Here is a 56906-nt window from a genome sequence, read left to right as displayed (position 1 = left end):
ACCATGCTCGTCAGCTCACCGCTGCTGCTTTGGCTGGCATGGAGCCTGGCGAAACCGGCGCGTAAGTTGAAAAACGCGGCGGATGAGGTGGCACAGGGTAACCTGCGTCAGCATCCGGAACTGGAAGCCGGCCCGCAGGAATTTCTGGCGGCAGGTGCCAGTTTTAACCAGATGGTGACCGCGCTGGAACGCATGATGACCACGCAGCAACGCCTGCTGTCGGACATCTCTCACGAGTTGAGAACGCCACTAACACGTTTGCAATTGGGGACTGCGCTGCTGCGCCGTCGTAGCGGTGAGAGCAAAGAGCTGGAGCGCATTGAAACAGAAGCGCACCGGCTGGACAGCATGATCAACGACCTGCTGGTGATGTCACGTAATCAGCAGAAAAACGCGCTGGTCAGTGAAACCGTGAAGGCTAATCAGCTATGGGGCGAAGTACTGGATAACGCCGCCTTTGAAGCGGAGCAGATGGGTAAATCGCTGACAGTGAATTTCCCGCCGGGACCATGGCCGCTGTATGGCAACCCGAACGCACTGGAAAGCGCGCTGGAAAACATTGTGCGCAATGCCCTGCGCTATTCACATACGAAGATCGAAGTGGGCTTTGCGGTGGATATCGACGGGATTACCATCACCGTGGACGACGATGGCCCAGGCGTAAGCCCTGAAGACAGAGAACAGATTTTCCGTCCGTTCTATCGTACCGATGAGGCGCGCGATCGCGAGTCTGGCGGAACAGGTCTGGGTCTGGCGATTGTTGAAACCGCAATCCAGCAGCATCGTGGCTGGGTGAAGGCCGAAGACAGCCCGCTGGGTGGTTTACGGCTGGTAATTTGGTTACCGTTGTATAAGCGTTCCTGAGTCTCTCTGTGTTGCCGGATGGCGGCGTAATGCCTCATCCGGCCTCCACGGACAGGGGGAATTATTTCCCCCACAAACGGCGGGAATTGTCCTCGATCTTGCCGCTTAAACGGCGTTTTTGCATCGTTCTGGTCCAGCTTTTCGATAGCCCTGCAGCCGACAGTAAACGGTGATATTGCGAATCATCAAACGGCATATGCCAGGCAATAGCAATCGCCTCCCGCAGACTGACATCGCTCACGCGCGATGCCAGTACCAGCGGCGCATCCGCCGACACCATGCCCGGCGCGATAACACTGTACAGCCAGCCTATCTTCCCCGAAGCCTGCATCTGGCTTGCCATATCGCTAATGCCAAAATGGAAATTCAGCTTAAAACACGGTGAACGTGGCTGCGTGACCTGAATCAACGCCTCGCCCCACTGGAAAATATCGCCGATATAGACATTCTCTTCTGTCAGCCCAAGCGTTGAGAGGTTCTCCCCAAAGGCGGGGGCGACAAATAACTCCGCCTGTTCAGGGAATTCTTGTATCCAGTGCTGATAGTGTTCACGCGGATAGTGGCACAACGCGCGATCCGGCCCGCCGTGAATTTTAGTCTCCGCCTGTTCATCGCCCGTGAGCCCCAGATCGGTCAGCATCAACTCGCCATCAACCTGAACTTTAGCAATCGCGCTGGGACGGCTTCCCGTGTAGTCCCGAATCTTGCCTGTAAAAACATCGACCGGATATCGCATCTGTTCCCTCTCCCGATAAATTTCTCCCATTACACCACATTTATTTTACCCCAGTCGCTCAAAATGAGAGCACGGTTCACATGAAAGTTAGGGACACATGCTATCAATGTAAGCTGGTTTTGAAACATCATTTCAAATAAGGAGTCGACAACGTGACTGGTCAATCGCAATTTGCTGGCGTCTGGTGCCCTTCCATTACGCCAATGGACAATGACGGCAAGATCGATCTTAACGGTCTGAGCCAGCATCTTAAACGCCTTACCGAGGCCAACATCGACGTGATTTTGTTGATGGGCAGCATCGGGGAATTTGCCTCCTTTACGCTCGAGGAAAGGCTGTTGCTGATCCGTGAAGCCCGTGCCATGAGCTCGCTGAAGATGGTCGCCAACGTCTCATCCACTTGCCAGAACGATGTGCTGTTGATGGCACAGGAAGCGTATCGCGCCGGTTACGATGCCGTGATGATCCTACCACCTTACTATTACGGGCAAACGGCGAAACAACTCCTGAGCTACTTCCGTCAATTGGGGCAGAAACTCAGCGGCAAATGGTTTGCCTATAACTTCCCGGCGCGAACCGGTTGCGACTTAACGCCTGAACTGGTTGCCACCCTTGCCTCTGAGTTCCCCAACTTCGCAGGCATCAAAGATACCGTCGACTGCCAGTCCCACACCCGCAGCATGATCCAGACCACCCGCGCCGTACGCGAAGATTTTGCCGTGCTATCCGGCTATGACGAATACTATATTCCTAACCTGCTGGCAGGCGGCGCAGGGATTATTTCAGGATTAAACAACGTCATGCCGGAGCTGTTTGTCAGCGCACGAGAAGCCTTCAAGCAGGGGGATCTGGCTGCACTTCGCGATATTCAGGACCAGATTGGCACCTACATGTCCATCTACGCCATCGGTGAGGATTTCGTCACCACCATCAAAACCGTGGTATCGCGTAAGTTTGGCTATTGCACCGGGGTTTCACGTAATGCAGGCGGGGAGCTGAATGAAAGTGAGTGTCGAACAATTGATGAGGTGTTTGTAATCAAGGGTTAAAACGATTAAGCCGGATGGTGCAAACCATCCGGCTTAATCACGTTACTTCACCGCGTTGCGTATATCGATTGCCGCCGCTCTGGCTTTGGCTCTTTTCGACCAGATGGAGGTGATAATCGGCACGAGGATGGAGGTTACAATCACTGACGTCGCCACCAGAGAGGTTGCCGCCGGCGCCATGGGTTTGAACGCCGGAACCATTTCCGCAATCAGCACCGGCGTGGCAACGGCCGCGCCAGCAGAACTGGACGCCGCAATTCCCGCCGTACCATCGCCGCCGCCAATCAGTTTATCGGCAATAATCAGCGGGATACCGGTGATTATAATCACCGCCACGCCCAGCAGAATACCCAGTACGCCGGTCTGTGCAATCACGCTCAAATCAATGGTGTTACCTAATGCGAAGGCGAAGAAAGGGATCAGCGTCTGCACGGCCTTACTGAAGAATTCCCGCAGCTCAGGATCCAGATTACCCAGCGCAAAACCAATCAGGAACGGCAATACCGCCCCTACAAATACATGCGGTTCAAACGAAGCAATCCCGGCGGTTCCCAGAATCACCATGGTCATCAACGGGCCAGACTCCAGCGACATCAGGACAAACGCCCCAGCCTCTTCTTTGGTGCCGTACTGCTGCATAATCGAGGCATACAGCCCGCCGTTAGTCATATCCATTGCGGCCACCAGCGCCAGCGTGGACAACCCGGCAAAGAACCCCACTTCCACGCCATGTTCAGGAAGAATGCGCGATGCAATCGCCGCTACCACCCATGCGACCAGGATCTTGGTTATCACTAACGTGCCGGATTTACGCAGTACGGTTCCGGTAGCGCTCAGCTTAATCGATGCCCCCATGCAAAAGAACCAGACTGCCAGAATCGGCACCGTACCGGTGATCATACCGTTGGTAAATGAGCCGAAGTATTTCCCGGCGCCGGGGGAAAAGGTATGACACAACGCGCCCAGAAACAGCGGCACCAACATCATACCGCCTGGGATTTTCTCTATCGTACGTTTGATCTGCATTTCCATCACCTGTAGACATAAAAATGGGGCAATTTTTATGGGCGACTGCATCTTGCTTTTGAGATGCGCCCGTCTTGATGAAAAGAAGATAGACATTCGCAGAAACTATAAAAGTGATCCCACTCGCATAATAAAACCTTGTTTCAATTTAAATGGATCATTGTTTTTGTATTGATTTTGATCACAAAAAAGCCCCCGCAGGCATCGCTTGCAGGGGCTTAGTTAACGCGTCGAACTTATTTTTTCGCGGCGAAACGTGCAGCAGCTTCGTCCCAGTTCACCACGTCCCAGAACGCTTTGATGTAGTCCGGGCGACGGTTCTGGAATTTCAGGTAGTAAGCGTGTTCCCAAACGTCCAGGCCCACGATCGGGAAGCCGGAAGCGCCAGAGATAGCTTCACCCATCAGCGGGGAATCCTGGTTAGCGGTGGAAACAACAGCCAGTTTGTCACCTTTCAGAACCAGCCACGCCCAGCCGGAACCGAAACGAGTGGCTGCTGCTTTTTCAAATTCAGCTTTGAAGTTGTCAACAGAACCGAAGTCACGTTCGATAGCCGCTTTCAGGTCGCCCTGCAGCGTGGTACCGGTTTTCAGGCCTTTCCAGAACAGGCTGTGGTTAGCGTGACCGCCAGCGTTGTTACGCAGAACGGTTTTCTTATCCGCAGGCAGCTGATCCAGTTTGGTGATCAACTCTTCAGCAGACAGGCTCGCGAATTCAGGCAGGCTTTCCAGCGCAGCATTAGCGTTGTTTACGTAAGCCTGGTGGTGTTTGGTATGGTGGATTTCCATCGTCTGCTTATCGAAGTGCGGTTCAAGGGCATCATAAGCGTACGGCAGGGATGGCAGTGTATAACTCATAATCATCTCCAGTATTGTCGGGCGGCCAGTGTTAACGCCGCGTAAGCAGTTGGGTCATTATAGTTAATTAAATGATATTGAAAATGATTATCAATGCCGTACTTTTTAAAGGGTCTTAATTATTCATCACCATTACTGAAGATGTGAGCCAAATCACCCAGTTAACGTGATGATTGCCAACAAGAGGACAAAGGCGGCAATCGTCAAAAGGTTAATCATCTGCGTAATTTTTAAACTCGTTGTGTCGGAGGGGTTATGACCGACGATAAAAAATAACGAGGATTCAGTCATGAGTAACGCGATTACGATGGGTATTCTTTGGCATTTGATAGGTGCAGCCAGCGCAGCCTGTTTCTATGCCCCGTTCAAACAAGTTAAACATTGGTCATGGGAAACAATGTGGTCGGTTGGCGGGGTCGTCTCCTGGCTTATCCTGCCATGGACCATTAGCGCCATGTTGCTTCCCAACTTCTGGGCCTACTTCAGTTCTTTTAGCCTCTCCACGCTGGCACCGGTATTTCTGTTTGGCGCGATGTGGGGGATCGGTAATATCAACTATGGCCTGACCATGCGCTATCTCGGCATGTCGATGGGGATTGGTATTGCGATTGGTATTACCCTGATTGTCGGCACGCTGATGACCCCTATCATCAACGGTAACTTTGATGTGCTGATCAGCACCGATGGCGGGCGCATGACGCTACTGGGCGTATTGGTCGCGCTGATTGGCGTGGGCATTGTGACCCGCGCAGGACAGTTGAAAGAACGTAAAATGGGCATCAAAGCAGAAGAGTTCAACCTGAAGAAGGGGCTGGTGCTGGCGGTAATGTGCGGCATTTTCTCTGCCGGGATGTCCTTTGCGATGAACGCGGCGAAACCCATGCACGATGCTGCTGCCGCGCTGGGCGTTGATCCGTTGTATGTCGCGCTACCAAGCTATGTCGTCATCATGGGCGGCGGTGCTTTAGTCAACCTGGGCTTCTGTTTTATTCGTTTGGCAAAAGTGAAAGATCTTTCGATAAAAGCCGACTTCTCGTTAGCCAAACCGCTGATCATCACCAACGTGCTACTGTCCGCGCTCGGTGGCCTGATGTGGTATCTGCAATTCTTCTTCTACGCCTGGGGCCACGCTCGCATTCCGGCGCAGTATGATTATGTCAGTTGGATGCTGCACATGAGCTTCTATGTCCTGTGCGGCGGTATTGTTGGTCTGGTGCTGAAAGAGTGGAAAAACGCGGGCCGCCGTCCGGTCAGCGTACTGAGCCTCGGCTGCGTGGTCATTATTCTCGCGGCAAATATTGTCGGTCTGGGGATGGCCAGTTAATCATTCGGGCTGCTGAGATGACGCCACTGGCTCGGCGTCATCCCGGTTTCCCGCGTAAATACCACCGAAAAGTAGTTACTGTCCTCAAAGCCGCAGCGCATAGAAATTTCACTGATCATCAGTCTACTGTGCTTAAGCAGATACTGAGCATGGCAAACCCGTACCTGGCGGAGATACTGATTGATGGTCATCCCTGTCTGGCTGCGAAACTGCTGACGCAAAACTCGCTCACTGCACTGTTCCTGCTCACAGAATTTATCCAGCGCAAAGGCATGTTCATGACTCCCGGCCAACGCGGTAATCAGCTTATCCAACAACGTTTCACTTGATGTCGCTGGCAGCGTATCCGTGGCGTAGCGGTGCCGCTTGAAATGAGTCACCAGTTGCCCAAACAGCAACTCGGCCATTTCAAAAGCCAGCGGGTCACGCTGATTACTCTCATGTTCAAGCTGACTAATTATCTGCCGGGCCTGGGACATACCCGCGCTGCCAAGCCGCCAGTGGGGCTGTCGCGGCGAGCCGTTAAATCCTGGGATCGCGCTTTCCCAGCCGACATTCAGCGTCAGCCGTTCCGGGCAGTAAATGATATTTTGCAGGACGAGATCGTTAACTGAGGTGTAGGAGTGTTTGTCTTCGGCACGGATATAAAACAGATCGCCGCGGGTTATCCGGTACGGGCGATCGTTGAGAACATGCAGGCCATTGCCGCGCCATACCATCACCAGCTCGCAAAACTCATGAGTATGTTCGGCAAACACATCCTGTGGGTAACGATCGGCCACCGCGACGGCCTGGTGGTCATTCGCAAAAAAGTCTGATTTCAGAAGGACCAGATGATTCACCATCACATCACCTCAACCTGAACGCTTGCCGGATGCGCTACGTTTATCCGGTCTACAAGGCATCCACGTAGGCCGGACAAGGCACAGCCGCCATCCGGCATAAAAGGGTATGATTATCAGCAAACGGACGGCAAAAAACGTTGATAGCTTTCGCGTTACTGGAGGCTGCTTCCAGTAATGACATCGCGTCCCTGTCGGATATCGCGCGGCGACCAGTTAAACTCCCGGCGAAACAGCGTCGAAAAATGGTTACTGTCACCGAACCCACAACGATAAGCGATGTCCGTCACGCTGTCATCACTGTGACGTAGCAAATGGCGGGCTTTGATAAGCCGTAGGCGGTTGAGATAGCGCTGTGGCGTCAGCCCGGTCTGTTGTTTAAGCTGGCGGTGCAAAGTCCGTAAAGAGAGCGAAAACTGCTCGGCTACAGCTTCCCAGCACACTTCGTCGGCAAAGTTATCCTCCAGCCATGCCAGTAGTTGGTTCAGTCGCGCATCATTATCTGTTGCCGCTTCCATCAGACTGCTTTTACGCAACAGCACCAACAGCTGCATGAACAAGATCTCACGATTTGCCGCCGTTGGCGTATCCATTGCCTCTCCAAGATTTTCCATTTGCCCCACCAGATGCCGAACCTGCTGCAACACGCTCTGATTCACCCGCCAGTGTGACGGATATTGCCCATTCAGCTCCTGGGGTAACAACTGATTCAGCCCGGCCAAAAACTGAAACGCATCCGGGGAACGATACAGAATATTGGTCAGACACAGGTTGTCAGTATGTTCATATAAGTGTCTGTCATGATCGCGGACAAAACACACCGTTCCCCCGCTAATGGTATAAGGCTGTCCATTGAACACATGAATTCCCGTACCATGTTCAACCACTACAATTTCATGAAAATCATGATGATGTTCTGGAAAAGCAGGCTGAGGAAGCCGGGGCTCAATCGCCACGGGCGCTTTACCTGTCGGAAAAAAATCCACGCAATGCAATACGGTCATGATGACATCCCCCCCGATCAAATGAACATGACTGAATAGTAATTAAGGGTTATCACCCTCACCTTAAATTTTTGACGCCAAAGTGCGTAAACACGGTCAATTCTTCAAGAAATAGCGGGAAAGATCGGGAATTGCGGAAGGGGTCACATCAGGTGAAACCGTCCCCATTAGTAGAAACTGTGAACGCTATCACGTTCACCTTTGCCATGCTGCCAGCCGCGTATTGTCGCTGTCACTAACAAGAAGGTACGCCATTTCACGGGTTCTTAGACTGAGTGCAATGAAACTCAGAAGGACCTCGCTATGACTCTTCGCCATTGTGTCGCTGTTGATCTCGGTGCATCCAGTGGACGCGTAATGCTGGCGCGTTACGACAGTAAACACCGTACCCTGACACTGCGTGAAATCCACCGCTTTGTTAACTGTCTGCAAAAAACAGACGGTTTTGACACCTGGGACATCGACAGCCTGGAAAACGACATTCGTCTGGGGTTGAAGAAAGTCTGCGATCAAGGCATTCGGATCGACAGCATCGGCATTGATACCTGGGGCGTGGATTATGTCCTGATCGATAAAAACGGTCAGCGCGTTGGGTTGCCAGTCTCTTATCGCGATAGCCGCACGAACGGCATTATGTCGCGGGCCATGACGCAGCCAGGTAAAAGTGACATCTATCACCGTAGCGGCATTCAGTTTCTGCCCTTTAATACCCTGTATCAGCTCCGCGCGCTGGTCGAGCAGCAACCGGAACTAATCCCCCAGGTGGCGCATGCCCTGCTGATCCCCGATTACTTCAGCTATCGCCTGACCGGCGAACTGAACTGGGAATACACCAACGCCACCACCACCCAGTTAGTCAATATCAACACCGACGACTGGGACGAAACCCTGCTGGCCTGGAGCGGTGCCGACACAACGTGGTTTGGCCGCCCCACGTATCCGGGGAACGTAATTGGTTACTGGATTTGTCCACAGAAAAATCAAATCCCGGTGGTTGCCGTCGCCAGCCACGACACCGCCAGCGCGGTGATCGCATCACCGCTGGCCGATAAAAATAGTGCCTATCTCTCTTCCGGTACCTGGTCGCTGATGGGCTTCGAGAGCAGAACACCGTATACCAACGATGCGGCACTGGCGGCGAACATCACCAACGAAGGGGGCGCGGAAGGGCGCTACCGCGTGCTGAAAAACATCATGGGGCTGTGGCTACTTCAGCGCGTGTTAAAAGAGCGGCAGATAACCGACCTGCCTGCCCTTATCGCTCAAACCCAGGCGCTGCCAGCCTGCCAGTTTCTGATTAACCCCAACGACGAGCGCTTTATCAATCCTGACGATATGAGTGCGGAAATTCAGGCGGCCTGTCGTGAATCAGGCCAGCCCGTTCCTCAGCAAAACGCCGAACTGGCGCGCTGTATTTTCGACAGTCTGGCGTTGCTGTACGCCGATATCCTGCAGGAACTGGCTGAGCTTCGCGGCGAAGCATTTCACCAACTGCACATCGTCGGCGGTGGGTGCCAGAACGCATTACTCAACCAGCTTTGCGCGGATGCCTGCGGTATTCGCGTCATATCCGGGCCTATTGAGGCCTCCACGCTCGGCAATATTGGCGTCCAGTTGATGACGCTGGACGAGCTTAACAACGTCGATGATTTCCGTCAGGTGGTGCGTGCCAACTACGACCTGACCACCTTCATCCCCAATCCTGAAAGTGAAATTGCCCGCCACAAAGCGCAGTTTCAACCATTACGACAGACAAAGGAGCTTTGCGCATGACCACTCAACTTGAACAAGCCTGGGAACTGGCAAAACTGCGTTTCGCAGCGGTAGGTATTGATGTCGAGGAAGCATTACGCCAGCTCGATCGTCTGCCGGTCTCCATGCACTGCTGGCAGGGCGACGACGTAGCCGGATTCGAAAACCCGGAAGGTTCGCTCACGGGTGGAATTCAGGCAACCGGTAACTATCCGGGCAAAGCGCGTAACGCCAGCGAACTGCGTGCCGATCTGGAGCAGGCGCTGAGCCTGATTCCGGGTCCAAAACGTCTGAATTTGCATGCGATCTATCTGGAGTCTGATACGCCAGTTGCCCGCGACCAAATCAAACCTGAACACTTCAAAAACTGGGTTGAGTGGGCGAAAGCGAACCAGCTAGGGCTGGATTTCAACCCGTCCTGCTTCTCACATCCGCTGAGTGCCGACGGTTTCACGCTGGCCCACGCCGATGACACCATTCGCCAGTTCTGGATTGACCACTGCAAAGCCAGCCGTCGCGTCTCGGCGTATTTTGGCGAGCAGTTGGGTACGCCGTCGGTGATGAACATCTGGATCCCGGATGGTATGAAAGACATCACCGTTGATCGTTTAGCGCCGCGCCAGCGTCTGCTGGACGCGCTGGACGAAGTGATCAGCGAGAAACTCGACCCGGCGCACCACATCGATGCCGTCGAGAGCAAACTGTTTGGTATTGGCGCAGAAAGCTACACCGTCGGCTCTAACGAGTTCTATATGGGTTATGCCACCAGCCGCCAGACCGCATTGTGCCTGGATGCAGGTCACTTCCATCCGACGGAAGTCATTTCCGACAAGATCTCCGCCGCCATGCTGTACGTGCCACGCCTGCTGCTGCATGTCAGCCGTCCGGTGCGTTGGGACAGCGATCACGTGGTGCTGCTGGATGATGAAACGCAGGCGATTGCCAGCGAGATCGTGCGCCACAACCTGTTTGACCGCGTACACATCGGCCTCGACTTCTTCGACGCCTCCATCAACCGCATCGCCGCGTGGGTGATCGGCACCCGCAATATGAAAAAAGCGCTGCTGCGCGCGTTGTTAGAACCGACCGGGCAATTGCGTCAGCTTGAAGCCAGCGGCGACTACACCGCACGCCTGGCTCTGCTGGAAGAGCAAAAATCGCTGCCGTGGCAGGCCGTCTGGGAGATGTATTGCCAGCGTCACGACACGCCAGCGGGCAGCCAGTGGCTGGAAAGTGTGCGCGCTTATGAAAAAGAGATTTTGAGCAAACGTGGCTAACTGTGACGCCAGGCTTGTAGGCCGGATAAGACGCCCCGCGTCGCCATCCGGCAATAAATGAAACACGATTGCCGGATGGCGCTTCGCTTATCCGGCCTACGTAAGACCCGATAACGTTCGGGCAATAAATGGGAACACCGAACATGCAAAACATTACCACTTCCTGGTTCGTCCAGGGGATGATTAAAGCCACTTCCGATGCCTGGCTGAAAGGTTGGGACGAACGCAACGGCGGCAACCTGACACTGCGCCTGGATGAGGCAGATATTGCGCCATTTAGCGCCGATTTCCACGAAAAACCACGCTATATCGCGCTGAGTCAGCCGATGCCGCTGCTGGCGAATACGCCGTTTATCGTCACCGGTTCGGGGAAATTTTTCCGCAACGTCCAGCTCGATCCGGCAGCCAATTTGGGCGTGGTGAAAATCGACAGCGATGGCGCGGGTTACCACATTCTGTGGGGGCTGACCCATGAAGCCGTGCCGACCTCCGAACTGCCCGCGCACTTCCTTTCCCACTGCGAGCGCATTAAAGCCACCAATGGCAAAGACCGCGTGATCATGCACTGCCATGCCACCAACCTGATCGCCCTGACCTACGTACTGGAAAACAATACCGCGCTGATGACCCGTAAGCTGTGGGAAGGCAGCACCGAGTGTCTGGTGGTGTTCCCGGATGGCGTCGGTATTCTGCCGTGGATGGTGCCAGGTACCGATGAAATCGGTCAGGCCACCGCCGAAGAAATGCAGAAACACTCGCTGGTACTGTGGCCGTTCCACGGCGTGTTCGGCAGCGGACCTACCCTCGACGAAGCGTTCGGTTTGATCGATACCGCAGAGAAGTCCGCTGAGGTTCTGGTCAAGATTTACTCGATGGGCGGTATGAAGCAGACCATTACGCGTGAAGAGCTAATCGCACTTGGCAAACGCTTCGGCGTGACGCCGCTGGCCAGCGCACTGGCATTGTAAGGAGAATAATGATGAGCTTTATGTTGGCACTGCCAAAAATTAGCCTGCATGGCGCCGGCGCGATTGCCGATATGGTGAACCTCGTGGCGAATAAGCAATGGGGTAAAGCGCTGATCGTCACCGATGGTCAACTGGTAAAACTGGGCCTGTTGGATAGCCTGTTTACCGCGCTGGATGAACATCAGATGTCTTACCACCTGTTTGATGAGGTGTTTCCAAACCCGACGGAAGAGCTGGTGCAGAAAGGTTTCGCGGCGTATCAGGACGCAGAATGTCACTACATTATTGCCTTCGGTGGCGGTAGCCCGATCGATACCGCTAAAGCGGTGAAGATCCTGACCGCCAACCCCGGCCCTTCTACCGCCTATTCCGGCGTAGGCAAGGTAAAAAATGCTGGCGTACCGCTGGTCGCCATCAATACCACCGCCGGAACGGCAGCAGAGATGACCAGTAATGCGGTCATTATCGACTCAGCTCGCAAGGTTAAAGAGGTGATCATCGACCCGAATATCATCCCGGATATCGCCGTGGATGATGCCAGCGTCATGCTGGAAATTCCGGCATCCGTCACCGCCGCAACCGGCATGGACGCCCTGACCCATGCGGTAGAAGCCTATGTTTCCGTTGGCGCGCATCCGCTCACCGACGCTAACGCGCTGGAAGCGATTCGCCTGATCAACCTGTGGCTACCGAAAGCGGTCGACGACGGTCATAACCTCGACGCCCGTGAACAAATGGCGTTTGGTCAGTATCTGGCGGGGATGGCATTTAACAGCGCTGGTCTCGGTCTGGTGCATGCGCTGGCGCACCAGCCGGGCGCAACCCATAATCTGCCACACGGAGTCTGCAACGCCATCCTGCTGCCGGTAATCGAAAACTTTAATCGCCCCAACGCCGTGGCACGCTTTGCCCGCGTGGCGCAGGCAATGGGCGTCGATACGCACGGTATGAGCGATGAAGCGGCCAGCATGGAGGCCATCAACGCGATTCGTGCACTCAGCAAGCGTGTCGGTATTCCTGCGGGCTTTAGTTCACTTGGCGTGACGAAAGAGGATATTGAGGGCTGGCTGGATAAAGCGTTGGCCGATCCGTGTGCGCCGTGCAACCCGCGCACCGCCAGCCGCGACGAGATCCGCGAGCTGTATCTGGAGGCGTTATGATCCGCAAGGCCTTTATAATGCAGGTGAATGCCGATGCGCACGTTGAGTATCAACGTCGGCACAATCCCATCTGGCCAGAACTGGAAGCGGTGCTGAAAGCCCACGGCGCACATCACTATGCGATTTATCTCGACGAGGAGCGCAATCTGCTGTTCGCCACCGTTGAGATTGAGTCCGAGGAGCGCTGGAATGCCGTTGCCAGTACCGACGTTTGCCAGCGTTGGTGGAAACATATGCGTGACGTAATGCCGGCCAACCCAGACAACAGCCCGGTCAGCGCAGAGTTAAAAGAAGTGTTTTATTTGCCATAAGTCGTGTGCCCGGTGGCGCAAGCTTACCGGGCCTACGGTTCTATTTTTTCCTGGTCGGATAAGCGATAGCGCCATCCGGCAGTTTCAATTCTGCTCAGAAACCAGAATCGCCTGGGTGTCAGGCTCCAGTGCTTTAAAGATATGCGCCTGGTCAGCGGGGTAGCAAATATAGTCGCCCTCGCCTAACTCCTCCGGCGCTTCCGTCAACCCCACCATCGCCTTACCCTGCGTCACGATAATATGTTCAACCGATCCCGGTGGATGCGGTTGTGAAATACGATCTGCGCCCGGTTGCGTCAGCAGCAGATAGATATCCCGCCGCGCGCCCGGTGGGCAGGCTGCCAGTAAAATAGCCTGATAGTGGGCCTGCTCAGCCACGACTTTTGTCCCTTCGCCACGGCGAATCACCTGCGTTTTTTGCTCCTGCGGTTCCAGTAATCGGGCAAAGGGGATATCCAGCGCCACACACAGCGACCACAGCGTTTCCAAGCTAGGATTACCATTTCCCGCTTCCAGCTGCGAGAGTGTCGATTTTGCAATTCCCGCGCGACGGGCAATTTCTGCCAGCGATAAACCGGTGCGCTGACGTTCACGCACCAGACTTTTCGCGATCATACTGATGGGTTGGGTCATTCTCGACTCCATGTTCTTTATATCGAACGAATCGTTCGACTTGTAAATCAAACTGATTATGTTCATTATAATGGAAACTCGTTCGATATGGCTAAAACGGTATGAAACATTATTTTTCCAGCCTCAAAGGCGACACGATTAAAGCGATATTTTTAGTGTGCCTGGCCGTCGGCGTGGTAGGCATGTCCTACGGTTCGCTGGCAATGGCTTACGGCTTCCCGATTTGGGTGCCCTTTGTACTCTCGATTACAGTACTGGCCGGAGCTTCTGAATTTATGTTTATCGGTATTATCGCCAGCGGCGGAAATCCGTTAGCGGCAGCGGCGGCCGGGTTACTGGTGAATGCCCGACATGTACCGTTTGGCGTGACGGTACGCGATCTGGTCGGCACTCGCGCCGCCAGCTTTCTAGGCTGTCATATCATGAACGATGAAAGCGTGGTGTTCGGCCTGTCGCAGAAAACACCGGAACAACGTAAAGCCGCCTACTGGTTATGCGGTCTGGGCGTCGCCATTTTCTGGCCGATTGGCACACTGATCGGCGCCGGTGTCGGCAAGCTGCTCCCGGCACCTGAAACCATTGGTCTGGATGCCGTTTTCCCTGCCATTTTGTTGGCCTTAGTGGTTCCAGCTTTTAAAAACCGCACCACGCTCATCCGTGCCTGTAGCGGGGCCGCATTGTCACTCGCTTCCGTACCTTTCGCACCGGTAGGCTTGCCGGTACTGCTTTCACTGTTTGGCTTACTGACGAGGAAAAAATAATGGGCAACATGACGCTGTTTATCGTCGGTATCGCCGTGTTATCTCTGGGAACCTATTTAATGCGTTTAGGGGGAGCAAAACTGGGAGGCCGTTTAGCCTTTTCTGAACGTTCACAGGCGTTGCTTTCTGATGCTGCAACGGTGTTACTGTTCTCCGTTGCGCTGGCAACCACCTTTTATGAAGGCGAACACTTTGCCGGCATGGCGCGCGTGCTGGGCGTGGCTTTTGCGGTGTTTCTCGCCTGGCGTAAGACGCCATTGATTGTGGTGATTATCGCTGCAGCAGTGGTAACCGCACTGCTGAGAATGGCGGGTATAAACTAAAAAAGCGCCTCAAGGGCGCTCTTTCGACAGTACTGAGGTATCTTATTTCAGCAGTTCAGCGGTCATGTGCACGCGGTTGCCGGTGTAAGCCTGAGTGATTTTGTAATCGCTGGCACCTGCACGTTCAGCCTGAGCGGCGATTTTTGCTTCAGCGCTTTCCAGCGTAGAACCGGTTGCGGTAACTGTCTGAGCAGCGAAAGAACCGAAAGACGTAGCCAGAGCGATAACTGCGACAAAAGTTTTGATGCTTTTCATGATATAAACCCTTTCACTTAGTTGTTTTAGTAAGGCACCGTGCCTTGATGTGATAAATAGTAGCCTTCATATCACGCAACTAAAAGCGGAAGGATTTGCCTATCTTATTCAAATTAACTGAACAATTATTACTCAGCGATCAACCGCTGCGGATGGGTGTAGATCGTCGCCCTGCCCGGTTTGCAAAAACCCACCAGCGTCAGGTTACAACGTTCGGCAACTTCTACGGCAAGCGTTGTCGCGGCTGAGACAGCAAACAGGATCTCCACGCCACACATCGCCGACTTTTGCACCATCTCGTAGCTGGCGCGGCTGGAGACTAATACTGCGCCCGCCCGCCAGGCTTCCCCTTCGATAGCACGTCGTCCCAGCAGTTTATCCAGCGCCACATGACGCCCGACATCTTCATGTCCACCCGCCAGATGGCCTGACGGCTGTACCCAGGCAGCCGCGTGCGTGCAGCCTGTCAGTTGCCCCACGGGCTGGAAATCAGGGAGATGCCTTAAGGCGTTATCGAGATGTGCCAGATCGAATGTCTGGGTAAACGGCAGAGGCTGGACCGGCTTGCCAATGTCATTGAGTTGTTCAACGCCGCAAACGCCACAACCGGTACGACCGGCCAGTGCACGACGCCGCTCCTTCAGCCCCATAAATCGACGACTGGACAGCTCAACCTGCACTTCTAATCCGTTACAGGAAGGCACCACTTCCATTGCGTAGATATCCTGCGGGCGCTCAATAATGCCTTCAGAAAGTGAAAAGCCCAGCGCAAAGTGCTCAAGATCTTTCGGTGACGCCATCATCACCACGTGCGAAATCCCGTTGTAAACCAGCGCAACCGGCACTTCTTCAGCGACCTCATCTGGCTGAGGATGTTGCAAATCCTCGCGTTTCCAGAGAGTCAACTGACGCGATCCTGCACAATTCATCACATTTTTGACTTCTTCTTGATGGATTTTATTCACTTTCTTTTAACCATATTGGAACACACATACCAACATTGTGGTATTCTTTACAAACCCCTCCTGGACGGAGGGAAATTCACCCAATTCTGGACCTTTGCGGTCCCGTCCGCAAAGAAAAATAACAACCACTTCCCTCGCGCTCGAGTAACGGAAAAGTGAAGGGAACGTGACAATGTCGAAACAAGGAGCGAACCATGCAGGTCAGCAGAAGGCAGTTCTTTAAGATCTGCGCTGGCGGTATGGCAGGCACCACGGCAGCGGCACTGGGTTTTGCACCCGGCGTAGCGCTCGCGGAAACACGGCAATATAAACTGCTGCGCACCCGCGAAACCCGTAACACCTGCACTTACTGTTCCGTTGGCTGTGGACTGTTAATGTACAGTCTCGGTGACGGAGCAAAAAACGCCAAAGCATCCATCTTCCATATCGAAGGGGACCCGGATCACCCGGTGAACCGTGGCGCGCTGTGCCCGAAAGGGGCAGGACTTGTGGACTTCATCCACTCCGAAAGCCGCCTGAAATTCCCGGAATACCGCGCACCAGGCTCTGATAAGTGGCAACAGATTAGCTGGGATGAGGCATTTGACCGCATCGCTAAGCTGATGAAAGAAGACCGCGACGCAAACTACGTTGCACAAAACGCCGAAGGCGTAACCGTTAACCGCTGGCTTTCCACCGGGATGCTGTGTGCTTCCGCTTCCAGTAACGAAACCGGCTATTTAACGCAAAAATTCTCCCGCGCGCTCGGTATGCTCGCGGTCGACAACCAGGCACGCGTCTGACACGGACCAACGGTAGCAAGTCTTGCTCCAACATTTGGTCGCGGTGCGATGACCAACCACTGGGTCGACATTAAAAACGCCAACCTCGTTGTGGTGATGGGCGGTAACGCCGCTGAAGCTCACCCGGTCGGGTTCCGCTGGGCGATGGAAGCCAAAATACACAACGGCGCGAAGCTGATTGTTATCGATCCTCGCTTTACGCGAACCGCAGCGGTAGCTGATTTCTATGCGCCGATTCGTTCCGGTACTGACATTGCCTTCTTGTCAGGCGTCTTGTTGTACCTGCTGAACAACGAAAAATTCAACCGCGAATACACTGAGGCCTATACCAACGCCAGCCTGATCGTGCGTGAGGATTACGGTTTCGAAGATGGCCTGTTCACTGGCTACGACGCGGACAAACGCAAGTATGACAAAACCAGTTGGAACTACGAGCTGGATGAAAAAGGCTTCGCCAAACGCGATGTCACCCTGCAACACCCGCGCTGCGTGTGGAACCTGCTGAAACAGCACGTTTCCCGCTACACGCCGGATGTCGTAGAAAACATCTGCGGTACGCCAAAGGCTGATTTCCTGAAAGTGTGCGAATACATCGCAGAAACCAGCGTCAAAGACAAAACCGCGTCGTTCCTGTATGCACTCGGCTGGACGCAGCACTCAGTTGGTGCGCAAAACATCCGTACCATGGCGATGATCCAGTTGCTGCTTGGCAACATGGGGATGGCCGGCGGCGGTGTTAACGCCCTGCGCGGTCACTCCAACATTCAGGGTCTGACCGACTTAGGCCTGCTGTCACAAAGCCTGCCGGGCTATATGACGCTGCCCAGCGAGAAACAAACTGACCTGCAAACCTACCTTGCCGCCAACACGCCAAAACCGTTGCTGGAAGGTCAGGTGAACTACTGGGGCAACTACCCGAAATTCTTCGTTTCGATGATGAAAGCCTTCTTTGGCGATAAAGCGACAGCGGAAAACAGCTGGGGCTTCGACTTGCTGCCGAAGTGGGATAAAGGGTACGACGTTCTGCAATACTTCGAGATGATGAACCAGGGCAAAGTGAATGGCTATATCTGCCAGGGCTTTAATCCGGTCGCGTCATTCCCGAATAAAAACAAGGTCGTGGCTTCACTGTCCAAACTGAAATTCCTGGTCACCATCGACCCGCTCAACACCGAAACGTCTACCTTCTGGCAGAACCATGGTGAGTCGAACGATGTGGACCCGTCGAAAATCCAGACCGAAGTATTCCGTCTGCCGTCCACCTGCTTCGCCGAAGAGAACGGTTCTATCGTTAACTCCGGTCGTTGGTTGCAGTGGCACTGGAAAGGCGCAGACGCCCCGGGGATTGCCGTTACCGATGGTGAAATCCTCGCCGGTATCTTCCTGCGCATGCGCAAGATGTATGCCGAGCAGGGTGGCGCGAACCCGGAACAGGTGCTGAGCATGACCTGGAACTACTCCACCCCACACGAACCGGCTTCGGAAGAAGTGGCGATGGAGAGCAACGGTAAAGCGCTGGCCGACATTACCGACCCGGCAACCGGCGCGGTTATCGTCAAGAAAGGCCAACAGCTTAGCTCGTTCGCCCAACTGCGTGACGACGGCACCACGTCCAGCGGCTGCTGGATTTTTGCCGGGAGCTGGACGCCGGAAGGCAACCAGATGGCACGTCGCGATAACGCCGACCCATCAGGCCTTGGCAACACGCTGGGCTGGGCATGGGCGTGGCCGCTCAACCGACGCATTCTGTATAACCGCGCCTCCGCTGATCCGCAGGGGAATCCGTGGGATCCAAAACGTCAGATCCTGAAATGGGATGGGGCGAAGTGGAGCGGGATGGATATTCCGGACTACAGCGCCGCCGCACCGGGCAGTAACGTTGGGCCGTTCATCATGCAGCCGGAAGGGATGGGACGCCTGTTTGCTATCGATAAGATGGCGGAAGGTCCGTTCCCGGAACACTACGAGCCGTTTGAAACGCCGCTGGGGACTAACCCGCTGCACCCGAACGTTATCTCAAACCCTGCCGCGCGTATCTTCAAAGATGACGCGGAAGCGCTGGGTAAAGCGGATAAATTCCCGTACGTCGGTACGACCTACCGTCTGACCGAGCACTTCCACTACTGGACCAAGCATGCGCTGCTCAATGCCATCGCACAGCCAGAACAGTTTGTGGAAATCGGCGAGAAGCTGGCGAATAAGCTCGGCATCTCTCATGGCGATACCGTCAAAGTCTCCTCTAACCGCGGCTACATTAAAGCCAAAGCAGTGGTGACCAAACGTATTCGCACGCTGAAGGCCAACGGTAAGGATATCGACACCATCGGTATTCCGATTCACTGGGGCTACGAAGGTGTGGCGAAAAAAGGCTTTATCGCTAACACGTTAACGCCATTCGTCGGTGATGCGAACACGCAGACGCCGGAATTTAAGTCCTTCCTCGTGAACGTGGAAAAGGTGTAACGGAGACGACCTATGGCTTATCAATCGCAAGACATCATTCGTCGTTCCGCCACTAACGGTTTCACCCCCGCGCCTCAGGCGCGGGACCATCAGGAAGAAGTGGCGAAGCTTATCGACGTCACCACCTGTATCGGCTGTAAAGCGTGTCAGGTGGCGTGTTCTGAATGGAACGACATCCGTGATGAAGTGGGCAACAACGTTGGGGTGTACGACAACCCGGCTGATTTGACCGCCAAATCCTGGACGGTGATGCGCTTCTCGGAAGTGGAACAAGACGACAAACTGGAGTGGCTTATCCGCAAGGATGGCTGTATGCACTGTGCCGATCCGGGCTGCCTGAAGGCGTGTCCGGCTGAAGGCGCAATCATTCAGTATGCCAACGGTATCGTCGACTTCCAGTCTGAGCAGTGCATCGGCTGTGGCTACTGCATCGCGGGCTGCCCGTTCGATGTGCCGCGCCTCAACCCGGAAGACAACCGCGTCTACAAATGTACGCTGTGCGTTGACCGTGTTGTGGTCGGGCAAGAACCGGCCTGCGTGAAGACCTGCCCAACAGGCGCCATTCATTTCGGCACCAAAGAGTCGATGAAAACGCTGGCAGGCGAGCGTGTGGCGGAGCTGAAAACGCGTGGTTACGAAAACGCGGGTCTGTACGATCCAGCAGGCGTTGGCGGTACTCACGTCATGTACGTATTGCACCATGCTGACAAGCCGAATCTGTATCACGGCCTGCCGGAGAACCCGGAAATCAGCGCCACCGTGAAATTCTGGAAAGGCATCTGGAAACCTCTCGCAGCCGTCGGCTTTGCAGCGACATTTGCGGCCAGTATCTTCCATTACGTCGGTGTAGGCCCGAACCGCGCGGAAGAGGAAGAAGACAACCTGCATGAAGAAAAAGACGAGGTGCGCAAATGAAACGACGTGACACCATCGTGCGCTACACGGCGCCGGAACGCATCAACCACTGGGTAACCGCCTTCTGCTTCATTCTGGCGGCAGTGAGCGGGATGGGCTTTCTCTTCCCGTCTTTTAACTGGCTGATGCACATCATGGGCACGCCGCAACTGGCGCGAATTGTGCACCCGTTTGTCGGCGTTGTCATGTTTGCCTCGTTTATCATCATGTTTTTCCGTTACTGGCACCACAATCTAATCAATCGGGATGATATCTTTTGGGCGAAGAATATTCGTAAGATTGTCGTCAACGAGGAAGTAGGTGACACGGGACGTTATAACTTCGGCCAGAAATGCGTATTCTGGGCGGCGATTATCTTCCTGGTCCTGTTGCTGGTGAGCGGAGTGGTCATCTGGCGTCCGTATTTTGCGCCTGCTTTCTCAATCCCGGTGATCCGATTCGCGTTAATGCTGCATTCATTTGCCGCAGTAGCGCTAATTGTGGTTATCATGGTGCACATTTACGCCGCCCTTTGGGTGAAAGGCACCATTACCGCGATGGTGGAAGGATGGGTTACCAGTTCATGGGCGAAGAAACATCACCCGCGCTGGTACCGTGAAGTCCGCCAGAAACAGGAAAAGTCATCTGAATGAGTATTCGCATAATCCCGCAAGATGAGCTGGAGAAGAGCGAGAAACGCACGGCGGATATGATTCCGCCGTTATTATTCCCCAGACTCAAAAATTTGTATAACCGCCGCGCTGAACGTCTGCGCGAGCTGGCCGAGAACAACCCGCTGGGCGATTACCTGCGCTTTGCCGCGCTGATCGCCCACGCACAGGAAGTGGTGCTGTACGACCATCCGCTGCAGATGGATCTGACCGCGCGCATCAAAGAAGCGAACGATCAGGGCAAACCGCCGCTGGATATCCACGTCCTGCCACGCGACAAGCACTGGCAAAAGCTGCTGCAGTCGTTGATTGCTGAGCTGAAGCCAGAGATGAGCGGTCCGGCGCTCGCCGTGATCGAGAATCTGGAAAAAGCCTCAGAGCAGGAGCTGGAGCTGATGGCCAGTGCGCTGTTTGCCTCTGATTTTGCCTCCGTCAGCAGCGACAAAGCACCGTTCATTTGGGCTGCCCTGTCGCTCTACTGGGCGCAGATGGCAAGCCTGATCCCCGGAAAAGCCCGTGCGGAATACGGTGAACAGCGTCAGTACTGCCCGGTGTGTGGTTCAATGCCGGTCTCGAGCATGGTGCAAATCGGTACCACCCAGGGTCTGCGTTATCTGCACTGCAACCTGTGCGAAACCGAGTGGCACGTGGTGCGCGTGAAGTGCAGCAACTGCGAGCAGAGCCGTGATTTGAACTACTGGTCACTGGATAACGAACAGGCGGCGATCAAAGCTGAAAGCTGCGGCGACTGTGGGACTTACCTGAAGATTCTCTATCAGGAAAAAGACCCGAAAGTCGAAGCCGTGGCCGACGATCTCGCTTCACTGATGCTGGACGCGCACATGGAGCAAGAGGGCTTTGCCCGCAGCTCCATCAACCCGTTCCTGTTCCCGGGTGAAGGGGAGTAAGGTCTTCACACTACCGGGCGGCGTAGGTCGCCCGGGTTATAATGTATACGGTGTGACCACACCGGATAGGCCTGCAAAATCCTTAGTATTTCGCGTAACCAGCGTAAGACGATGAATCTGTGCTGTTGCCAAAATAATGGCATCCGGCAATTTCATCCCATATTCCTGTCTGATACTCACGCTTCGTTCAGCAATATCCTGTGAAACGCCGATCACGTTAAAAGCACCTAGCGCAACACGAGTACGGGCTTCCTGATGGTATTTTTTTGCACCCACCATCACCTCCATCCATGTAATGAGGCTGATTGCATTCTGCGGCGGCCATGTTTCTATCGCTAGTTTTGCTTCATTTCTCCCGCTAAACAGGTCGATGAGGATGTTGGTGTCAAAAAGTGCGGATCCTTTGACCATTACCATTCCTCACGGAGTTTACGCTGGTATTCAACACCATCTTCCTCACAGCCTTGCCACAGCCCAAGAGCACGTGAAATTGTGGTTTCGGCCTGATCCTGCCTCTCAAGATACTGTTCAACGGCCTCCCGTAAAAGTTCTGCTCGCGGCAGGTTGCGCTGCACCTTGAGATCATCAAGACGTTTAATCACTTCGTCTGATAAATCGAGTAAAATTCTGCCCATATCCATCCCAGCCATCATACTCACATATACCTCCAGTATATCATCAGCGATTAATTTCCATACAACATACACCTGGAAAAAGCGGGAAAATAGCTTTTACGTGAACGATTTTTACTTTTGCGAGCCGCTTTCCAGAATCATAACGCCCCTTTTTTTCCCATTTTCATTTGTGAGTATCCAGGTTATAAACCTGTATATCCATACAGATAAGAGTATTTAAAAATGGCACTGGAAAGCGGGATTGCGCAGTTAGTTGAGGCATTTATCGCGGCGGGACGCCCTTCTTCCCGCGAACAGAATATTGATGACCGGAGAGCGGGCTATATTGCCAGTACGGCGTTGGCCGGAGAAACAGAAACCCGCGTACAGGTTGAAGATATTGAACTCGATACCATGACGTTTCGCGTTGTTTCGCCTCTTAACTCTGCGGAAACGCTGCCCTGCGTCATTTACTATCATGGCGGATGTTTTGTCAGCGGTGGGTTTGCTACGCATGATAACCAACTAAGGCAGCTCGCCTGGTTCAGCGGCTGTCGGGTCATTGCAGTACAGTACCGCCTTGCGCCAGAGCATACTTTCCCGGCAGCACATAACGACGCTGAAACCGGGGCCAATATCATCTGGAAATATGCCCAGAAACTGGGAGTCGATCGCGAGCGCATAACCCTTGCTGGCGACAGCGCGGGCGGGCACCTGGCGCTGGTCACGGCACTACGCCTGAAAGCGGCCAGGCAATGGCAACCTGCACAGCTTATGCTGATCTACCCGATGCTGGACGCAACCGCCAGGTTTGCGAGCTATGACCATAATGGACAGGATTACATTATCACCCGCGACACGCTGCTTTCGGGCTATGAGATGTATATGCCGAACACCGATCCATTGCATCCCGAAGTCAGCCCACTCTGGCGTGAAGACTTCAACGGTTTACCGCCCACGCACATCATTACTGCCGAATTCGACCCACTGTGCGATGAAGGAGAGGCTCTGTTTCACCAGCTCCAGAAGCAAGGTGTGGACTGCACCTGTCAGCGCTATCCCGGCGTTATCCACGGATTTTTTCAGTTAGGAGGCGTAAGCCAGACAGCGCGAAACGCAATGCGCGACGTGGCCTGGCGTGTTAAAAGCCCATCAGCGGAGATAATTTCTTAATATTCAATGTTGTTTTCAACTTGAAAACATGATGGCATTGCGTTAGATTGTTTTCAGGTTGAAAACTATGTAATGGAACTACATCGTGCATGTTATCAGCCGAAAACCATTCAATGAGAGTATGCTCATGTATCCAAACCATGGGCTTGCTCTCTCTGAGTTGCTGAATGTTTTGGAGAAAAAAACATTCAATCACCCTGAAGAGATGAAACAGTATATTCCTTCTCTTGATAATTTTAAGTACAGGAATAAATGGTGGGTAATTGATGTTTCTGGTAACAACCTGAGACTCATTGCCTACATAGATTTCAGGTTACATAAGGTATTTGTGAAGCATATCGTTCTCCACGCCGAATATGACAAACTGACAGAATATTATCGGGGCCATAAAGAATGAGATCTCATCGTCATATGGACGCAGCCAGCGCAAAAAAGATCGTTGATACCTTCAGTTGTGCTGTAAAAACGATCCCTCTTTTGGGGGAAGAACGCAATGAAACGGAGTATCGAAGGGCACTAGCGCTAGTAGAGTTTCTGGTTGACCACGACGATCTTGAAAACCCACTATTTGAATTACTTAGTGCCCGAATCAGTGAATACGAAAAACATGCACCAGAATTCAGAGCGCTCAATCAACACCTGAAACAAATTCCCCCTGGCGTTTCCGTATTGCGTACGCTCATGGATCAGTACGGATTAAAAGCCACCGACCTCGCCAACGAGCTTGGTTCTAAATCGAACGTCAGCAACATCCTAAATGGCCGTAGAGCACTGACTGTAAGCCATATTAAAGCGCTTGCAGAACGCTTTAAACTTCCGGCAGATGCATTTATCGAGTAGAGGGTATCCCCCTACTCTTCCTCGTTACCGCCCTCTTCATATGCGCCAAACGGTTTTGCGGGTAGCACAATGTAAGTACCTTCAAACACGACGCCCGCCGTGTCATCGCCAAATACCCCGACCTGCATCTGCACGCGCGCCTTGCGGCCTCTTGCCAGACGATCAAGGTCACCGCTCAGCGAGCCCAGATCGGCAATAGCAGTTGGTTTCCCGGTGATTGGCCTGCTGTATCGGATATGCGCGTCGGCGAGGATAATCGTTCCCCCCAGATGACGCTCACGCAGCATCAGCCAGATAAGTCCCCAGCCCGTTAGCGTCGCCAGTGAAAACAGGCTTCCGGCAAACAGCGTGTGGTGCGGATTCTGATTGCCCGTCTCGGGCATCGTGGTAATAAATTTCTGCCCGGTGTACTGCTGAATACGCACGCCCATTTTCTCACTCAACGGAATATGTTCGTACCAGGCTTGCTGTAGCTGTCCGCACCAGTCACCGCGATGGAGAATATCGTCCAGCGTCGCAATGGGCTTAATCATCAAAAAGTGGCGCACCGGCGTGGTTTGCGGTGTGGTGATTTCCCCCTGGCTCACAAAACCGAGCTTGGCGAAAAATTCGACCGCATCTTCACGGGCGCTACAGGTGACGCGCTTGACCCCTTCCTGACGCGCCACAGACTCCAGAGTCATCGCCATCAGCGTGCCCAACCCTTTCTCTTGCACGGAAGGGTCTACTGCCATAAAGCGTATGGAAGCTTCGTTATCCGCATTGATATACAGACGCCCTACCGCAACCAGATTCCCCTCTTCGTCCACCACCATCTGGTGATGCGCCATCGCGTCCCAGGCATCCCGTTCGGAGCCTTTTGGCTGGTGCAAAGGTTTACGCAGCATCTCCCAGCGAAACTGGTAGTAGCGCTCCAATTCTTCTTCTGTTTGCGGTACTCGAAGGTGATACATAGTTGTATTCTCTCTTGTTACCCGCGACCACGCCGGAAGCTGGTTCATACTTGTAACCAGAACGTCACGGGGCCATCATTTACCAGCGAAACCTGCATATCAGCAGCGAATCGCCCGGTTTGCGTATTCATTTCCTGTTGGCGGCAACGCTCAACAAAGTACTCATACAGCGCTTCTGCCCGCTCGGGCGCTGCGCCTTTCGAAAACCCCGGGCGCATGCCGCGTTCGGTATCTGCCGCCAGCGTAAACTGTGAAACCACCAGCACGCTGCCGCCTGACTGCTGCACGTTGAGGTTCATTTTGCCTTCGGCATCGCTAAAGATTCGATAGCCGAGTACGCGCTCGCACAGGCGGTTCGCTTTCTGTTCGTCATCATCCCTTTCGACACCTAACAGGACCAAAAGTCCTGGGCCAATTTCACCCGTCACCTCGCCCTCCACGGTGACGCTGGCACGGGTTACGCGCTGAATTAATGCAATCATGGTTGCTCTGCTTCTTCTTGTTCTGCGGCTTGTTTAAGTTTGCGGTATTCCCCGAGAGTGACAGTTATTTCCGCGCCTAGCAAGACGATACACCACGTCCAGTAAACCCAGACGAATAAAATGGGGATCACCGCCAGGACGCCGTAAATGAGCTGATACGACGGGAACATCGTGATGTAGAGCGCAAATCCTTTCTTCCCGGCTTCGAACAACACGGCGGCCACAAAAGCGCCAATCACCGCATCACGATTAGGGACGCGCGTAGTCGGTACAATGCTGTAGAGGAGCCAGAATGAGAGCCAGGAAAGCACCAGCGGGAAAATACGCAGGACGTTATCAATCACCGTGTTGAGATCGCTGGCCCAGCGCAATGACAACAGATAAGAGCTGATCGCCAGACTGGCTCCCGCCAGCAGCGGCCCCAGCGTTAAAATCATCCAGTAGACGGCGAAAGAGTAAACTTTGGGACGCGTGCGCCTGCTGCGCCAGATAGTATTCAGCGCGTTATCAATGGCATACATCAGCAATAATGCTGTGACAATCAGCCCGCATGCCCCGACTGCCGTCATTTTGTTCGAGTTGGCGACAAACTGTTCGATATAACGTTGAATGACGTCTCCCGTCGCCGGGATAAAGTTTGCGAAAATAAAATGACGTAGCTGGACACTGACGTCGGAAAACATCGGAAATGCGGCGAAAAGCGCAAATACGACGGCAATAAGCGGCACTAATGAGAGCAATGAAACGTAGGCAAGATTCCCTGCCAGCGTCGTCATGTTGTCCTCATCAATCCGCTGCCATAGTAGCTTCAGCCAGTCTCGTACAGGACGCGTATGATGCCTGGCCTGTTGCCGAACATTTTTTAGCATAACAACGTCGCGAAATAGTCAGGAATCGTCTTTTTATCGACGACCTGGATACTGGTGATCCCTAACCGGTTAGCCCCTTCAATATTATCGGCGTTATCGTCAAAAAAGACCGCATCCTGCGCAGAAAAACCTTCAGACTGCAGGACGTGCTGGTAAATTCGCGCTTCCGGTTTACGCATGCCCAGGTCCTGGGAAAGATAAATATGGTCAGCAGCCTGACGGATCTCGGGATATTCATCCGGCCAAAACGTGGTGTGCAGGCGGTTAGTATTTGATAACACAACGACACGATGCCCCTGCTCACGCAGCTTATGCATGATGTCGATAACCTCAGGGCGCAAGGCGACAAACACGGCCTGCCAGCCGTGAGAGAACTGCTCGTAACTTAGCGGCAGCGCCATCTCGTGACATAGTGCCTCGGCAAAGGCTTCATCCGTTATTTCGCCTCGCTCGTGCTGGTGAAAAGCCTCCCCCATGGTGAAACTTTGCTTTAGCGAAGCCAACGGTACACGACTTAGATCGCTCCATGTGCCCAACACGCGGTTGAAGTCGATATCGACAATCACATTACCCAAATCAAAGATATAGAGCATGCCCTTCTCCTTATTCGCCGTGGATGAATAACTGTAGCGGGAAAGGAGAAGTTTGACTATGTGAGAGTGATGGCTGCGAAGTTATCGGGCCATCATTGGGAAGAATTACACAGCCAGAGCATCATCCTGTGAAGGACTCACCTGCACAATTTCCACCTGCTGTGACTGGAGTAAATTGTGCAATGCCGGACCTGGGTATTCATCAGTAAACAGCGCAGTTACCTGCGACACATTACCAATTTCTACCGCGGCAGAAGCCGTATATTTCGTATGATCCGCTGCCAGCAGAATGTGTCTTGAATGCGACATCATCGTTTTCACTACGCTGGCCTCGTTAACATCAAACTCCAGCAGTGCGCCGTCACTTTCAATCGCGCCAACGCTGGTAACCAGGTAGTCGGCCCGAAAATCAGCCACAAATGCCGAAGCAGAAGGACCAATGATGCCGCTGTTGTGCGGGCGTAACGTTCCCCCCGGCACCATGACTTCAAAACGCGGATTGTTATACAGAATATGCGCCACGCGCAGGCTGTTGGTGATGATGCGCAAATGGTTATGGTTTAACAGCGCGCGGGCCACCTGCTCCACGGTGGTGCCTATGGTAATAAACACCGTCGAACCGTCAGGAATATAGTCAGCCACCGCCTCCGCGATGGCTTTCTTCTCTTCCGTCCACGAGACTTCACGCTGCTCAAACGCCGTATTCACCACGCTGGAGGCTCTGCCCGCCCCACCATGATGACGCGTAATTAATCCCTGCTCGCTGAGTTTACGAATATCACGACGCACGGTCTGCGTGGACACGTCCAGCAGGCTGGCCAGCTCGTCGATATTCATATAACCGCGCTCGCTAATCAGCATCAACAGCTGATCGTGCCGCGGGTTACCGGTCAGTTCGGTAAGACTCATGAAATTTCCTCGAAAAACCATTGCCCTGGCATTTTATACAAAAAGTGACAGAAAAGATCGGGTTTGATCACAGTCAGGGATTCCAGCCCTTCCTCCCGGACGCGTGCATTTTAGCGCAGCAACCCCACTGGCGAACCTGACCGCGTCTTCCGGGGCATCACCACCCGCCAGGCTGAATGCAAGCGCACCGTGGAAAACGTCTCCGGCCCCCGTAGTATCCACTACGTCGACTTTAAATCCAGATTGATGCTGCAACGTATTATTTTTTATCCAGTCACAGCCCTCACTGCCACGCGTCACATAAACATGACCATTTGTGAGCGTTTGCGATTTTTTTAGTCCAACGACAGGATCGGTTATCCCGGTTAAACGCGCCAGACCCGGTTCAGAGAACGCCGCATGATCGCTCAACGCCACCAGCTCACTGATATCTTGTGGCGTGACGTCACCATCCAGTACCGTCATCACTCCCGCCCGACGCGCCAGCGTGAACGCCTGCCTGGCGCCTTCGTGCCAGCGAACATCCGCCAGAACCACATCCCACTGCGAAAAATCGATCTCGTTGAGCCAGTCAGCGTCATGCAGTAAGTCCGGGCTGGGGTAGTTAACGATAATACGCTCCCCTTGCGCATCCACCATAATCGCCGATTGTGAAGACTTTGCCCCCGCATAGCGCCGGGTGTAGCGGGTGTTTACCCCCAGGGATTCCAGCTCCGCCAGCAGGCTGTTTCCGGTGTCGTCATCGCCCACACGGCCAATAAAGTCCACCTGCGCGCCCAGCTTCGCTGCAGCCACTGCGGCCGTTGCAGCAGGCCCGCCGCCCACTTCGGTATAGCGCTTCGCCACATATTTACCTCCTTCAGTCGGTAAACCTTCTACGTAATAGATGCGATCCATCACGGTAATACCCACACAAGCAACACGAATCATGGTCATTCCTTAGGCGTTTCAAGATGGGATCATTTTAATTTCACAAAATGTTTAAAAAGTGACGGCTGTCAATTTTTTGACCATAAATTACAAATACGATCAAAAACAGACAAAAACAAACGACCTTAAATGACAAAAAATGACATCCACGTCTCAGGAGAACGTTATGGCAGTTATAGCATTTATCGGATTAGGTCAGATGGGTTCACCCATGGCGAGCAACTTGCTGAAGCAGGGTCATCAACTCAGCGTCTTTGACGTTAACCCGGATGCCGTTCAGCGCCTGGTGGAAAAAGGAGCCCAACCTGCCAACAGCCCGGCTCAGGCAGCAAAAGGGGCAGAATTTGTTATCACCATGCTGCCAAACGGCGATCTGGTGCGCAGCGTACTGTTCGGCGAGCAGGGTATCTGTGAAAGCCTTTCCCCACAGGCATTAGTGATTGATATGTCGACTATTCACCCACTGCAAACCGACAAACTGATCGCCGATATGCGTGCCAAAGGCTTCGACATGATGGATTGCCCGGTTGGACGTACCTCCGATCACGCTATCGCGGGAACGCTGTTATTGCTGGCGGGTGGCACGGCGGAGCAGGTAGAACGCGCCACACCGGTTCTGATGGCGATGGGTAATGAATTGATCAACGCAGGCGGTCCCGGTATGGGCATTCGCGTCAAGCTCATCAATAACTACATGAGCATCGCGTTAAACGCCCTGTCTGCCGAAGCCGCCGTGTTGTGCGAAGCGCTCGGCCTCTCCTTCGATGTGGCCTTGCAAGTCATGAGCGGCACTCCCGCCGGGAAAGGCCACTTCACTACATCATGGCCGAACAAAGTGCTGAAAGGCGATCTTTCCCCGGCCTTCATGATCGATTTAGCTCATAAGGATCTTGGCATCGCTCTGGACGTTGCCAACCAATTACACGTACCGATGCCGCTCGGCGCCGCCTCCCGCGAAGTCTATAACCAGGCGCGCGCCGCAGGTCGTGGCCGGGAAGACTGGACCGCCATTCTTGAACAGGTTCGCGCATCCGCCGGGCTAAATAAACACACAGATAAGTAAGGACTGAACAATGACGAAGTACACCCTGAAAGATATTACCCGCGCTTCCGGCGGTTTTGCCATGCTGGCAGTCGATCAGCGCGAAGCCATGCGCTTAATGTTTGCCGCAGCGGGTGCAAAATCCCCGGTCAATGACAGCGTGCTGACCGATTTCAAAGTCAATGCGGCAAAAATCCTGTCCCCCTATGCCTCCGCCATTCTGGTCGATCAGCAGTTCTGCTACCGCCAGGTTGTAGAGCAAAACGCGGTAGCCAAAAGCTGCGCCATGATTGTGGCCGCTGATGAGTTTATTCCGGGTAACGGAATTCCGGTCGATAGCGTAGTGATTGATAAAAAAATCAACCCGCAGGCTGTGAAGCAAGATGGTGCCAAGGCTCTCAAACTGCTGGTGCTGTGGCGTAGCGATGAAGATGCCCAACAGCGTCTGGACATGGTGAAAGAATTCAATGCGCTATGCCATTCCAATGGGCTGCTGAGCATCATCGAGCCGGTTGTTCGCCCACCGCGTCGTGGCGATAAGTTCTGCCGAGAACAAGCCATCATCGATGCCGCGAAAGAGCTGGGCGATAGCGGTGCCGATCTCTACAAGGTCGAAATGCCGCTGTACGGCAAAGGAACCCAACAGGAATTGCTTAGCGCCTCTCAGCGCCTGAATGAAAACATCAACATGCCGTGGGTCATTCTCTCCTCTGGTGTGGATGAAAAACTGTTCCCACGCGCGGTCAGCGTAGCAATGACCGCAGGCGCATCCGGCTTCCTGGCCGGGCGTGCGGTCTGGTCATCCGTTGTGGGCCTGCCGGATACCGAACTGATGCTGCGTGATGTTTCCGCACCGAAGTTGCAGCGTCTGGGCGATATCGTCGACGAAATGATGGCCCGCCGCTAATAGAGGATCAAAGCATGAAATGGTTTAACACCCTAAGCCACAACCGCTGGCTGGAACAAGAAACCGATCGCATCTTTAACTTTGGTAAGAACGCGGCGGTGCCCACTGGGTTTGGTTGGTTAGGAAACAGTGGTCAGGTCAGAGCGGATATGGGAACACATCTGTGGATCACCGCCCGCATGCTGCACGTCTATTCCGTTGCCGCCTCCATGGGTCGCCCAGGTGCATATCAACTCGTCGACCACGGCATTAAGGCGCTGAACGGCGCGCTACGTGACACACGCTACGGCGGTTGGTACGCCTGCGTTAATGACGAAGGCGTGATGGATGCCTCCAAGCAGGGTTATCAGCATTTCTTCGTCTTACTTGGCGCGGCAAGCGCGGTCACTACCGGTCATCCACAGGCCAGAAAATTGCTGGATGACGCCATCGAGGTGATTGAGAAGTACTTCTGGAGCGAAGACGAACAAATGTGCCTGGAGTCCTGGGACGAAGCCTTCAGCCAGACAGAAGATTATCGCGGCGGCAACGCTAACATGCACGCGGTCGAGGCTTTCCTGATCGTGTATGACGTGACTCATGACCGTAAATGGCTCGATCGCGCACTGCGTATCGCTTCGGTGATTATTCACGACGTGGCCCGTAGCGGGGAGTACCGCGTCAATGAACACTTCGATTCACAGTGGAATCCAATCCGCGATTACAACAAGGACAACCCAGCTCACCGTTTCCGCGCCTACGGTGGCACGCCGGGTCACTGGATCGAGTGGGGCCGCCTGATGCTGCATCTACATGCCGCGCTGGAAGCTCGCTTCGAAACGCCTCCTGCCTGGCTGCTGGAAGATGCAAAAGGACTTTTCCACGCCACTATCCGCGACGCCTGGGCACCGGACGGCGCAGACGGTTTTGTCTATTCGGTGGATTGGGACGGCAAACCGATCGTTCGCGAAAGAGTGCGTTGGCCGATAGTCGAAGCGATGGGCACCGCCTACGCCCTGTACACCCTCACAGGCGACAGCCAGTACGAAGCCTGGTACCAGAAATGGTGGGATTACTGCATCACCTACCTGATGGATTACGAGACCGGTTCATGGTGGCAGGAGCTGGACACCGATAACAAGGTGACCACCAAAGTCTGGGACGGCAAGCAGGACATTTATCACCTGCTGCACTGCCTGGTGATCCCGCGTCTGCCGCTGGCTCCGGGCCTTGCTCCGGCTGTTGCCGCCGGTCTGCTGGATATCAACGCTAAATAAGTAACAAGGTGGGCTGCCATGCATAGCGGTGGAAAAACCATACATCTTCAGGCCGGACACTATCAGGCGAAAATCGTCACGGTTGGCGCTGGGCTAGCGGAATTGACGCACCGTGGGCGTCATATCGTTATTCCCCACAAACCGGAAGAAATGCCGCTGGCACACTTGGGGAAAGTGTTAATCCCCTGGCCAAACCGCGTTGTAGACGGCAGCTATCACTATAACGGCAAGGATTACCAGCTTGCCGTTAACGACTCAGTTTCACATACCGCCATTCATGGGTTACTGGCCTGGCGGGACTGGCAGATTACCCAGCAGTCGGCATCGGAAGTGTCGCTGACGATTTTTCTGCCGCCTTCTTATGGTTATCCCTTCGCGCTGGTTTCAGAGGTGATTTACCGACTGGAGGCAACCCGTGGACTGCACGTTTTTATCCGCACACAGAATGTGGGTGACGAAATCGCGCCGTATGGCGCGGGCGCACATCCCTATTTGACCTGTAATCTGCAACCCATTGATGACTGTGAATTAACACTCCCGGTGAGTGAAGAAACATGTGATGAACGATATTTCACCACGCCGCAACGCATTGCGCAGACCGCTATCGATCATACGTTCAGGACTCTGCCACCTGACGATGAGTGGGAAGTCAGGATGACCAGCCCATCGCAAAACATGTCCACTTTTTTACGCAGCCACCAGCCCTGGTTGCAAGTGTATACCGGCGAAAAATTGGCAAGGCGCGGCCTGGCGGTAGAACCGATGACCTGCCCGCCCGACGCCTTTAACTCCGGAATTAGCCTGATTCATCTCGCGCCCGGAGAACAACATCAGATGCATTTTTTAATCGGCAGTGAATAACAGATTTCCGACAAATTACCGAATTACCCTATGTTTACGGAGACAATAATGAATTCGCTACAACAACGGTCAACCGCCTTAGAACTCACATCATTACCTGATGGATTTGCTTTAACGTACCACCAGCGCCTGATTTTACGCCACAGCACAGAAACGCCCTGCCTGTGGATCGGCGCTGGTGTTGCCGACATTGACATGTTTCGCGGCAACTTCAGCATTAAAGACAAGCTCAATGAGAAAATTGCCCTGACCGACGCCACGGTCAGCGAGTCGCCTGACGGCTGGCGGGTGCATTTCAGCCGCGGTGATACCATCAACGCCACGCTGCATATTTCCACCGATGAACAGGGTCGCCTGAAGCTGGATCTGCACAACGGCGATCTCAACCATAACCGCATCTGGCTGCGCCTGGCCGCCAGGGCGGACGATCATATTTACGGCTGCGGCGAACAGTTTTCTTATTTCGACTTACGCGGTAAACCTTTCCCGCTGTGGACCAGCGAACAGGGCGTGGGCCGTAACAAAAACAGCTATGTCACCTGGCAGGCAGACTGTAAAGAAAATGCCGGCGGCGACTACTACTGGACCTTCTTCCCGCAACCGACCTTCGTCAGCACGCAGAAGTACTACTGCCACGTTGATAACAGTTGCTATATGAATTTCGACTTCAGCGCGCCGGAGTATCACGAACTGGCGCTGTGGGAGGACAAAACCACCCTGCGTTTTGAATGCGCTGATACCTACATCTCCCTGCTGGAAAAATTGACTGCACTGTTAGGACGCCAGCCGGAGCTGCCGGACTGGATCTACGATGGCGTCACGCTCGGTATTCAGGGCGGTACTGAGGTTTGCCAGAGCAAACTGGACACCATGCGTAACGCAGGCGTGAAAGTAAACGGCATCTGGGCGCAGGACTGGTCTGGCATCCGCATGACCTCCTTTGGCAAGCGCGTGATGTGGAACTGGAAATGGAACAGCGACAATTATCCGCAGTTGGATAGCCGTATTAAGCAGTGGAAAGAAGAAGGCGTGCAGTTCCTCTCCTACATCAACCCGTATGTTGCCAGCGATAAAGGTCTCTGTGCCGAAGCGGCCAAACACGGTTATCTGGCGAAAGATGCATCCGGCGGCGATTACCTCGTAGAGTTTGGCGAGTTTTACGGCGGCGTGGTCGATCTGACCAACCAGGAAGCCTACGACTGGTTCAAAGAGGTCATCAAGAAAAACATGATCGAACTGGGCTGCGGCGGCTGGATGGCAGATTTTGGCGAATACCTGCCGACAGATACGTATCTGCACAACGGCGTCAGCGCCGAGATCATGCACAACGCCTGGCCCGCACTGTGGGCGAAATGTAACTACGAAGCGCTACAGGAGACCGGCAAACTCGGCGAGATCCTGTTCTTTATGCGTGCGGGTTACACCGGTAGCCAGAAATACTCCACCATGATGTGGGCGGGCGATCAGAACGTGGACTGGAGCCTTGACGACGGTCTGGCTTCCGTCGTTCCCGCGGCGCTGTCGCTGGCGATGACCGGTCACGGTCTGCACCACAGCGATATCGGCGGCTACACCACCCTGTTTGACATGAAACGCAGCAAAGAACTGCTGCTGCGCTGGTGTGACTTCAGCGCCTTCACGCCGATGATGCGCACCCACGAAGGTAACCGCCCAGGCGATAACTGGCAGTTTGATGGTGATGCTGAAACCATCGCCCACTTTGCACGAATGACCACCGTGTTTACCACCCTGAAACCGTATCTCAAACAGGCCGTCACGCAAAACAGCGCTACCGGTCTGCCGGTGATGCGCCCGCTGTTCCTGCATTACGAAGACGATGCGCGGACCTATACCCTGAAATATCAGTATCTGCTGGGACAAGATCTGCTGGTTGCGCCGGTTCACGAACAAGGCAAGTCCGACTGGACCCTGTATCTGCCGGAAGATAGCTGGATAAATGTCTGGACCGGGGAAACTTACCAGGGCGGTGAAATTACCGTGGATGCGCCTATTGGCAAGCCTCCGGTGTTTTATCGCGCGAAGAGTGAATGGGCGTCACTGTTTGCCACTTTACGCAACATCTAATACGGCTCGCCCGCGGGGAAACTCGCGGGCACATGGAGAATAATAATGAGTCAGACCTCTTCTAATCCGGCAACCCTACGCTTGCCGTTCAAAGAAAAACTCGCCTATGGGATGGGTGATTTAGGTTCCAATATCCTGCTGGACATAGGTACGCTCTATTTACTCAAGTTTTATACCGATGTTCTTGGTTTACCTGGAACTTATGGCGGTATCATTTTCCTTATCGCCAAGTTTTTTACCGCGTTTACCGATATGGGGACTGGGATTATGCTCGACTCGCGCCGCAAAATCGGCCCGAAAGGCAAATTCCGCCCATTCGTTCTGTATGCCGCATTTCCAGTGACGCTGCTGGCGATTGCGAACTTTGTCGGTACACCATTTGAAGTCACCGGTAAAACGGTGATGGCAACGGTACTGTTTATGCTGTATGGACTGTTCTTCAGTATGATGAACTGCTCTTACGGTGCGATGGTCCCCGCGATCACCAAAAACCCGGACGAACGCGCCTCGCTGGCTGCCTGGCGACAGGGCGGAGCCACTCTTGGCCTGCTGCTGTGCACCGTCGGTTTTGTGCCAGTAATGAACCTGATCGAAGGCAACTCTCAGTTGGGCTATATCTTCGCCGCCACCTTGTTCTCTCTGTTCGGCCTGCTGTTCATGTGGCTGTGCTATGCCGGGGTAAAAGAACGCTATGTGGAAGTGAAACCCGTTGATGCCGCGCAAAAACCGGGATTGCTGCAATCCTTCCGCGCCATCGCAGGTAACCGCCCGCTGTTTATTCTGTGCGTTGCCAACCTTTGCACACTTGGCGCGTTTAACGTCAAGCTGGCGATTCAGGTCTATTACACCCAGTACGTACTGAACGACCCGATCCTCCTTTCCTGGATGGGCTTTTTCAGCATGGGCTGTATCTTCATCGGCGTCTTCTTAATGCCGGGAATGGTCAGGCGTTTCGGCAAGAAAAAGGTCTACATCGGCGGTTTGCTGATCTGGGTCGCGGGCGATCTGCTGAACTACTTCTTTGGCGGCGGCTCAGTCAGCTTTGTCGCCTTCTCCTGTCTGGCGTTCTTCGGCTCAGCATTCGTCAACAGCCTGAACTGGGCGCTGGTCTCCGACACGGTGGAATATGGCGAATGGCGTACCGGCGTTCGTTCGGAAGGAACGGTATACACCGGCTTCACTTTCTTTCGTAAAGTGTCACAAGCGCTGGCGGGATTCTTCCCCGGCTGGATGCTAACGCAAATCGGCTATGTCCCCAACGTGGTGCAATCTGCCAGTACGGTCGAAGGATTGCGTCAGCTGATCTTTATTTATCCCTGCGCGTTAGCGGTGATCACCATTGTAGCTATGGGCTGTTTCTACAACCTTAACGAGAAGATGTATGTCCGCATCGTTGAAGAGATAGAAGCGCGTAAACAAACCGTTTGATAATAATAATGAATAGCGCTCTACGGGGCGCTATTGAGGAGCGATTATGTCTTTTCATGATCCGCTAACGCTAAAACTGAGCCTGCGTGAAAAATTCGCCTACGGAGTGGGTGACTTCGGCTCAAATTTGATGCTGTGTATCGGCACGCTGTATCTGCTTAAATTTTATACCGATGAACTAGGGATGCCGGCCTGGTACGGTGGGATTATCTTTTTGGTAGCGAAGTTCTTCACCGCCTTCACCGATATTCTGACCGGCGTGTTGCTGGACTCAAGGCGTAATATTGGCGCAAAGGGGAAATTCAGACCCTTTATTTTGTATGCGTCATTTCCTGTCGCCGTCGTCGCCAGCGCGCAGTTTTTAGCGACAGATTTTACGCTGACGGTGAAAACCGGGCTGGCGACGGTGTTGTTTATGCTGTTCGGTCTGTTCTATAGCCTGATGAATTGCTCCTACGGCGCGATGGTGCCTGCAATCACTAAAAACCCGCATGAACGCGCTCAGCTCGCCGCCTGGCGTCAGGGCGGCGCTACCGTAGGTCTGTTACTGTGTACCGTTGGCTTTATGCCAATTCAGGCTCTATTTGTCAGTTCGCCTTCGCTGGGTTATCTGATTGCCGCACTGCTCTTCTCTGTCTGCGGACTGTTCAGTATGTGGTGGTGCTTTAGCGGTGTGAAGGAACGCTATATCGAAATCGTGCCGGATCACCATAAACCCAGTATTCTCAAATCGTTCTGCGCCATTTTCCGTAACCCTCCGCTGCTGGTGCTGTGTGTCGCCAACCTGTGCACGCTGGCAGCATTCAACATTAAGCTGGCGATTCAGGTGTATTACACCCAGTACGTGCTGAACGATATACATCTGCTGTCGTGGATGGGTTTCTTCAGCATGGGGTGCATTCTGCTTGGGGTACTGCTGGTTCCCGCAGCTGTAAAACGCTTCGGTAAAAAACAGGTTTACCTCGGCGGTCTGGCGCTATGGGCAATCGGCGATGTGCTGAACTTTTTCTGGGGCAGCACGTCATTTTTATTCGTGATGTTTTCTTGCATGGCCTTCTTCGGAACCGCTTTTGTTAACAGCCTGAACTGGGCGCTGGTTCCGGATACGGTCGATTATGGCGAATGGAAGACGGGGATCCGTGCGGAAGGCTCGGTATATACGGGTTATACCTTTTCGCGCAAAATTTCCGCGGCGCTCGCAGGCTTCCTGCCGGGTATTATGCTGACGCAAATCGGTTATATCCCCAACATAGCCCAGAGCGATGCAACCTTGCTTGGTTTGCGTCAACTCATTTTTCTCTGGCCTTGCGGACTTGCAATTATTGCAGCACTCACAATGGGCTTCTTTTATAAACTCAACGAAACACGTTTTGCTTTTATTATTGAGGAAATCAGCCAACGGAAGAAAAATAATATCCAACCAGACCCGGTTACCAATAAAAAGAATACCTCTGCTGTAAACGTATAAAAATAATAGCCGCCTATTCCATCTCAACGGATGGCGGCCTCCCTACGCTTAAAAAATGGATTTATCATGAAAAAATTAACGACAATAGTTTTCTTATCCTCTGTGGTATCAACCTCTGCTTTCGCTGGAGCCTATGTAGAAAACCGCGAAGCATATAACCTGGCGTCCGATCAAATAGAGGTCATGATGCGCGTCGGCTATAACTCTGATATGGGCGCAGGTATCATGCTCACCAACACCTACACGATGCAACGCAAGGATGAGCTAAAACACGGCTATAACGAAATAGAGGGCTGGTATCCGTTATTTAAACCGACAGATAAATTAACAATCCAACCTGGCGGGCTAATAAACGATAAGAGTATTGGTTCTGGCGGTGCTGTTTATCTGGATGTTAACTATAAATTTACACCGTGGTTTAATCTTACCGTGCGTAATCGATATAACCATAATAACTACAGTTCAACCGACCTGAACGGCGACCTGGATAATAATGATACCTATGAAATAGGTAACTACTGGAACTTTGCCATTACCGATAAATTTTCCTATACCTTTGAACCGCACTATTTTATGCGAGTTAATGACTTCAATAGCAGCAACGGAAAAGATCATCACTGGGAAATTACCAATACCTTTAAGTATCGGATCAATGAACACTGGTTGCCCTACCTGGAATTACGCTGGTTAGATCGCAATGTTGAACCCTATCATCGCGAACAAAACCAGATTCGTGTTGGGGCAAAGTATTTCTTCTGATACTGCTGATGATAAAAAAAGCCGCTGATAATCAGCGGCTTTTTTGTGCTTACCTGAGAAAGAGCGTTAATTACTCTTCTTTCGCGCCACGCATTGCACGGCGACGATCGTTTTCAGTCAGGTGACGCTTACGAATACGGATAGAGGTTGGAGTAACTTCTACCAGTTCGTCGTCATCGATGAATTCCAGAGCCTGCTCCAGAGTCATCTTAACCGGCGGAACCAGAACCGTTGCTTCGTCAGTACCGGACGCACGCATGTTGGTCAGTTTCTTACCGGTCAGGCAGTTTACAGTCAGGTCGTTAGAGCGGCTGTGAATACCGATGATCTGGCCTTCGTAAACTTCAGCACCGTGACCCAGGAACAGCTTACCGCGGTCCTGCAGGCTGAACAGTGCGAACGCAACTGCTTTACCCTGGCCGTTGGAGATCAGTACGCCGTTCTGACGCTGACCCACATCACCCGCACGAACATCGTCGTAGTGGCTGAAGGTGGAGTACAGCAGACCGGTACCGGAAGTCATGGTCATGAATTCTGAACGGAAACCGATCAGACCACGGCTTGGGATCACGTAGTCAAGACGTACGCGGCCTTTGCCATCTGGATTCATGTTTTTCAGGTCGCCTTTACGCTCACCCAGAGCCTGCATGACAGAACCCTGATGCTGCTCTTCGACGTCCAGCGTTACGTTTTCGAACGGCTCTTGTTTACGGCCATCGATTTCGCGGAAGATAACTTTCGGACGGGAAACCGCCATTTCGAAACCTTCACGACGCATGTTTTCAATCAGAACAGACAGGTGCAGCTCACCACGACCGGATACACGGAACGCATCCGCATCTTCGGTTTCTTCAACGCGCAGCGCAACGTTGTGCACCAGCTCTTTGTTCAGGCGGTCAAGGATCTGACGAGAGGTAACATATTTACCTTCTTTACCACAGAACGGAGAGGTGTTTACGCAGAAGAACATGGTTACGGTCGGTTCATCAACGGACAGAGCCGGCAGCGCTTCGACGTTCTGCGGATCGCAGATGGTGTCGGAGATGTTCAGTTCGCCCAGACCGGTGATTGCGATGATATCGCCGGCTTCGGCAATATCGCTCTCGATACGTTCCAGACCCAGATGAGTCAGAACTTTACCGACTTTACCGTTACGGGTTTTGCCTTCGCTATCAATGATAGTGATCTGCTGGTTCGGTTTAACTTTACCGCGTTTAATGCGGCCGATGCCGATTACGCCAACGTAGTTGTTGTAGTCCAGCTGAGAGATTTGCATCTGCAGCGGGCCATCAAGGTCTACGTTCGGAGCCGGTACACGATCAACGATGGTCTGATACAGCGGAGTCATGTCTTCAGCCATATCTTCGTGATCCAGACCTGCGATACCGTTCAGCGCGGAAGCGTAAACGATCGGGAAGTCCAGCTGTTCGTCGGTAGCGTCGAGGTTAACGAACAGGTCGAATACCTGATCAACAACCCAGTCAGGACGAGCGCCAGGACGGTCAACTTTGTTGATAACAACAATTGGCTTCAGGCCATGGGCAAAGGCTTTTTTGGTCACGAAGCGCGTCTGCGGCATCGGACCATCCATTGCATCCACCACCAGCAGCACGGAGTCGACCATGGACATTACACGTTCAACTTCACCACCGAAGTCGGCGTGCCCCGGGGTATCAACGATGTTGATGCGGTAGTCATTCCATTTGATAGCGGTGTTTTTAGCGAGGATGGTAATCCCACGCTCTTTCTCCAAATCGTTGGAGTCCATCACGCGCTCTTGGGTTTCAGCACGTGCATCGAACGTACCGGATTGTTGGAGCAGCTTGTCTACCAGGGTCGTTTTACCATGGTCTACGTGCGCGATGATGGCGATGTTACGCAAATTTTCGATCACAACTTTGCCTCAGGCATTTTAGAAATAGCGCGTTATTGTACACGGATTAATCGCAGTACAAAACAGGATCACAAACATCCTCCGCAAACAAGTATTGCAGAGTTTCTTTGTGATCACATTCACGGAGCGTTAAAAGGGGTAATCTGACATGCTTTGCACCAATATGGTGCTTAATGTTCACATTAAAGCACTATAATGGTGCAATACAACCTCCATGGTGCAGCCCCTTTGCACGATAGTGCGCATGATAACGCCTTTTAGGGGCAATTTAAAAGTTGGCACAGATTTCGCTTTATATTTTTTACGGCGACACGGCCAATTTTTTGCAGAATTGAAGACTTCGTTACCACGACGACCATGACCAATCCGGGAGAGTAAGTATGTCCGCTGAACACGTTTTGACGATGCTGAACGAACACGAAGTGAAGTTTGTTGATTTACGCTTCACTGATACCAAAGGTAAAGAACAGCACGTCACTATTCCTGCTCATCAGGTAAATGCCGAATTCTTTGAAGAAGGCAAAATGTTTGACGGCTCCTCGATCGGTGGCTGGAAAGGCATTAACGAATCAGACATGGTTCTGATGCCAGATGCGTCTACTGCACTCATCGACCCGTTCTATGAAGAGTCTACCCTGATCATCCGTTGCGATATCCTGGAACCCGGTACGCTGCAGGGCTATGACCGCGACCCGCGCTCCATCGCAAAACGCGCTGAAGAGTATCTGCGTTCTACCGGCATCGCAGACACCGTTCTGTTCGGGCCAGAGCCAGAGTTCTTCCTGTTTGACGACATCCGCTTCGGCGCATCTATCTCCGGTTCTCACGTGGCTATCGATGACATCGAAGGCGCATGGAACTCCTCCACCAAATACGAAGGTGGTAACAAAGGTCACCGTCCTGGCGTGAAAGGCGGTTACTTCCCGGTTCCTCCGGTAGATTCTTCTCAGGACATCCGTTCTACCATGTGTCTGATCATGGAAGAAATGGGTCTGGTTGTTGAAGCGCATCACCACGAAGTGGCGACCGCTGGCCAGAACGAAATCGCGACCCGCTTTAACACCATGACCAAAAAAGCGGACGAAATTCAGATCTACAAATACGTTGTGCACAACGTTGCACACCGTTTCGGTAAAACCGCGACCTTTATGCCAAAACCGATGTTCGGTGATAACGGTTCCGGTATGCACTGCCACATGTCCCTGTCCAAGAACGGCGTAAACCTGTTCTCTGGCGACAAATATGCGGGTCTGTCTGAGCAGGCGCTGTTCTACATCGGCGGCGTAATCAAACACGCTAAAGCGATCAATGCCCTGGCTAACCCGACCACCAACTCCTACAAGCGTCTGGTCCCAGGCTACGAAGCGCCGGTAATGCTGGCTTACTCTGCCCGTAACCGTTCTGCTTCTATCCGTATTCCGGTTGTTGCTTCCCCGAAAGCGCGTCGTATTGAAGTGCGTTTCCCGGACCCGGCTGCTAACCCGTACCTGTGCTTCGCAGCGCTGCTGATGGCTGGTCTTGACGGTATCAAGAACAAGATCCACCCGGGCGAAGCCATGGACAAAAACCTGTATGACCTGCCGCCGGAAGAAGCGAAAGAGATCCCACAGGTTGCAGGTTCTCTGGAAGAAGCACTGAAAGAACTGGATCTGGACCGTGAGTTCCTGACTGCAGGCGGCGTGTTCACCAATGAAGCGATTGATGCGTACATTACGCTGCGTCGCGAAGAAGATGACCGTGTGCGTATGACTCCGCACCCGGTAGAGTTTGAGCTGTACTACAGCGTTTAATTTAACTTTTACACTCTCACATAAAAACGTGCAGAGAATGTAATAACCAATGGATTTCTTGCTACAGCAAGGCAGCAATTGAGTGAATCCCCGGGAGCTTACATAAGTAAGTGACTGGGGTGAGCGAAAGCAGCCAACACAGCTGTCGGGAGAAAGACGAAGGTTTTAGTTGCCGTGGAACTTTTAGCCCATCCCAGGATGGGCTTTTTTCTCCACTAACAACCTGCTTTTTCGCGCTTTTTTGATGTAAAAAGCTATAATGCACTAAATTGGTGCAATACTTTTCAGGAGACTGCTGAATGGCAACCGGCACGCTGCCCGATGCTGGGCAGATCCTCAATTCTTTAATCAACAGCATTTTGCTCGTCGACGATGAGCTGGCGGTACATTACGCCAACCCGGCGGCACAGCAGCTGCTCGCCCAAAGCTCCCGCAAACTGTTTGGGACACCGCTTCCCGATCTGTTGAGTTATTTCTCCTTAAACATCGGACTGATGCGAGAGAGCTTGGAAGCAGGCCAGGGCTTTACGGATAACGAAGTGACGCTGGTGATAGACAGCCACTCACATATCCTCTCAGTGACCGCTCAGAGGCTGCCTGATGGCCTTATCCTGCTGGAGATGGCGCCAATGGATAACCAGCGCCGTCTGAGTCAGGAGCAGCTCCAGCACGCCCAGCAGATTGCCGCCCGCGATCTGGTGCGCGGTCTGGCGCACGAAATCAAGAACCCTTTAGGTGGATTACGCGGCGCAGCGCAGCTACTCAGCAAAGCGCTTCCGGACCCGGCGCTGACCGAATATACCAAAGTCATTATTGAGCAGGCCGACCGCCTGCGTAATCTGGTCGACCGTCTGCTGGGACCACAACAGCCTGGCATGCATGTCACGGAAAGTATTCACAAGGTGGCGGAGCGCGTGGTGGCGCTGGTCTCAATGGAGCTCCCGGAAAACGTCACGCTGATTCGTGATTACGACCCGAGTCTGCCCGAATTACTGCACGACCCGGACCAGATCGAGCAGGTTCTGTTAAACATCGTGCGCAATGCTTTGCAGGCGCTGGGAGCGGAAGGCGGTGAGATCATTCTGCGTACCCGCACCGCGTTTCAGCTCACGCTGCACGGCGTACGTTATCGCCTGGCGGCACGGATTGATGTTGAGGACAACGGTCCGGGTATTCCCTCGCATTTGCAGGACACGCTGTTCTACCCAATGGTCAGCGGTCGCGAAGGCGGTACCGGGCTTGGATTATCCATCGCCCGCAATTTAATTGATCAACATTCCGGCAAAATTGAATTTACCAGTTGGCCGGGTCATACCGAGTTCTCGGTTTACCTGCCTATCAGGAAATAAGGTGACGTTTATGCAACGAGGAATAGTCTGGGTCGTTGATGACGATAGTTCCATCCGTTGGGTGCTTGAACGTGCGCTCGCAGGGGCAGGGCTAAGCTGTACCACATTTGAAAGTGGTAAAGAGGTGCTGGACGCGCTGGCCAGCAAAACGCCTGACGTACTGTTGTCGGATATTCGCATGCCGGGCATGGACGGTCTAACGTTGTTAAAACAGATTAAACAGCGGCATCCGATGCTTCCGGTCATCATAATGACCGCGCACTCCGATTTGGATGCTGCCGTCAGCGCCTATCAGCAAGGGGCGTTTGATTATCTGCCCAAACCTTTTGATATTGATGAAGCCGTGGCGCTGGTCGAACGTGCCATCAGCCATTATCAGGAACAGCAGCAGCCGCGCAATGTTCAGATCAATGGCCCAACAACCGACATCATCGGCGAAGCGCCGGCAATGCAGGACGTCTTTCGCATTATTGGCCGACTGTCCCGGTCGTCAATCAGCGTATTGATTAACGGAGAGTCCGGGACCGGTAAAGAGCTGGTCGCCCATGCGTTGCATCGTCATAGCCCGCGCGTCAAAGCGCCCTTTATCGCGCTGAACATGGCGGCTATTCCGAAAGATTTGATCGAGTCTGAGCTGTTTGGCCATGAAAAAGGGGCGTTTACCGGGGCAAATACGATTCGCCAGGGGCGCTTTGAACAGGCTGACGGCGGTACGCTATTTCTCGATGAAATAGGTGATATGCCGCTGGACGTGCAAACGCGTTTACTGCGCGTATTAGCCGACGGGCAATTTTATCGCGTTGGCGGCTATGCGCCCGTGAAGGTGGACGTACGTATCATCGCCGCCACGCACCAGAATCTGGAACTGCGAGTACAGGAAGGCAAATTCCGCGAAGACTTATTCCATCGTCTGAACGTCATCCGCGTGCATCTGCCGCCGCTGCGTGAACGTCGGGAAGATATCCCCCGTCTGGCACGTCATTTCCTGCAGGAGGCCGCGCGCGAACTGGGCGTTGAAGCCAAACAATTACACCCGGAAACCGAGGCGGCGCTGACCCGTCTGGCCTGGCCGGGTAACGTGCGTCAGCTTGAGAACACCTGCCGCTGGTTAACCGTCATGGCCGCCGGGCAGGAAGTGCTGATTCAGGACTTACCGGCCGAACTGTTTGAAGCCAGCGTGCCCAATGCGCCTTCACACATGCAGCCGGACAGCTGGGCAACCCTGTTGGCACAGTGGGCAGACCGGGCCTTGCGTTCCGGTCATCAAAACCTGCTTTCTGAGGCTCAACCGGAGATGGAGCGCACGCTGTTGACCACCGCGCTACGTCATACCCAGGGGCACAAACAGGAAGCCGCACGCCTGCTTGGCTGGGGCCGTAATACCTTGACGCGTAAGTTAAAAGAACTCGGAATGGAGTGACGATTCGTCACTGTGTAAAGATTGATCACTGAGCGCAAACTGCTGCTATTTTGCGCTTTACTGTTCCGATGAGTTAAGTATGATCGTGCCCGGCAAACGGGGGGAAGTAATCATGCTGGAATCAATCATTAATCTGCTATCGAGCGGCTCAGTCGACAGCCACACGCCACAAACTGCGGTTGCCGCAGTGCTGTGTGCGGCGCTGGTTGGGCTGTTTAGCTGAAGGCGCGCCGGATGGCGCTAACGCTTATCCGGCCTACAGATTATCGCGACGTGTAGGCCCGGTAAGCGTAGCGCCACCGGGCAACCCGGTTAAATGACGCGGGAGAACTGCTGCATCCGCGCTTTCTGGCGCAGATATGCATCAAAGCACATGCAAATATTACGGATCAGCAGGCGCCCCTTCGGCGTAACCTGAATCCCCTTCTCATCCACATCCACCAGCCCATCTTTCGCCAGTGGTGCCAGCAGTTTCAGGTCTTCGGCAAAATAATCAGCGAAGTTGAGATCCCATTGCTGTTCCACGGCGGCATAGTCGAGGCGGAAGTTGCAGATCAAAAGCTTAATAACATCCCGACGAATGCAGTCGTCGCGGTTCAGCGTAATTCCGCGCCACAGTGCGTTCCCTTGCTCGTCGACCTGCTGGTAATAGTGCTTCAGCTCTTTCTGGTTCTGCGCGTAGCTGTCGCCAATCATGCTGATAGCCGATACGCCCATCCCCAGTAAATCAGTATCGCCCTGGGTGGTATAACCCTGGAAATTACGGTGCAGCACACCTTTGCGTTGAGCAATGGCCAGTTCATCATCCGGGCGGGCAAAGTGATCCATCCCAATGAACTGATAACCCGTTTCGGTCAGTGAAGAGATGGTCTCCTGCAGAATATCCAGCTTCTGCTGCGCGCTGGGCAGGTCAGCATCTTTAATCTTGCGTTGGGCAGCAAACAGCGTTGGCAGGTGCGCGTAGTTAAAGACGCTCAGACGGTCTGGATTCAGCTCAGACACGCGTTTCAGGGTGAAGGCGAAGCTTTCCGGTGTCTGTTTTGGCAGGCCATAAATCAGATCAATATTTGTTGAGGTAAAGCCAATCTCCCGCGCATGATTCAGCAGCGCAAAGATAAATTCCTCATCCTGCTCACGGTTCACCAGGCGCTGAACTTCTTTGTTGAAGTCCTGTACCCCCATGCTCAGGCGGTTAAAACCTTCAGCACGTAAATGATCAAGGACATCCAGCTCAATTTCGCGCGGATCAACTTCGATCGAGATTTCGGCGTCATCGTTAAAGTTGAAGTTACCACGCAGCAGCGACATCAAACGGCTGATTTGCGCTTTATTTAAGTAAGTTGGCGTACCGCCGCCCCAATGCAGTTGGCTGACATGGCGTCCGACGAACAGCGGAGCGCGGTGAATGATTTCTTGTTCCAGGGCATCGAGGTATTGATCGGCTTTATGCTGCTGGCGAGTCACAATCTTGTTGCAGCCACAGAAGTAGCACAGTTTGTGGCAGAACGGGATGTGAACGTATAGCGAGAGCGGACGCTCAGGATAACGCGCCACGGCCTTTAGAAATGCTTCTGTGCCGTAGTCTTCAGAAAACTCCAGCGCGGTCGGGTACGAGGTATATCGTGGCCCGGAATAGTTATATTTCTGGATCAGGGCCAGGTCCCAGTCTATTAGCTGCTCTGACATGCTCACTCCTTCCGATGGCGTCTCTGGCGGGTACGGCGTACCGGCTTAACCCCAGTGCGGGTGATGAGCCGGTTGCGCAGCCACTTCTGTCGCCGCGACAACCGCTGTAGTTTAACGAATAACCACACCAGATAACATATAACCGGAAGGGTTATAAGCAGGACGGGAAGACCCACGGTGTAAAACCGTTAGTTGCCGCCTTTCAGCAGGCGCATCATGTCTTCCTGCTTTTCTTCCTCTTCCTCTTCTTCCTCGTCATCGTAAGAAAGACCCAGCTTTTGCATCAGCTCATCGATGCGGTCCAGCTTGGCATCAACCCAGGCCTGATCTTCCGCGCTCAGGGTTTCTCCTGCTTCAAGACGCTCCAGCAGCGCATCCAGGCGCTCATCCGTTTCCAGTAAATCCAACTCAGCCTGTGGTGAAAGCATAGGTTTCTCACTCTTCGGTTTGTGCTGTTTGGTGACTTTTTCGGTCACGCCCAATGGAATGGGTTTTTTGCTGCCAATACGAGGATCTTTTTGCTTGTTTTGGTTTCCGCCACCAGAACCGCCTTCGCTACCGGACGCACGGCTACCCGCCGCATGACCACGGTGTTTTTTCTGGCGCTTACGGTCGCGAGCTTCCTGGTTAATTTCTTCGCGTGTTTTACGACGCGCTTTTGCAGGACCTTTACCGCGTGGTGTAGAAGTTGGTTTCATCATGATTCGTCTTTGGCTGTATTTATTCAGTATATAATTGCGCCGGAATCTAGCAGAAATAAAGAAAAAAGGCGACAGAGTAATCTGTCGCCTTTTTTCCTGACTCTCAACCCTTACGGGCTCTACTATCCCTGTTGGCTATCAACACACCCTGTTTTTCCCTTAGCCTGCAACATTCCGTGTTGTTTCCATTTCCTTTTACTAACGTCTCCGGACGTTTGTCTTCCTGACAATCCTGTGTCTTCGCCTCCTGGCGCTCCTGACCCTCATCCTGAGTCGTTTATCCTGTCAGCTTCCTCGCTATGGACGCTACTTTACCGTTTTGGTTTAAACGTACAAGTAACCTGGGTAACAATTTCAACTTTTCAGAATTTAACCCGTCAGTAATTACATGATTTATTTGAATTAGTCTATTTTATGCTCTGTCATCTCGTATAGAAACTATCGGCAATGTCTCACAAAGTGCGAGGTTTTGACTTACACAGCCCACTCGTCGAAAAACCAGCCTTTTGCTGGTGTTCAGGTATAATCGCTGCAAAGCCTTGATTGATGGAGACGACCACGTTGACTAACTTGAATTATCAACAGACGCATTTTGTGATGAGTGCGCCTGATATTCGCCATTTACCTTCCGATACGGGAATCGAAGTGGCTTTTGCTGGCCGTTCCAACGCAGGCAAATCCAGTGCGCTAAATACCCTGACCAATCAAAAGGGTCTGGCGCGTACATCTAAAACTCCAGGCCGTACTCAGCTCATCAACCTGTTTGAAGTTGTGGACGGTAAACGCCTGGTCGACCTGCCTGGTTATGGTTATGCCGAAGTCCCGGAAGAGATGAAACGTAAATGGCAGCGCGCACTGGCCGAATACCTGGAAAAACGCCAGAGCCTGCAAGGTCTGGTGGTACTGATGGATATTCGCCACCCGCTAAAAGATCTCGACCAGCAGATGATCCTGTGGGCTGTGGAGAGCAACGTTCAGGTTCTGGTGCTGCTGACTAAAGCAGACAAGCTGGCCAGCGGCGCGCGCAAAGCGCAGCTGAATATGGTACGTGAAGCCGTACTGGCATTTAACGGTGATGTGCAGGTAGAAGCATTTTCATCACTGAAAAAGCTGGGTGTGGACAAACTGCGGCAGAAGCTGGATAGCTGGTTTAGTGAGCTGGCGCCGATTGAAGAGATGCAGGACGGGGAATAACCCACCGTATTGCCGGATGGCGCCGCTGCGCGTCTTATCCGGCCTACAGTATGTGCGAAACCTTCTTTCGCACAATAAAAAACGCCCCAGTCATTACTGACTGGGGCGGCTAAAATATTCAGCCAAATCCGATTACGTGAAGTAAAAGGTCTGAAAGATAGAACATCTTACCTCTGTACCCTACGTGAATAACTTTACTCTTTTTTAAGCAGCTCAGAAAGCACTTTTTGTAATTTTTTTTCATTCCTTACATAGGGAATTCTAATGGACATCACAAAAAGCTCTATCTTATGTTGCTTAGTTACGAAAAAGAGCCGTTATTCAGTAAACCCTTAGTGCGCCTGATCCCAGTTCTCACCACTACCGACTTCCACCAGCAATGGCACATCAATTTGCGTCTCGTTTTCCATCAGCTGATGGATCTTTTTCGAGACGCTTTCGAGGTCATCTTTATGCACTTCAAACACCAGTTCATCGTGCACCTGCATGATCATACGCACACGCGGTTGCTCGGTTTGCAGCCATCCGTCCACCGCAATCATCGCTCGTTTGATAATGTCTGCGGCAGTACCCTGCATCGGGGCGTTAATTGCCGCGCGTTCTGCACCGGCGCGGCGAGCGCCATTACTGGATTTAATATCCGGTAAATAGAGACGGCGACCTTCCAGCGTTTCTACATAGCCCTGCTCTTTTGCCTGCGCGCGGGTGCGTTCCATATATTCCAGCACGCCAGGGTAGCGCTCGAAGTAGAGATCCATGTACTTCTGTGCTTCTTTACGCGGAATATTCAGCTGACGCGCCAGACCGAAGGCGCTCATGCCATAGATCAGACCAAAGTTAATGGCTTTTGCGCTGCGGCGTTGTTCACCAGTCACGGAATCCAGCGGTAAACCAAAAACTTCTGCCGCCGTTGCACGGTGAATATCTTTCCCTTCGGCAAACGCGGTAAGCAGGCCTTTATCGCGCGAGAGATGCGCCATAATACGCAGCTCGATCTGCGAGTAGTCCGCAGAGACAATCACGTAGTCTTCTGGTGCGATAAATGCCTGGCGAATACGACGACCTTCATCGTTACGTACCGGGATGTTTTGCAGGTTAGGATCGGTTGAAGACAAACGTCCGGTCGCCGTAACCGCCTGATGATAGGAGGTATGTACGCGTCCGGTTTTTGGGTTGATCATCAACGGAAGCTTATCCGTGTAGGTCGACTTCAGTTTTGCTAACCCACGATATTCCAGGATAACTTTCGGCAACGGATAATCCAGCGCGAGCTCTTCCAGCACCTCTTCTGACGTTGATGGCGCGCCGCCAGGGGTTTTCTTCAGCGGCTTAATACCTTGCTTTTCAAACAAGATAGTTTGCAGCTGCTTGGTAGAAGAAAGGTTAAACGCTTCTCCGGCAATCTCGTGCGCTTTTTGCTCCAGCTCGTTCAAACGCAGCGTCAGCTCTTCTGAATGCTTGTGCAGAACAGCCGGATCGATTTTCACACCATTGCGCTCAACGCGGGACAGAACCGGGACCAGCGGCATATCAATATTTTCGAAAACATTTAGCGGCCCTTTGTGCTTCTGCAGTTCTGGCCACATCTTCAGATGCAACTGAAGCGTAACATCGGCATCCTCTGCAGCATAGCGCCCGGCCTCTTCCAGTGCTATCTGGTTAAAGGTCAGCTGGTTTTTACCTTTCCCGGCAATCTCTTCAAAGGTGATGGTTTTATGTTTCAGCCAGCGATCTGACAGGCTGTCCATATCGTGTCGGCCTGCAACACTGTTAAGAATGTAGGATTCGAGCATGGTGTCAAAGGTGATGCCGCGAAGCTCGATGTCATAGTTCGCCAGGATACCGCGATCGTACTTCAGGTTTTGCCCAACTTTATGCGCGTTCTCATCTTCCAGCAGCGGCTTCAGGAGCGCCAGCGCGCGGTCGCGAGAGATCTGATCGGGGGCATCCAGGTAATCATGAGCGACAGGAACATACGCAGCCACACCTGGCTCAATGGCAAAAGACAGGCCAACCAGATTCGCGGAGATGTTATCCAGGCTGTCAGTTTCTGTATCAAAGGCGAATACGGGCGCTTTCTTCAGCTTTGCAATCCACGCTTCCAGCGTTTCTTCGTCCAGAATCGTCACATAATTGTCGTACGAGAGAACCGTGGCAGGTTCCTCAGGCGTTTCATCGACAACGATGGTCTCCTGCGGTTTAGCTGCCGGTTTCGTCCCTTTCGCCTGTAGCCATTTACCGGCTTCAACGTCAGTAACCCAACGCTTGAATTCATACTGTTTAAACAAGCCCAGCAGTTCTTCTGCTGCTGGTTGGCGCACTTCCAGCTGCTCGCAGGTTAATTCCAGCTCAACATCCGTTTTGATGGTAGCCAGCTTATACGAGAGATACGCCACTTCTTTATTCTGCTCGAGTTTGCCTGCCATGGTTTTGGCACCACGGAAGCTCAGCCCTGCTATTTTGTCGGATTCCGCATAGAGAGTATCCAACCCACCCAGCCCCTGCAGCAACGCCTGAGCCGTTTTTTCACCCACGCCTGGTACACCTGGAATGTTATCGGAGGAGTCCCCCATCAGCGCAAGGAAATCGATGATCAGTTCAGGCGGAACACCGTACTTATTTACGACCTCATCCGGACCAAGGATCGTATTAGTCATAGTGTTGATGAGGGTGATGTTCGGCGTCACCAGTTGAGCCATATCTTTATCGCCAGTGCTAATCAGCACCGGACGCCCCACCTTCTCTGCCTCACGTGCCAGCGTACCGATGACATCGTCCGCTTCCACGCCTGAAACCGCCAGCAATGGCAGCCCCATCGCTTTTACCATCGCATGCAGAGGTTCAATCTGCGCACGTAAATCGTCCGGCATTGGCGGGCGGTGCGACTTGTAGTGTTCGAATAATTCATCACGGAAGGTTTTACCCTTAGCGTCGAATACCACCGCTGCATGCGTAGGTTGATATTGCAGAATCAAGCTACGCAACATGTTGAGGACGCCGTACATCGCACCAGTAGGCTCTCCTGCGCTGTTCGTCAGCGGCGGGAACGCGTGGTATGCGCGATACAGGTAAGATGAACCGTCTACAAGGATAAGTGGGTTTTCTGGGATCTGAACCATAATGTCCGTGCCTGTTTATCAGATTATGGGTAAAGGATGCCACAGACAGGATGAAAACATGAGTTTTTCGCCGCATTTGTCGAAAATCTTTTGCAGATCTTCTGCGTTGCTCGCAAAGCGTGCTGTGGATAACTTTGTGAATAAATAATTTTCAGCTCTTTAAATGTAGCAACAAAGTTATCACTTCATAATATTTTTATATAAATTTCAAAGCATTAAATAAAGACACAGCATTTTATTCCATTTTTACAGCTTATATCCTGATGTGGATAGATATTCCTGTTTTTTCTATTCAGCGAAGATCCATCATTTGGTTCGTTTTCTGATAAAATCAGCCCCTTGCGCCTCATTTAGCGCACTATCTATGGCTAACCTTTTGAATAATTTAATTATGACGAGAATACTCGCTGCGATAACGCTGTTGCTGAGTATCGTATTGACCATATTGGTCACGATTTTTTGTTCTGTGCCGATCATCCTTGCAGGGGTTGTAAAACTCCTTTTGCCCATTCCTGTCGTCTGGCGCAAGGTTTCTGTCTTCTGTAATTTCATGATGTATTGCTGGTGTGAAGGTCTGGCGCTACTGCTGCACCTTAATCCACGATTAAAGTGGGATATCGAGGGGCTGGAAGGTCTTAGCAAGAAAAATTGGTATCTGCTCATTTGTAACCATTACAGCTGGGCTGATATCGTTGTGCTTTGCGTTCTATTCCGTAAGCACATCCCGATGAATAAATACTTCCTCAAGCAGCAGTTAGCCTGGGTACCCTTTATTGGCCTGGCCTGCTGGGCGCTGGATATGCCGTTTATGAAACGCTATTCGCGTGGTTATCTGCTTCGCCACCCGGAACAGCGCGGTAAAGATGTCGAAACAACGCGTCGTTCCTGCGAGAAATTTCGTGCGCATCCAACAACCATTGTGAATTTTGTTGAGGGTTCACGGTTTACCAAAGAAAAACGCGAGCAAACCCGTTCACCCTATCAAAACCTGCTTCCTCCCAAGGCGGCCGGTATTGCGATGGCCTTGAACGTCCTGGGGTCACAGTTCGATAAAATGTTGAACGTCACGTTGTGCTATCCGGAAAACAGCAGCCGACCGTTCTACGATATGCTGAGCGGTAAGTTAACGCGGATTGTCGTGCGGGTGAATCTGGAGCCAATCCATGAAGAGTTGCACGGTGATTACGTAAACGATAAGGGATTCAAGCGTCGGTTTCAGCTATGGCTAAATACGCTGTGGAGTGAGAAAGACGCGCAGCTCGATGCAATTAAAGCCTCAAATAAAAAAGCCGGTCAGTGACCGGCTTTTCTTTTACTTCTGACCGACCAGATACTTCACGGTATCCGCATACTGTTGTACAAAGATATCCATGCTGCTGGTGTCCATACCCTGCGGGTTGACCTGATATTTGCCATTAACAAACATCGCCGGCACGCCCTGCAGCTGCAAGTCAGCCGCCGCTTTTTCCTGCTGCGCCACGAGTGATTTCACCACGAAGCTGTTCCATGCCGCATCATAGTCTTCGCCTTTAATACCTGCGTCGACAAACACTTTGCGGATATCTGCAACAGATTGAACGGTCTGAGTTTTCTGAACCCCTTCAAACAGCGGAACAGTGACCTGATCTTCAACGCCCAGCGCCATAGCAACCGCCCATGCCTGCGTCAGATCTTTACCCAAAGGCCCCAGAAATTCGACGTGGTATTTGGTCATCTTGGTGCCTTCCGGCAGCTTTTTCTTCACATTATCAGACACGTGAAGCACTTCTTCAAACTGGTAGCAATGTGGGCAGTAGAAGGAGAAAAACTCCAACACCTGCGGTTCACCCGCAACAGGCTTTTCCAGTGTGATGTACTGCTTACCATCCTGGAACTGCGCTGCCGATGCGCTAAAAGCTAAAACCATACCAGCCAGCGCCAGCCATATTTTTTTCATGTTCAAGTTTCTCCGATTAATACATTGGCGTTAATTGTAAGGGGGGCTCTTGCAGAATTTTTGCCTGCTCAATAAAGGTCGCAGTCTGACGATGCCAGTAATCTTCCCCGGTTAACCACGGGAAGTTTTTTGGAAACGCAGGGTCAGCCCAACGTCGAATTAGCCAGGCAAGATAATAAACTAAACGCATAGCGCGTAAAGGTTCTATCAGTCCGATTTCAGAGATGTCGAACTCACTAAACTCTTCATAAGCTTCGATAATGGTTTCAAGCTGCATGCGTTGTTCAGCTTTATCGCCATTGAGAAGCATCCATAAATCCTGAACAGCCGGACCATTACGAGCATCATCTAAATCGACAAACATCGGGCCATCGCGCCACAAAATATTACCGGCATGGCAATCACCGTGCAGGCGTAATGTGTTAAAACGCGTATGCCAGCGATCGGTAACGAGTGCGATCAGCGCATCCGTTGCCTTAAGGAAGGCCGCTTTTTGCCCTGATGGGATCAGCGGTGCGTGTTCAAAAACGTTACGCGGCTCAGTCAGATACTCTTCAAGGCCAATCGTTGGGCGAAAGGCAAAAGTACGCTTGCAGCCGGTCTGATGCATACGCCCCAGATAGCGACCCACCGCCTCCATCTGATCGATGTTATCGGCCTCAAACTGTCGCCCACCGACGCTGGGGAAGATCGCATAATGAAAACCCTGATGGCTTAACAGCGTTTGGCCGTTTAGTACTAGCGGCGCAGCTACCGGGACTTCATCGCTCACCAGTTCCAGAGCAAACTGGTGTTCTTCCTGGATCTGATCGACAGACCAACGTTCAGGGCGATAAAACTTAACGACAAAACGTCGACGGTCTTCGTCCTGGAATTGATAGACACGGTTTTCATAGCTGTTAAGCGGGGTAAGCCCGGAATCCACCCGGATCCCCTGCTCAAACAGTGCATCCATGATGGTATCCGGGTGTAGCGTCTGGAAATTAAAAGCGTTGTCGTTCATCCCATCATCCGGAAAATACTACGAATGATTCAGGATATCATTTCGCAGCGCTTTCGGTGGTGGCGATTACAAGCTTTTACTCTTTAATTACGCCACGTGCGCGGAGTAGTGCAGTTTTAAAATCTTCTTCATAATCTTTCTGAATACCTGGGATGACCGCGTCTTTCGCCGAGTCACGCATTTTCAGGTGATAGATCAGAATGTCATCAGTTAAATCCGCCAGTTCGCCGTCAAAACCTGACTCTTGCGCCAGTTTCTGTAAAAATTGCATCAGGTTTAGATCGGGTTCTTTCTGCCAGGCTGGCTGGAGGAGTTCAATAACTTCATTCAGACGTTTACATTTCATGGTTGTGCTCCTTAGGCTCAATACGGATACGTTAGCAGGGTCAATCCCACATTAAAAGAGGCGATATCAGTGATTCTGGATAGTGCAATAACAGGGGTTGTGCTGGCAGGTGGTAAGGCCAGACGGATGGGCGGAACCGATAAAGGTTTGCTTGAGCTGGACGGAAAACCTCTTTGGCGACATGTGGCAGATACCCTCGCTTTGCAGGTCGAAACCGTGGTGGTCAATGCTAATCGCCACCGGGAGATTTACCAGCAAAGCGGCCTGAAAGTGATCCCCGATTCATTGGCCGATTATCCTGGTCCACTGGCCGGAATGCTGTCGGTATTCCTGCAGCAAACAGGAGACTGGTTTCTATTCTGCCCATGCGATATGCCCTATATTCCTCACGATCTGGTCACACGTTTGAAGGAGCAGCGCAAAGCTGCACCGGTTGTCTGGGTACATGATGGGGAACGAGATCACCCGACCATTGCGCTGATGCACCGCTCCATGCAGCCCTTACTGCAGGATTATCTTCAGTCCGGTGAAAGACGCGTTATGGTCTTTATGCGTCTGGCTGGCGGTCATGCTGTCGATTTCAGCGATCATAAAGATGCGTTCGTAAACGTGAACACCCCCGAAGAGCTCGCAAAATGGCAGGAAAAATCATGATCCCATTACTCGCCATTGCGGCATGGAGCGGTACGGGGAAAACCACGCTGTTGAAAAAATTGATTCCGGAACTGTGCGCCAGAGGCATTCGTCCCGGATTGATTAAGCATACACACCACGATATGGATGTCGATAAGCCAGGCAAGGATAGCTATGAGCTACGTAAAGCCGGAGCGGCGCAAACGCTGGTTGCCAGTAAGCAACGTTGGGCGTTAATGGTTGAAACACCTGAAAAGCCCGAACTGGACCTGGCCTATCTGGTTAGCCGGATGGATGCTTCGACGTTAGATATGGTGCTTGTTGAAGGCTTTAAGCATGAACCTGTCGCGAAGATATTGCTGTTTCGTGAAGCGGCAGGGCACAGCATTGCTGAGTTGTCTATTGATGAGCACACTATTGCGGTGGCCAGCGACGCTGCGCTGGATGTAGGTGTGCCGGTTCTGGACCTCAATGATCTAAACAGCATCGTCGAGTTTATTATTAGTTGGCTGCGTACCCACCCGTAGGCCGGATAAGGCGCTGCGCCGCATCCGGCAATGTGCACCCCGCACAGACGCAAAAAAGCCCATCCGTCAGGATGGGCTTCTTCACTTTAATTAATGCCTGGCAGTTCCCTACTCTCGCATGGGGAGACCCCACACTACCATCGGCGCTACGGCGTTTCACTTCTGAGTTCGGCATGGGGTCAGGTGGGACCACCGCGCTACAGCCGCCAGGCAAATTCTGTTTATCAGACCGCTTCTGCGTTCTGATGTAATCTGTAATCAATGCTGAAAATCGTCTCAATTCCGCCAAAACATCTTCGGCGTTGTAAGGTTAA

57 protein-coding genes, 1 rRNA gene and 1 pseudogene (1 of these 59 running past the window's edge) are annotated in these 56906 nt (G+C 52.8%); 33 read left to right on the top strand and 26 right to left on the bottom strand.

Annotated elements, in window-relative coordinates; translation table 11 throughout:
- Positions 1 to 864 carry the 3' portion of an envelope stress sensor histidine kinase CpxA gene (gene cpxA / locus FDX24_RS12975; protein WP_003840485.1) on the top strand. Its footprint begins 510 nt before the window's first position, so only the last 864 of its 1374 coding nucleotides appear in the window; its start codon lies beyond the left edge, outside the window; its stop codon occupies positions 862 to 864.
- Positions 865 to 925: 61 nt separating this feature from the next.
- Here cpxA and yiiM read toward each other — a convergent pair whose 3' ends face one another.
- Entirely contained in the window at positions 926 to 1600 is a 675-nt protein-coding gene (gene yiiM / locus FDX24_RS12970) for a 6-hydroxyaminopurine reductase (RefSeq protein ID WP_048214011.1), read from the bottom strand.
- Between the two features lie 152 nt (positions 1601 to 1752).
- On the opposite strand from yiiM, the gene FDX24_RS12965 reads away from it, so the two are divergent.
- Complete coding sequence (locus tag FDX24_RS12965) at positions 1753 to 2649, top strand: dihydrodipicolinate synthase family protein (protein WP_048214012.1); 897 nt, start codon at positions 1753 to 1755, stop codon at positions 2647 to 2649.
- A gap of 42 nt (positions 2650 to 2691) precedes the next feature.
- Here the strand turns inward: FDX24_RS12965 and kdgT are convergent, their stop codons facing one another.
- Positions 2692 to 3675, bottom strand: coding sequence for a 2-keto-3-deoxygluconate transporter (gene kdgT / locus FDX24_RS12960; RefSeq protein ID WP_048214013.1), 984 nt, complete (start codon positions 3673 to 3675; stop codon positions 2692 to 2694).
- A gap of 236 nt (positions 3676 to 3911) precedes the next feature.
- A complete protein-coding gene (gene sodA, locus FDX24_RS12955; RefSeq protein ID WP_005121766.1) occupies positions 3912 to 4532 on the bottom strand; it encodes a superoxide dismutase [Mn] in 621 nt (206 codons plus the stop codon).
- Positions 4533 to 4821: 289 nt separating this feature from the next.
- Here sodA and rhaT point away from each other — a divergent pair, with 289 nt between their 5' ends.
- Positions 4822 to 5856 carry an L-rhamnose/proton symporter RhaT gene (gene rhaT, locus FDX24_RS12950; protein ID WP_061066964.1) on the top strand — a complete coding sequence of 345 codons (1035 nt, stop codon included), beginning with the start codon at positions 4822 to 4824 and terminating at the stop codon, positions 5854 to 5856.
- Here the strand turns inward: rhaT and rhaR are convergent.
- On the bottom strand, positions 5853 to 6701 hold the full coding sequence (gene rhaR, locus FDX24_RS12945) for an HTH-type transcriptional activator RhaR (RefSeq protein WP_048214015.1): 849 nt from the start codon (positions 6699 to 6701) through the stop codon (positions 5853 to 5855). The genes rhaT and rhaR overlap by 4 nt on opposite strands.
- A gap of 152 nt (positions 6702 to 6853) precedes the next feature.
- Positions 6854 to 7702 carry an HTH-type transcriptional activator RhaS gene (gene rhaS, locus FDX24_RS12940; RefSeq protein ID WP_048214016.1) on the bottom strand — a complete coding sequence of 283 codons (849 nt, stop codon included), beginning with the start codon at positions 7700 to 7702 and terminating at the stop codon, positions 6854 to 6856.
- 303 nt (positions 7703 to 8005) lie between these two features.
- On the opposite strand from rhaS, the gene rhaB reads away from it, so the two are divergent.
- From rhaB to rhaM, 5 genes are all read left to right on the top strand, one after another.
- On the top strand, positions 8006 to 9475 hold the full coding sequence (rhaB, locus tag FDX24_RS12935) for a rhamnulokinase (RefSeq protein ID WP_137364410.1): 1470 nt from the start codon (positions 8006 to 8008) through the stop codon (positions 9473 to 9475).
- Positions 9472 to 10731, top strand: a complete 1260-nt coding sequence (gene rhaA / locus FDX24_RS12930) for an L-rhamnose isomerase (protein ID WP_061066962.1) — start codon at positions 9472 to 9474, stop codon at positions 10729 to 10731. The genes rhaB and rhaA overlap by 4 nt, the downstream gene beginning before the upstream one ends.
- 143 nt (positions 10732 to 10874) lie before the next feature.
- The gene (rhaD, locus tag FDX24_RS12925; RefSeq protein ID WP_086523527.1) at positions 10875 to 11699 is read left to right on the top strand and encodes a rhamnulose-1-phosphate aldolase; all 825 of its coding nucleotides are present in this window, start codon (positions 10875 to 10877) and stop codon (positions 11697 to 11699) included.
- An 11-nt stretch (positions 11700 to 11710) separates the two neighbouring features.
- Positions 11711 to 12859, top strand: coding sequence for a lactaldehyde reductase (gene fucO / locus FDX24_RS12920; protein ID WP_137364425.1), 1149 nt, complete (start codon positions 11711 to 11713; stop codon positions 12857 to 12859).
- Positions 12856 to 13170 carry an L-rhamnose mutarotase gene (gene rhaM, locus FDX24_RS12915; protein ID WP_137364409.1) on the top strand — a complete coding sequence of 105 codons (315 nt, stop codon included), beginning with the start codon at positions 12856 to 12858 and terminating at the stop codon, positions 13168 to 13170. The genes fucO and rhaM overlap by 4 nt, the downstream gene beginning before the upstream one ends.
- 84 nt (positions 13171 to 13254) lie before the next feature.
- Here the strand turns inward: rhaM and FDX24_RS12910 are convergent, their stop codons facing one another.
- Positions 13255 to 13803 carry a helix-turn-helix domain-containing protein gene (locus FDX24_RS12910; protein ID WP_003028726.1) on the bottom strand — a complete coding sequence of 183 codons (549 nt, stop codon included), beginning with the start codon at positions 13801 to 13803 and terminating at the stop codon, positions 13255 to 13257.
- Between the two features lie 101 nt (positions 13804 to 13904).
- Here FDX24_RS12910 and FDX24_RS12905 point away from each other — a divergent pair, with 101 nt between their 5' ends.
- Together FDX24_RS12905 and FDX24_RS12900 are read left to right on the top strand one after the other, a co-directional pair.
- Positions 13905 to 14564 (top strand): AzlC family ABC transporter permease, encoded by a 660-nt coding sequence (locus FDX24_RS12905; RefSeq protein WP_048214023.1) that lies wholly within the window; start codon positions 13905 to 13907, stop codon positions 14562 to 14564.
- Positions 14564 to 14887, top strand: coding sequence for an AzlD domain-containing protein (locus FDX24_RS12900; protein WP_061066958.1), 324 nt, complete (start codon positions 14564 to 14566; stop codon positions 14885 to 14887). Before FDX24_RS12905 ends, FDX24_RS12900 begins: the two co-directional genes overlap by 1 nt.
- A 42-nt stretch (positions 14888 to 14929) precedes the next feature.
- On the opposite strand, the gene FDX24_RS12895 is transcribed toward FDX24_RS12900, so the two are convergent.
- Positions 14930 to 15142, bottom strand: a complete 213-nt coding sequence (locus FDX24_RS12895; RefSeq protein WP_003825262.1) for a DUF1471 domain-containing protein — start codon at positions 15140 to 15142, stop codon at positions 14930 to 14932.
- A gap of 128 nt (positions 15143 to 15270) precedes the next feature.
- Positions 15271 to 16071, bottom strand: a complete 801-nt coding sequence (gene fdhD / locus FDX24_RS12890) for a formate dehydrogenase accessory sulfurtransferase FdhD (RefSeq protein ID WP_217438277.1) — start codon at positions 16069 to 16071, stop codon at positions 15271 to 15273.
- Positions 16072 to 16301: 230 nt separating this feature from the next.
- On the opposite strand from fdhD, the gene fdnG reads away from it, so the two are divergent.
- From fdnG to fdhE, 4 genes are read left to right on the top strand one after another with little or no spacing between them, the layout of a single operon-like run.
- Entirely contained in the window at positions 16302 to 19352 is a 3051-nt protein-coding gene (gene fdnG, locus FDX24_RS12885) for a formate dehydrogenase-N subunit alpha (protein ID WP_137364408.1), read from the top strand.
- A 12-nt stretch (positions 19353 to 19364) separates the two neighbouring features.
- Positions 19365 to 20267: a formate dehydrogenase O subunit beta gene (gene fdoH / locus FDX24_RS12880; protein ID WP_115644167.1), complete on the top strand. Its 903-nt coding sequence runs from the start codon at positions 19365 to 19367 to the stop codon at positions 20265 to 20267.
- Complete coding sequence (gene fdoI / locus FDX24_RS12875; protein WP_043018888.1) at positions 20264 to 20899, top strand: formate dehydrogenase cytochrome b556 subunit; 636 nt, start codon at positions 20264 to 20266, stop codon at positions 20897 to 20899. The genes fdoH and fdoI overlap by 4 nt, the downstream gene beginning before the upstream one ends.
- The gene (gene fdhE / locus FDX24_RS12870; RefSeq protein WP_003028685.1) at positions 20896 to 21825 is read left to right on the top strand and encodes a formate dehydrogenase accessory protein FdhE; all 930 of its coding nucleotides are present in this window, start codon (positions 20896 to 20898) and stop codon (positions 21823 to 21825) included. Before fdoI ends, fdhE begins: the two co-directional genes overlap by 4 nt.
- A gap of 36 nt (positions 21826 to 21861) precedes the next feature.
- Here the strand turns inward: fdhE and FDX24_RS12865 are convergent, their stop codons facing one another.
- Together FDX24_RS12865 and FDX24_RS12860 are read right to left on the bottom strand one after the other, a co-directional pair.
- Complete coding sequence (locus FDX24_RS12865) at positions 21862 to 22236, bottom strand: type II toxin-antitoxin system VapC family toxin (RefSeq protein WP_003028682.1); 375 nt, start codon at positions 22234 to 22236, stop codon at positions 21862 to 21864.
- Positions 22236 to 22478, bottom strand: a complete 243-nt coding sequence (locus FDX24_RS12860) for a CopG family transcriptional regulator (protein ID WP_043018956.1) — start codon at positions 22476 to 22478, stop codon at positions 22236 to 22238. The genes FDX24_RS12865 and FDX24_RS12860 overlap by 1 nt, the downstream gene beginning before the upstream one ends.
- A gap of 204 nt (positions 22479 to 22682) precedes the next feature.
- On the opposite strand from FDX24_RS12860, the gene FDX24_RS12855 reads away from it, so the two are divergent.
- The 3 genes from FDX24_RS12855 (at position 22683) to FDX24_RS12845 (ending at position 24452) form a co-directional block, all read left to right on the top strand.
- Complete coding sequence (locus FDX24_RS12855; protein WP_137364407.1) at positions 22683 to 23612, top strand: alpha/beta hydrolase; 930 nt, start codon at positions 22683 to 22685, stop codon at positions 23610 to 23612.
- Positions 23613 to 23697: 85 nt separating this feature from the next.
- Complete coding sequence (locus FDX24_RS12850; protein WP_101741974.1) at positions 23698 to 24009, top strand: type II toxin-antitoxin system HigB family toxin; 312 nt, start codon at positions 23698 to 23700, stop codon at positions 24007 to 24009.
- Positions 24006 to 24452: a type II toxin-antitoxin system HigA family antitoxin gene (locus FDX24_RS12845; RefSeq protein ID WP_048214030.1), complete on the top strand. Its 447-nt coding sequence runs from the start codon at positions 24006 to 24008 to the stop codon at positions 24450 to 24452. Before FDX24_RS12850 ends, FDX24_RS12845 begins: the two co-directional genes overlap by 4 nt.
- 11 nt (positions 24453 to 24463) lie before the next feature.
- Here FDX24_RS12845 and fabY read toward each other — a convergent pair whose 3' ends face one another.
- The 6 genes from fabY to FDX24_RS12815 form a co-directional block, all read right to left on the bottom strand.
- A complete protein-coding gene (fabY, locus tag FDX24_RS12840) occupies positions 24464 to 25405 on the bottom strand; it encodes a fatty acid biosynthesis protein FabY (protein WP_048214031.1) in 942 nt (313 codons plus the stop codon).
- Positions 25406 to 25449: 44 nt separating this feature from the next.
- The gene (gene dtd / locus FDX24_RS12835) at positions 25450 to 25887 is read right to left on the bottom strand and encodes a D-aminoacyl-tRNA deacylase (protein WP_003028671.1); all 438 of its coding nucleotides are present in this window, start codon (positions 25885 to 25887) and stop codon (positions 25450 to 25452) included.
- Positions 25884 to 26756 carry a virulence factor BrkB family protein gene (locus tag FDX24_RS12830; protein WP_048214032.1) on the bottom strand — a complete coding sequence of 291 codons (873 nt, stop codon included), beginning with the start codon at positions 26754 to 26756 and terminating at the stop codon, positions 25884 to 25886. Before FDX24_RS12830 ends, dtd begins: the two co-directional genes overlap by 4 nt.
- Positions 26750 to 27349, bottom strand: coding sequence for a glucose-1-phosphatase (gene yihX, locus FDX24_RS12825; RefSeq protein ID WP_048214033.1), 600 nt, complete (start codon positions 27347 to 27349; stop codon positions 26750 to 26752). Before yihX ends, FDX24_RS12830 begins: the two co-directional genes overlap by 7 nt.
- Positions 27350 to 27454: 105 nt before the next feature.
- Positions 27455 to 28258 (bottom strand): DeoR/GlpR family DNA-binding transcription regulator, encoded by an 804-nt coding sequence (locus FDX24_RS12820; RefSeq protein ID WP_003847907.1) that lies wholly within the window; start codon positions 28256 to 28258, stop codon positions 27455 to 27457.
- A 33-nt stretch (positions 28259 to 28291) separates the two neighbouring features.
- Positions 28292 to 29188: a sugar kinase gene (locus tag FDX24_RS12815; RefSeq protein WP_048214034.1), complete on the bottom strand. Its 897-nt coding sequence runs from the start codon at positions 29186 to 29188 to the stop codon at positions 28292 to 28294.
- A gap of 166 nt (positions 29189 to 29354) precedes the next feature.
- Between FDX24_RS12815 and yihU the strand changes: the two genes are divergently transcribed.
- The 8 genes from yihU to ompL all read left to right on the top strand — a co-directional run bounded on the left by yihU (position 29355) and on the right by ompL (position 38994).
- Complete coding sequence (gene yihU / locus FDX24_RS12810) at positions 29355 to 30251, top strand: sulfolactaldehyde 3-reductase (protein WP_048214035.1); 897 nt, start codon at positions 29355 to 29357, stop codon at positions 30249 to 30251.
- Between the two features lie 10 nt (positions 30252 to 30261).
- Positions 30262 to 31137, top strand: coding sequence for a sulfofructosephosphate aldolase (yihT, locus tag FDX24_RS12805; protein WP_137346555.1), 876 nt, complete (start codon positions 30262 to 30264; stop codon positions 31135 to 31137).
- A gap of 14 nt (positions 31138 to 31151) precedes the next feature.
- Complete coding sequence (gene yihS / locus FDX24_RS12800) at positions 31152 to 32393, top strand: sulfoquinovose isomerase (protein WP_003028654.1); 1242 nt, start codon at positions 31152 to 31154, stop codon at positions 32391 to 32393.
- 18 nt (positions 32394 to 32411) lie between these two features.
- Positions 32412 to 33254 carry an aldose-1-epimerase gene (locus FDX24_RS12795; RefSeq protein ID WP_115644174.1) on the top strand — a complete coding sequence of 281 codons (843 nt, stop codon included), beginning with the start codon at positions 32412 to 32414 and terminating at the stop codon, positions 33252 to 33254.
- 48 nt (positions 33255 to 33302) lie between these two features.
- Entirely contained in the window at positions 33303 to 35339 is a 2037-nt protein-coding gene (locus tag FDX24_RS12790) for an alpha-glucosidase (RefSeq protein ID WP_137364406.1), read from the top strand.
- A gap of 45 nt (positions 35340 to 35384) precedes the next feature.
- Positions 35385 to 36767, top strand: a complete 1383-nt coding sequence (locus FDX24_RS12785; RefSeq protein ID WP_003028647.1) for an MFS transporter — start codon at positions 35385 to 35387, stop codon at positions 36765 to 36767.
- A 46-nt stretch (positions 36768 to 36813) separates the two neighbouring features.
- Complete coding sequence (locus FDX24_RS12780; RefSeq protein WP_137364405.1) at positions 36814 to 38235, top strand: MFS transporter; 1422 nt, start codon at positions 36814 to 36816, stop codon at positions 38233 to 38235.
- 66 nt (positions 38236 to 38301) lie between these two features.
- The gene (gene ompL / locus FDX24_RS12775) at positions 38302 to 38994 is read left to right on the top strand and encodes a porin OmpL (RefSeq protein ID WP_137364404.1); all 693 of its coding nucleotides are present in this window, start codon (positions 38302 to 38304) and stop codon (positions 38992 to 38994) included.
- A 70-nt stretch (positions 38995 to 39064) separates the two neighbouring features.
- Here the strand turns inward: ompL and typA are convergent, their stop codons facing one another.
- Positions 39065 to 40888, bottom strand: coding sequence for a ribosome-dependent GTPase TypA (typA, locus tag FDX24_RS12770; RefSeq protein WP_003028641.1), 1824 nt, complete (start codon positions 40886 to 40888; stop codon positions 39065 to 39067).
- 380 nt (positions 40889 to 41268) lie between these two features.
- Between typA and glnA the strand changes: the two genes are divergently transcribed.
- The 4 genes from glnA to FDX24_RS12745 all read left to right on the top strand — a co-directional run bounded on the left by glnA (position 41269) and on the right by FDX24_RS12745 (position 45670).
- Entirely contained in the window at positions 41269 to 42678 is a 1410-nt protein-coding gene (gene glnA / locus FDX24_RS12765) for a glutamate--ammonia ligase (RefSeq protein WP_003028638.1), read from the top strand.
- Positions 42679 to 42977: 299 nt separating this feature from the next.
- Positions 42978 to 44027, top strand: a complete 1050-nt coding sequence (glnL, locus tag FDX24_RS12755; protein WP_003028636.1) for a nitrogen regulation protein NR(II) — start codon at positions 42978 to 42980, stop codon at positions 44025 to 44027.
- A gap of 10 nt (positions 44028 to 44037) precedes the next feature.
- A complete protein-coding gene (gene glnG / locus FDX24_RS12750) occupies positions 44038 to 45447 on the top strand; it encodes a nitrogen regulation protein NR(I) (RefSeq protein ID WP_137364403.1) in 1410 nt (469 codons plus the stop codon).
- Between the two features lie 112 nt (positions 45448 to 45559).
- Positions 45560 to 45670: a YshB family small membrane protein gene (locus tag FDX24_RS12745; RefSeq protein WP_086523820.1), complete on the top strand. Its 111-nt coding sequence runs from the start codon at positions 45560 to 45562 to the stop codon at positions 45668 to 45670.
- Between the two features lie 89 nt (positions 45671 to 45759).
- Here FDX24_RS12745 and hemN read toward each other — a convergent pair whose 3' ends face one another.
- The 3 genes and pseudogenes from hemN to FDX24_RS12730 form a co-directional block, all read right to left on the bottom strand.
- Positions 45760 to 47133, bottom strand: a complete 1374-nt coding sequence (hemN, locus tag FDX24_RS12740; protein WP_115601219.1) for an oxygen-independent coproporphyrinogen III oxidase — start codon at positions 47131 to 47133, stop codon at positions 45760 to 45762.
- Between the two features lie 188 nt (positions 47134 to 47321).
- Positions 47322 to 47831 carry a Der GTPase-activating protein YihI gene (gene yihI / locus FDX24_RS12735; RefSeq protein WP_252362819.1) on the bottom strand — a complete coding sequence of 170 codons (510 nt, stop codon included), beginning with the start codon at positions 47829 to 47831 and terminating at the stop codon, positions 47322 to 47324.
- Between the two features lie 106 nt (positions 47832 to 47937).
- Positions 47938 to 48186: pseudogene (locus tag FDX24_RS12730) on the bottom strand (hypothetical protein).
- Positions 48187 to 48395: 209 nt separating this feature from the next.
- Here FDX24_RS12730 and yihA point away from each other — a divergent pair.
- On the top strand, positions 48396 to 49028 hold the full coding sequence (gene yihA / locus FDX24_RS12725; protein ID WP_003840416.1) for a ribosome biogenesis GTP-binding protein YihA/YsxC: 633 nt from the start codon (positions 48396 to 48398) through the stop codon (positions 49026 to 49028).
- Positions 49029 to 49360: 332 nt separating this feature from the next.
- On the opposite strand, the gene polA is transcribed toward yihA, so the two are convergent.
- Positions 49361 to 52147: a DNA polymerase I gene (polA, locus tag FDX24_RS12720; RefSeq protein WP_137364401.1), complete on the bottom strand. Its 2787-nt coding sequence runs from the start codon at positions 52145 to 52147 to the stop codon at positions 49361 to 49363.
- 306 nt (positions 52148 to 52453) lie between these two features.
- Positions 52454 to 52699, bottom strand: a complete 246-nt coding sequence (locus tag FDX24_RS23715; RefSeq protein WP_225807950.1) for a hypothetical protein — start codon at positions 52697 to 52699, stop codon at positions 52454 to 52456.
- Between FDX24_RS23715 and FDX24_RS12715 the strand changes: the two genes are divergently transcribed.
- Positions 52584 to 53447 (top strand): acyltransferase, encoded by an 864-nt coding sequence (locus FDX24_RS12715; RefSeq protein WP_225807937.1) that lies wholly within the window; start codon positions 52584 to 52586, stop codon positions 53445 to 53447. The genes FDX24_RS23715 and FDX24_RS12715 overlap by 116 nt on opposite strands.
- Before the next feature lie 12 nt (positions 53448 to 53459).
- On the opposite strand, the gene dsbA is transcribed toward FDX24_RS12715, so the two are convergent.
- From dsbA to FDX24_RS12700, 3 genes are all read right to left on the bottom strand, one after another.
- A complete protein-coding gene (dsbA, locus tag FDX24_RS12710; RefSeq protein ID WP_003028621.1) occupies positions 53460 to 54083 on the bottom strand; it encodes a thiol:disulfide interchange protein DsbA in 624 nt (207 codons plus the stop codon).
- Between the two features lie 16 nt (positions 54084 to 54099).
- Complete coding sequence (locus tag FDX24_RS12705) at positions 54100 to 55086, bottom strand: serine/threonine protein kinase (protein WP_137364400.1); 987 nt, start codon at positions 55084 to 55086, stop codon at positions 54100 to 54102.
- A 76-nt stretch (positions 55087 to 55162) separates the two neighbouring features.
- Entirely contained in the window at positions 55163 to 55432 is a 270-nt protein-coding gene (locus tag FDX24_RS12700; protein WP_003028616.1) for a YihD family protein, read from the bottom strand.
- Between the two features lie 69 nt (positions 55433 to 55501).
- Between FDX24_RS12700 and mobA the strand changes: the two genes are divergently transcribed.
- Together mobA and mobB are read left to right on the top strand one after the other, a co-directional pair.
- A complete protein-coding gene (gene mobA / locus FDX24_RS12695) occupies positions 55502 to 56086 on the top strand; it encodes a molybdenum cofactor guanylyltransferase MobA (RefSeq protein WP_048214048.1) in 585 nt (194 codons plus the stop codon).
- Positions 56083 to 56592 (top strand): molybdopterin-guanine dinucleotide biosynthesis protein MobB, encoded by a 510-nt coding sequence (mobB, locus tag FDX24_RS12690; RefSeq protein WP_137364399.1) that lies wholly within the window; start codon positions 56083 to 56085, stop codon positions 56590 to 56592. Before mobA ends, mobB begins: the two co-directional genes overlap by 4 nt.
- A 95-nt stretch (positions 56593 to 56687) precedes the next feature.
- Here mobB and rrf read toward each other — a convergent pair.
- A 5S ribosomal RNA gene (rrf, locus tag FDX24_RS12685) occupies positions 56688 to 56803 on the bottom strand.
- Positions 56804 to 56906 lie beyond the last annotated feature (103 nt).

Origin of the sequence: Citrobacter sp. wls716 (genome assembly GCF_005280975.1) — a bacterium.
GTDB classification, from domain to species: domain Bacteria; phylum Pseudomonadota; class Gammaproteobacteria; order Enterobacterales; family Enterobacteriaceae; genus Citrobacter; species Citrobacter youngae.
Note: the sequence above shows the minus strand (reverse complement) of the source record. Positions and strands in the feature narration are given on the sequence as shown.

Bases quoted from the DNA above. Each gene is read 5' to 3' on its own strand.
- yiiM (WP_048214011.1), bottom strand. From the start codon at position 1,600: ATGCGATATCCGGTCGATGTTTTTACAGGCAAGATTCGGGACTACACG.
- kdgT (WP_048214013.1), bottom strand. From the start codon at position 3,675: ATGCAGATCAAACGTACGATAGAGAAAATCCCAGGCGGTATGATGTTG.
- sodA (WP_005121766.1), bottom strand. From the start codon at position 4,532: ATGAGTTATACACTGCCATCCCTGCCGTACGCTTATGATGCCCTTGAA.
- rhaT (WP_061066964.1), top strand. From the start codon at position 4,822: ATGAGTAACGCGATTACGATGGGTATTCTTTGGCATTTGATAGGTGCA.
- rhaR (WP_048214015.1), bottom strand. From the start codon at position 6,701: ATGGTGAATCATCTGGTCCTTCTGAAATCAGACTTTTTTGCGAATGAC.
- rhaS (WP_048214016.1), bottom strand. From the start codon at position 7,702: ATGACCGTATTGCATTGCGTGGATTTTTTTCCGACAGGTAAAGCGCCC.
- rhaB (WP_137364410.1), top strand. From the start codon at position 8,006: ATGACTCTTCGCCATTGTGTCGCTGTTGATCTCGGTGCATCCAGTGGA.
- rhaA (WP_061066962.1), top strand. From the start codon at position 9,472: ATGACCACTCAACTTGAACAAGCCTGGGAACTGGCAAAACTGCGTTTC.
- rhaD (WP_086523527.1), top strand. From the start codon at position 10,875: ATGCAAAACATTACCACTTCCTGGTTCGTCCAGGGGATGATTAAAGCC.
- fucO (WP_137364425.1), top strand. From the start codon at position 11,711: ATGAGCTTTATGTTGGCACTGCCAAAAATTAGCCTGCATGGCGCCGGC.
- rhaM (WP_137364409.1), top strand. From the start codon at position 12,856: ATGATCCGCAAGGCCTTTATAATGCAGGTGAATGCCGATGCGCACGTT.
- FDX24_RS12910 (WP_003028726.1), bottom strand. From the start codon at position 13,803: ATGACCCAACCCATCAGTATGATCGCGAAAAGTCTGGTGCGTGAACGT.
- FDX24_RS12905 (WP_048214023.1), top strand. From the start codon at position 13,905: ATGAAACATTATTTTTCCAGCCTCAAAGGCGACACGATTAAAGCGATA.
- FDX24_RS12900 (WP_061066958.1), top strand. From the start codon at position 14,564: ATGGGCAACATGACGCTGTTTATCGTCGGTATCGCCGTGTTATCTCTG.
- FDX24_RS12895 (WP_003825262.1), bottom strand. From the start codon at position 15,142: ATGAAAAGCATCAAAACTTTTGTCGCAGTTATCGCTCTGGCTACGTCT.
- fdhD (WP_217438277.1), bottom strand. From the start codon at position 16,071: ATGAATTGTGCAGGATCGCGTCAGTTGACTCTCTGGAAACGCGAGGAT.
- fdoH (WP_115644167.1), top strand. From the start codon at position 19,365: ATGGCTTATCAATCGCAAGACATCATTCGTCGTTCCGCCACTAACGGT.
- fdoI (WP_043018888.1), top strand. From the start codon at position 20,264: ATGAAACGACGTGACACCATCGTGCGCTACACGGCGCCGGAACGCATC.
- fdhE (WP_003028685.1), top strand. From the start codon at position 20,896: ATGAGTATTCGCATAATCCCGCAAGATGAGCTGGAGAAGAGCGAGAAA.
- FDX24_RS12865 (WP_003028682.1), bottom strand. From the start codon at position 22,236: ATGGTCAAAGGATCCGCACTTTTTGACACCAACATCCTCATCGACCTG.
- FDX24_RS12860 (WP_043018956.1), bottom strand. From the start codon at position 22,478: ATGATGGCTGGGATGGATATGGGCAGAATTTTACTCGATTTATCAGAC.
- FDX24_RS12855 (WP_137364407.1), top strand. From the start codon at position 22,683: ATGGCACTGGAAAGCGGGATTGCGCAGTTAGTTGAGGCATTTATCGCG.
- FDX24_RS12845 (WP_048214030.1), top strand. From the start codon at position 24,006: ATGAGATCTCATCGTCATATGGACGCAGCCAGCGCAAAAAAGATCGTT.
- fabY (WP_048214031.1), bottom strand. From the start codon at position 25,405: ATGTATCACCTTCGAGTACCGCAAACAGAAGAAGAATTGGAGCGCTAC.
- dtd (WP_003028671.1), bottom strand. From the start codon at position 25,887: ATGATTGCATTAATTCAGCGCGTAACCCGTGCCAGCGTCACCGTGGAG.
- FDX24_RS12830 (WP_048214032.1), bottom strand. From the start codon at position 26,756: ATGCTAAAAAATGTTCGGCAACAGGCCAGGCATCATACGCGTCCTGTA.
- yihX (WP_048214033.1), bottom strand. From the start codon at position 27,349: ATGCTCTATATCTTTGATTTGGGTAATGTGATTGTCGATATCGACTTC.
- FDX24_RS12820 (WP_003847907.1), bottom strand. From the start codon at position 28,258: ATGAGTCTTACCGAACTGACCGGTAACCCGCGGCACGATCAGCTGTTG.
- FDX24_RS12815 (WP_048214034.1), bottom strand. From the start codon at position 29,188: ATGATTCGTGTTGCTTGTGTGGGTATTACCGTGATGGATCGCATCTAT.
- yihU (WP_048214035.1), top strand. From the start codon at position 29,355: ATGGCAGTTATAGCATTTATCGGATTAGGTCAGATGGGTTCACCCATG.
- yihT (WP_137346555.1), top strand. From the start codon at position 30,262: ATGACGAAGTACACCCTGAAAGATATTACCCGCGCTTCCGGCGGTTTT.
- yihS (WP_003028654.1), top strand. From the start codon at position 31,152: ATGAAATGGTTTAACACCCTAAGCCACAACCGCTGGCTGGAACAAGAA.
- FDX24_RS12795 (WP_115644174.1), top strand. From the start codon at position 32,412: ATGCATAGCGGTGGAAAAACCATACATCTTCAGGCCGGACACTATCAG.
- FDX24_RS12790 (WP_137364406.1), top strand. From the start codon at position 33,303: ATGAATTCGCTACAACAACGGTCAACCGCCTTAGAACTCACATCATTA.
- FDX24_RS12785 (WP_003028647.1), top strand. From the start codon at position 35,385: ATGAGTCAGACCTCTTCTAATCCGGCAACCCTACGCTTGCCGTTCAAA.
- FDX24_RS12780 (WP_137364405.1), top strand. From the start codon at position 36,814: ATGTCTTTTCATGATCCGCTAACGCTAAAACTGAGCCTGCGTGAAAAA.
- ompL (WP_137364404.1), top strand. From the start codon at position 38,302: ATGAAAAAATTAACGACAATAGTTTTCTTATCCTCTGTGGTATCAACC.
- glnA (WP_003028638.1), top strand. From the start codon at position 41,269: ATGTCCGCTGAACACGTTTTGACGATGCTGAACGAACACGAAGTGAAG.
- glnL (WP_003028636.1), top strand. From the start codon at position 42,978: ATGGCAACCGGCACGCTGCCCGATGCTGGGCAGATCCTCAATTCTTTA.
- glnG (WP_137364403.1), top strand. From the start codon at position 44,038: ATGCAACGAGGAATAGTCTGGGTCGTTGATGACGATAGTTCCATCCGT.
- FDX24_RS12745 (WP_086523820.1), top strand. From the start codon at position 45,560: ATGCTGGAATCAATCATTAATCTGCTATCGAGCGGCTCAGTCGACAGC.
- hemN (WP_115601219.1), bottom strand. From the start codon at position 47,133: ATGTCAGAGCAGCTAATAGACTGGGACCTGGCCCTGATCCAGAAATAT.
- yihI (WP_252362819.1), bottom strand. From the start codon at position 47,831: ATGAAACCAACTTCTACACCACGCGGTAAAGGTCCTGCAAAAGCGCGT.
- polA (WP_137364401.1), bottom strand. From the start codon at position 52,147: ATGGTTCAGATCCCAGAAAACCCACTTATCCTTGTAGACGGTTCATCT.
- FDX24_RS23715 (WP_225807950.1), bottom strand. From the start codon at position 52,699: ATGAAATTACAGAAGACAGAAACCTTGCGCCAGACGACAGGAATGGGC.
- dsbA (WP_003028621.1), bottom strand. From the start codon at position 54,083: ATGAAAAAAATATGGCTGGCGCTGGCTGGTATGGTTTTAGCTTTTAGC.
- FDX24_RS12705 (WP_137364400.1), bottom strand. From the start codon at position 55,086: ATGAACGACAACGCTTTTAATTTCCAGACGCTACACCCGGATACCATC.
- FDX24_RS12700 (WP_003028616.1), bottom strand. From the start codon at position 55,432: ATGAAATGTAAACGTCTGAATGAAGTTATTGAACTCCTCCAGCCAGCC.
- mobB (WP_137364399.1), top strand. From the start codon at position 56,083: ATGATCCCATTACTCGCCATTGCGGCATGGAGCGGTACGGGGAAAACC.